This window comes from Streptomyces sp. NPDC047974 (assembly GCF_040653375.1).
Taxonomy (GTDB): domain Bacteria; phylum Actinomycetota; class Actinomycetes; order Streptomycetales; family Streptomycetaceae; genus Streptomyces.
This window is the reverse complement of sequence record NZ_JBEZNU010000003.1, coordinates 356790-413087: the sequence shown is the minus strand read 5'-3', so window position 1 is coordinate 413087 and position 56298 is coordinate 356790. Positions and strand designations below refer to the sequence as shown.

53 protein-coding genes (2 of these 53 running past the window's edge) are annotated in these 56298 nt (G+C 73.0%); 21 read left to right on the top strand and 32 right to left on the bottom strand.

What is annotated here, in order from left to right:
* The 6 genes from AB0E19_RS07615 to AB0E19_RS07590 all read left to right on the top strand — a co-directional run.
* Nucleotides 1-80: the final stretch of a penicillin-binding transpeptidase domain-containing protein gene (locus tag AB0E19_RS07615; RefSeq protein ID WP_362174814.1), read on the top strand. The gene continues 1369 nt to the left of window position 1, outside the view; 80 of the gene's 1449 nt are visible here — the last part of the coding sequence; its start codon lies off the left edge, out of view; its stop codon occupies nt 78-80.
* A gap of 172 nt (nt 81-252) precedes the next feature.
* On the top strand, nt 253-648 hold the full coding sequence (locus tag AB0E19_RS07610; RefSeq protein ID WP_362174918.1) for a hypothetical protein: 396 nt from the start codon (nt 253-255) through the stop codon (nt 646-648).
* Between the two features lie 114 nt (nt 649-762).
* Complete coding sequence (locus tag AB0E19_RS07605) at nt 763-1926, top strand: MFS transporter (protein WP_362174811.1); 1164 nt, start codon at nt 763-765, stop codon at nt 1924-1926.
* A gap of 398 nt (nt 1927-2324) precedes the next feature.
* Complete coding sequence (locus AB0E19_RS07600; protein ID WP_362174808.1) at nt 2325-4367, top strand: SpoIIE family protein phosphatase; 2043 nt, start codon at nt 2325-2327, stop codon at nt 4365-4367.
* Nucleotides 4364-7150 carry a SpoIIE family protein phosphatase gene (locus AB0E19_RS07595; protein ID WP_362174805.1) on the top strand — a complete coding sequence of 929 codons (2787 nt, stop codon included), beginning with the start codon at nt 4364-4366 and terminating at the stop codon, nt 7148-7150. Before AB0E19_RS07600 ends, AB0E19_RS07595 begins: the two co-directional genes overlap by 4 nt.
* Nucleotides 7151-7219: 69 nt before the next feature.
* Complete coding sequence (locus AB0E19_RS07590) at nt 7220-8425, top strand: amidohydrolase (RefSeq protein WP_362174802.1); 1206 nt, start codon at nt 7220-7222, stop codon at nt 8423-8425.
* On the opposite strand, the gene AB0E19_RS07585 is transcribed toward AB0E19_RS07590, so the two are convergent.
* Nucleotides 8422-9573 carry a hypothetical protein gene (locus AB0E19_RS07585; RefSeq protein ID WP_362174799.1) on the bottom strand — a complete coding sequence of 384 codons (1152 nt, stop codon included), beginning with the start codon at nt 9571-9573 and terminating at the stop codon, nt 8422-8424. The genes AB0E19_RS07590 and AB0E19_RS07585 overlap by 4 nt on opposite strands.
* Before the next feature lie 194 nt (nt 9574-9767).
* Here AB0E19_RS07585 and AB0E19_RS07580 point away from each other — a divergent pair, with 194 nt between their 5' ends.
* Nucleotides 9768-10550, top strand: a complete 783-nt coding sequence (locus AB0E19_RS07580) for an NAD(P)-dependent oxidoreductase (RefSeq protein WP_362174796.1) — start codon at nt 9768-9770, stop codon at nt 10548-10550.
* Between the two features lie 26 nt (nt 10551-10576).
* On the opposite strand, the gene AB0E19_RS07575 is transcribed toward AB0E19_RS07580, so the two are convergent.
* Together AB0E19_RS07575 and AB0E19_RS07570 are read right to left on the bottom strand one after the other, a co-directional pair.
* A complete protein-coding gene (locus tag AB0E19_RS07575; RefSeq protein WP_362174794.1) occupies nt 10577-10957 on the bottom strand; it encodes a DUF3052 family protein in 381 nt (126 codons plus the stop codon).
* Nucleotides 10958-11237: 280 nt separating this feature from the next.
* A complete protein-coding gene (locus tag AB0E19_RS07570) occupies nt 11238-12212 on the bottom strand; it encodes an AraC family transcriptional regulator (RefSeq protein ID WP_362174791.1) in 975 nt (324 codons plus the stop codon).
* A 55-nt stretch (nt 12213-12267) separates the two neighbouring features.
* Between AB0E19_RS07570 and AB0E19_RS07565 the strand changes: the two genes are divergently transcribed.
* Nucleotides 12268-12507, top strand: a complete 240-nt coding sequence (locus tag AB0E19_RS07565) for a hypothetical protein (RefSeq protein WP_362174788.1) — start codon at nt 12268-12270, stop codon at nt 12505-12507.
* 36 nt (nt 12508-12543) lie between these two features.
* Nucleotides 12544-13788 (top strand): TerD family protein, encoded by a 1245-nt coding sequence (locus AB0E19_RS07560; protein WP_362174784.1) that lies wholly within the window; start codon nt 12544-12546, stop codon nt 13786-13788.
* A 16-nt stretch (nt 13789-13804) separates the two neighbouring features.
* Here the strand turns inward: AB0E19_RS07560 and AB0E19_RS07555 are convergent, their stop codons facing one another.
* The 4 genes from AB0E19_RS07555 to AB0E19_RS07540 all read right to left on the bottom strand — a co-directional run bounded on the left by AB0E19_RS07555 (nt 13805) and on the right by AB0E19_RS07540 (nt 18797).
* Complete coding sequence (locus AB0E19_RS07555; protein WP_362174781.1) at nt 13805-14824, bottom strand: 1-aminocyclopropane-1-carboxylate deaminase; 1020 nt, start codon at nt 14822-14824, stop codon at nt 13805-13807.
* A gap of 102 nt (nt 14825-14926) precedes the next feature.
* A complete protein-coding gene (locus tag AB0E19_RS07550; RefSeq protein WP_362174778.1) occupies nt 14927-15616 on the bottom strand; it encodes a GntR family transcriptional regulator in 690 nt (229 codons plus the stop codon).
* Nucleotides 15617-15741: 125 nt separating this feature from the next.
* The gene (locus tag AB0E19_RS07545) at nt 15742-17199 is read right to left on the bottom strand and encodes an alkaline phosphatase PhoX (RefSeq protein WP_362174775.1); all 1458 of its coding nucleotides are present in this window, start codon (nt 17197-17199) and stop codon (nt 15742-15744) included.
* A gap of 149 nt (nt 17200-17348) precedes the next feature.
* On the bottom strand, nt 17349-18797 hold the full coding sequence (locus tag AB0E19_RS07540; protein WP_362174772.1) for a hypothetical protein: 1449 nt from the start codon (nt 18795-18797) through the stop codon (nt 17349-17351).
* Between the two features lie 242 nt (nt 18798-19039).
* Here AB0E19_RS07540 and AB0E19_RS07535 point away from each other — a divergent pair, with 242 nt between their 5' ends.
* Nucleotides 19040-20878: an endonuclease/exonuclease/phosphatase family protein gene (locus AB0E19_RS07535; protein WP_362174769.1), complete on the top strand. Its 1839-nt coding sequence runs from the start codon at nt 19040-19042 to the stop codon at nt 20876-20878.
* Nucleotides 20879-20891: 13 nt separating this feature from the next.
* Here AB0E19_RS07535 and AB0E19_RS07530 read toward each other — a convergent pair whose 3' ends face one another.
* Complete coding sequence (locus AB0E19_RS07530; RefSeq protein WP_362174766.1) at nt 20892-21605, bottom strand: antibiotic biosynthesis monooxygenase; 714 nt, start codon at nt 21603-21605, stop codon at nt 20892-20894.
* Nucleotides 21606-21695: 90 nt separating this feature from the next.
* Between AB0E19_RS07530 and AB0E19_RS07525 the strand changes: the two genes are divergently transcribed.
* Complete coding sequence (locus AB0E19_RS07525; RefSeq protein WP_362174763.1) at nt 21696-22139, top strand: GNAT family N-acetyltransferase; 444 nt, start codon at nt 21696-21698, stop codon at nt 22137-22139.
* A gap of 84 nt (nt 22140-22223) precedes the next feature.
* A complete protein-coding gene (gene dapA / locus AB0E19_RS07520; protein WP_362174760.1) occupies nt 22224-23096 on the top strand; it encodes a 4-hydroxy-tetrahydrodipicolinate synthase in 873 nt (290 codons plus the stop codon).
* A gap of 36 nt (nt 23097-23132) precedes the next feature.
* Here the strand turns inward: dapA and AB0E19_RS07515 are convergent, their stop codons facing one another.
* The 4 genes from AB0E19_RS07515 to AB0E19_RS07500 all read right to left on the bottom strand — a co-directional run bounded on the left by AB0E19_RS07515 (nt 23133) and on the right by AB0E19_RS07500 (nt 25368).
* Nucleotides 23133-23351, bottom strand: a complete 219-nt coding sequence (locus AB0E19_RS07515) for a hypothetical protein (RefSeq protein WP_362174757.1) — start codon at nt 23349-23351, stop codon at nt 23133-23135.
* A gap of 69 nt (nt 23352-23420) precedes the next feature.
* Nucleotides 23421-24407 (bottom strand): 2,3,4,5-tetrahydropyridine-2,6-dicarboxylate N-succinyltransferase, encoded by a 987-nt coding sequence (gene dapD, locus AB0E19_RS07510; protein ID WP_362174754.1) that lies wholly within the window; start codon nt 24405-24407, stop codon nt 23421-23423.
* A 44-nt stretch (nt 24408-24451) separates the two neighbouring features.
* Complete coding sequence (locus AB0E19_RS07505) at nt 24452-25048, bottom strand: TetR family transcriptional regulator (RefSeq protein ID WP_362174751.1); 597 nt, start codon at nt 25046-25048, stop codon at nt 24452-24454.
* A complete protein-coding gene (locus AB0E19_RS07500; RefSeq protein ID WP_362174748.1) occupies nt 25048-25368 on the bottom strand; it encodes a multidrug efflux SMR transporter in 321 nt (106 codons plus the stop codon). Before AB0E19_RS07500 ends, AB0E19_RS07505 begins: the two co-directional genes overlap by 1 nt.
* Nucleotides 25369-25430: 62 nt before the next feature.
* Here AB0E19_RS07500 and AB0E19_RS07495 point away from each other — a divergent pair, with 62 nt between their 5' ends.
* Entirely contained in the window at nt 25431-26492 is a 1062-nt protein-coding gene (locus AB0E19_RS07495) for an oxidoreductase (RefSeq protein ID WP_362174745.1), read from the top strand.
* Nucleotides 26493-26553: 61 nt separating this feature from the next.
* On the opposite strand, the gene AB0E19_RS07490 is transcribed toward AB0E19_RS07495, so the two are convergent.
* The 8 genes from AB0E19_RS07490 to AB0E19_RS07455 form a co-directional block, all read right to left on the bottom strand.
* Nucleotides 26554-26919: a metal-sulfur cluster assembly factor gene (locus tag AB0E19_RS07490; RefSeq protein WP_360600687.1), complete on the bottom strand. Its 366-nt coding sequence runs from the start codon at nt 26917-26919 to the stop codon at nt 26554-26556.
* Entirely contained in the window at nt 26916-27377 is a 462-nt protein-coding gene (gene sufU / locus AB0E19_RS07485) for a Fe-S cluster assembly sulfur transfer protein SufU (protein ID WP_362174741.1), read from the bottom strand. Before sufU ends, AB0E19_RS07490 begins: the two co-directional genes overlap by 4 nt.
* A 10-nt stretch (nt 27378-27387) precedes the next feature.
* A complete protein-coding gene (locus AB0E19_RS07480; protein WP_169085948.1) occupies nt 27388-28656 on the bottom strand; it encodes a cysteine desulfurase in 1269 nt (422 codons plus the stop codon).
* The gene (gene sufC, locus AB0E19_RS07475; protein ID WP_031002808.1) at nt 28653-29417 is read right to left on the bottom strand and encodes a Fe-S cluster assembly ATPase SufC; all 765 of its coding nucleotides are present in this window, start codon (nt 29415-29417) and stop codon (nt 28653-28655) included. The genes AB0E19_RS07480 and sufC overlap by 4 nt, the downstream gene beginning before the upstream one ends.
* A gap of 7 nt (nt 29418-29424) precedes the next feature.
* Complete coding sequence (locus AB0E19_RS07470; protein WP_030322524.1) at nt 29425-29742, bottom strand: bifunctional 3-phenylpropionate/cinnamic acid dioxygenase ferredoxin subunit; 318 nt, start codon at nt 29740-29742, stop codon at nt 29425-29427.
* Nucleotides 29742-30959, bottom strand: coding sequence for a Fe-S cluster assembly protein SufD (gene sufD / locus AB0E19_RS07465; protein ID WP_362174735.1), 1218 nt, complete (start codon nt 30957-30959; stop codon nt 29742-29744). The genes AB0E19_RS07470 and sufD overlap by 1 nt, the downstream gene beginning before the upstream one ends.
* Before the next feature lie 68 nt (nt 30960-31027).
* Nucleotides 31028-32443, bottom strand: coding sequence for a Fe-S cluster assembly protein SufB (sufB, locus tag AB0E19_RS07460; RefSeq protein WP_362174732.1), 1416 nt, complete (start codon nt 32441-32443; stop codon nt 31028-31030).
* Nucleotides 32440-33165, bottom strand: coding sequence for a metalloregulator ArsR/SmtB family transcription factor (locus tag AB0E19_RS07455; RefSeq protein WP_360600678.1), 726 nt, complete (start codon nt 33163-33165; stop codon nt 32440-32442). Before AB0E19_RS07455 ends, sufB begins: the two co-directional genes overlap by 4 nt.
* A gap of 170 nt (nt 33166-33335) precedes the next feature.
* Here AB0E19_RS07455 and AB0E19_RS07450 point away from each other — a divergent pair, with 170 nt between their 5' ends.
* From AB0E19_RS07450 to AB0E19_RS07440, 3 genes are all read left to right on the top strand, one after another.
* Nucleotides 33336-34271 carry an ABC transporter ATP-binding protein gene (locus tag AB0E19_RS07450; RefSeq protein ID WP_362174728.1) on the top strand — a complete coding sequence of 312 codons (936 nt, stop codon included), beginning with the start codon at nt 33336-33338 and terminating at the stop codon, nt 34269-34271.
* Nucleotides 34272-34383: 112 nt separating this feature from the next.
* Entirely contained in the window at nt 34384-35148 is a 765-nt protein-coding gene (locus AB0E19_RS07445) for an ABC transporter permease (RefSeq protein WP_362174725.1), read from the top strand.
* 73 nt (nt 35149-35221) lie between these two features.
* Complete coding sequence (locus tag AB0E19_RS07440) at nt 35222-36190, top strand: COX15/CtaA family protein (protein WP_362174914.1); 969 nt, start codon at nt 35222-35224, stop codon at nt 36188-36190.
* Nucleotides 36191-36197: 7 nt separating this feature from the next.
* Here AB0E19_RS07440 and AB0E19_RS07435 read toward each other — a convergent pair whose 3' ends face one another.
* From AB0E19_RS07435 to AB0E19_RS07425, 3 genes are all read right to left on the bottom strand, one after another.
* Nucleotides 36198-37277, bottom strand: a complete 1080-nt coding sequence (locus tag AB0E19_RS07435) for an amidohydrolase family protein (RefSeq protein WP_362174722.1) — start codon at nt 37275-37277, stop codon at nt 36198-36200.
* Nucleotides 37278-37472: 195 nt separating this feature from the next.
* Entirely contained in the window at nt 37473-37817 is a 345-nt protein-coding gene (locus AB0E19_RS07430) for a hypothetical protein (protein ID WP_360600669.1), read from the bottom strand.
* 91 nt (nt 37818-37908) lie between these two features.
* Nucleotides 37909-38856, bottom strand: a complete 948-nt coding sequence (locus AB0E19_RS07425; protein WP_362174718.1) for a heme o synthase — start codon at nt 38854-38856, stop codon at nt 37909-37911.
* Between the two features lie 385 nt (nt 38857-39241).
* On the opposite strand from AB0E19_RS07425, the gene tkt reads away from it, so the two are divergent.
* Genes tkt through pgl form a run of 5 tightly spaced genes read left to right on the top strand, consistent with a single transcriptional unit; the run spans nt 39242 to nt 45838 of the window.
* On the top strand, nt 39242-41329 hold the full coding sequence (tkt, locus tag AB0E19_RS07420; RefSeq protein WP_362174715.1) for a transketolase: 2088 nt from the start codon (nt 39242-39244) through the stop codon (nt 41327-41329).
* Between the two features lie 36 nt (nt 41330-41365).
* A complete protein-coding gene (gene tal / locus AB0E19_RS07415; protein WP_360600663.1) occupies nt 41366-42490 on the top strand; it encodes a transaldolase in 1125 nt (374 codons plus the stop codon).
* Between the two features lie 5 nt (nt 42491-42495).
* The gene (gene zwf / locus AB0E19_RS07410) at nt 42496-44028 is read left to right on the top strand and encodes a glucose-6-phosphate dehydrogenase (RefSeq protein WP_362174711.1); all 1533 of its coding nucleotides are present in this window, start codon (nt 42496-42498) and stop codon (nt 44026-44028) included.
* Nucleotides 44025-45089, top strand: a complete 1065-nt coding sequence (gene opcA / locus AB0E19_RS07405; RefSeq protein ID WP_362174708.1) for a glucose-6-phosphate dehydrogenase assembly protein OpcA — start codon at nt 44025-44027, stop codon at nt 45087-45089. The genes zwf and opcA overlap by 4 nt, the downstream gene beginning before the upstream one ends.
* The gene (gene pgl, locus AB0E19_RS07400; protein WP_362174705.1) at nt 45086-45838 is read left to right on the top strand and encodes a 6-phosphogluconolactonase; all 753 of its coding nucleotides are present in this window, start codon (nt 45086-45088) and stop codon (nt 45836-45838) included. Before opcA ends, pgl begins: the two co-directional genes overlap by 4 nt.
* 28 nt (nt 45839-45866) lie before the next feature.
* On the opposite strand, the gene AB0E19_RS07395 is transcribed toward pgl, so the two are convergent.
* The 9 genes from AB0E19_RS07395 to AB0E19_RS07355 form a co-directional block, all read right to left on the bottom strand.
* Nucleotides 45867-47423: a PH domain-containing protein gene (locus AB0E19_RS07395; protein ID WP_362174702.1), complete on the bottom strand. Its 1557-nt coding sequence runs from the start codon at nt 47421-47423 to the stop codon at nt 45867-45869.
* Nucleotides 47420-47920, bottom strand: coding sequence for a PH domain-containing protein (locus AB0E19_RS07390; RefSeq protein WP_362174699.1), 501 nt, complete (start codon nt 47918-47920; stop codon nt 47420-47422). The genes AB0E19_RS07395 and AB0E19_RS07390 overlap by 4 nt, the downstream gene beginning before the upstream one ends.
* A 3-nt stretch (nt 47921-47923) precedes the next feature.
* Complete coding sequence (gene pgi, locus AB0E19_RS07385; RefSeq protein WP_362174695.1) at nt 47924-49579, bottom strand: glucose-6-phosphate isomerase; 1656 nt, start codon at nt 49577-49579, stop codon at nt 47924-47926.
* A 163-nt stretch (nt 49580-49742) separates the two neighbouring features.
* Nucleotides 49743-50078: an RNA polymerase-binding protein RbpA gene (locus AB0E19_RS07380; RefSeq protein WP_003957010.1), complete on the bottom strand. Its 336-nt coding sequence runs from the start codon at nt 50076-50078 to the stop codon at nt 49743-49745.
* Nucleotides 50079-50155: 77 nt separating this feature from the next.
* Nucleotides 50156-50386, bottom strand: a complete 231-nt coding sequence (gene secG, locus AB0E19_RS07375) for a preprotein translocase subunit SecG (RefSeq protein ID WP_031002768.1) — start codon at nt 50384-50386, stop codon at nt 50156-50158.
* 105 nt (nt 50387-50491) lie between these two features.
* Entirely contained in the window at nt 50492-51268 is a 777-nt protein-coding gene (gene tpiA / locus AB0E19_RS07370; protein WP_360600649.1) for a triose-phosphate isomerase, read from the bottom strand.
* A 7-nt stretch (nt 51269-51275) separates the two neighbouring features.
* A complete protein-coding gene (locus AB0E19_RS07365; protein ID WP_362174690.1) occupies nt 51276-52487 on the bottom strand; it encodes a phosphoglycerate kinase in 1212 nt (403 codons plus the stop codon).
* A gap of 118 nt (nt 52488-52605) precedes the next feature.
* Nucleotides 52606-53616, bottom strand: coding sequence for a type I glyceraldehyde-3-phosphate dehydrogenase (gap, locus tag AB0E19_RS07360; protein ID WP_362174687.1), 1011 nt, complete (start codon nt 53614-53616; stop codon nt 52606-52608).
* Nucleotides 53617-53840: 224 nt separating this feature from the next.
* Nucleotides 53841-56298, bottom strand: partial view of a M14 family zinc carboxypeptidase gene (locus tag AB0E19_RS07355; RefSeq protein ID WP_362174684.1) — the 3' portion only. It continues 497 nt past the right edge of the window; only the last 2458 of its 2955 coding nucleotides appear in the window; its start codon lies off the right edge, out of view; it ends in the stop codon at nt 53841-53843.

The following is a 56298-nucleotide window of genomic DNA, read 5'->3' as shown; positions in this document are numbered from 1 at the left end:
GCGCGGCCCGCTCCGAGGTCAGCGGCAACGGTCTGGCGGCGCCGGTGGCGCAGAAGATGATGGCGGCGGCCCTGAGGTGACGTTCGCGGGGGCCGGATTGGCCCCCGCGGGCCCTCGTGCGATAGGCAAGGTCACGCTCGAACAGAACACGTGTTTCCCGAACTGTCGATCTTGCCGTCGATCTCGCTCGCCTCGCGGAGGACCTTCGTGCGTCGCCTGCACCGCCTGCCCCGTTCGCTCTCCGGCTGGACCATGGCGGTCTTCGGCGTCCTCGCCGCCGCCCTCGGGGTGGTGGGACTGGTCGCCCCGGACGTCCTCCTCACGGTGATGGGCTTCGAGCCGGTGCCGGCCGGCGGGCGCGCGGAGGGCGACCACACGCTGGTCTTCCTCACCGCCTCCTCGATGGCCGCGCTCAACATGGGCGTCTACTACGTGCTCGCCGCGCTCGCCGACTGGCGGGCGTTCTTCCGCTGGACGGTCCCCTTCCGGCTGCTGACCTGCGCGGTCTTCACCGTGGCGGTGATCACGGAACGGGCCCCGTCCGGCTTCCTGGGCGTCGGCCTGTGGGAGGGGCTCGGGGCGGTGCTCACGGGCGCGGCGCTCTGGCGCGAGGACCGCGCCGCGGAGGCCGCGACCGCCAGGACCTAGCCGGAGGGACCGGGACGGAGAGGCCCCGACCGCCGGGAAATAGGGGCCGCGAGCCCTCCGGAATAGGGCGGTTGCCCGATCCCGGAGGGACGCCTCAGACGCGAGTCTCCGTCCATGCGCTGGTATCTGACAGGTGTGGTCGTGTCCGGGTTCGGGACGACGGCGATGTGGCTGGTCTCCGGGATCTGGGTCAAGTCGCTGACGGGTTCGGACGGGCTCGCGGCCCTCACCGCCTTCGCCCTCTGGGCCCCCGCCCTCCTCGGGCCGCTGCTCGGCACGCTCGCGGACCGGGTGCGCCGCCGTCCGCTGCTGATCGCCCTCGACCTCGCCATGGTGGCGGTGCTGCCGCTGCTCCTCTGGGTGACCTCGGCCGACCGGGTGTGGCTGCTCTTCGCCGTCCTGGTGCTGTACGGGGCGCAGGGCGCCGTCCATGAGGCCGCCGAGCAGGCGCTGCTGTCGACCGGCTTCGACAAGGAGCGGCTCGGCTCGGTCAACGGCTGGCGGATGACGGCCAACGAGTCGATGAAGCTGATCGCCCCGCTGACCGCGGCGGGGCTCTTCGCCCGGTACGGGGCCGGTCCCGTGGCCCTCCTGGACGCGGCGAGCTTCGCCCTCGCGGCGGGCGCCTTCGCCGCGATGCGGGTGCGCGAGGAGCGGCCTGCCCCGGTCGCCCGCGAGCGGGGGACGTGGTGGCGGGAGACCGCGGAGGGCGTCCGGCTGCTGGCCGCCTCGCCGGTGCTGCGGCCGCTGGTGGCCACCGGGTCCTTCACCATGCTGCTCGCCGGGGTGAACGGGGCGGCGGTGTACGCGGTGGTGGACGGGCTCGGACGGCCGGCGGCGTACGCGGGCGTGCTGTACGCGGTGCAGGGCGCGGGCTCGGTCCTGGCGGGCCTGACCACCGGTCCGCTGCTGCGCCGGGTGCCGGAGCGGCTGCTCGCCGCGGCCGGGCTCGCGCTCTTCGCGGCGGCGACCGGGGTACGGGCGCTGCCGTACGAGGCGACGGCCCTGGCGGCGAGCGCGGTGATCGGCCTCGGCCTGCCGTGGGTCCTGGTGGCGGCGATGACGGCGGTCCAGCGGGAGGCCCCGGCGGAGGCGGCCGGCCGCCTCGCGGCGACCGCGAACACCGCGCTCTTCGTCCCGAACGCGCTGGCCCTGGCCCTGGGCGCGGCGCTGGTCACCACCGTGGACGTCCGCCTCCTGCTCCCGGCCCTGGCGGCGGCGGGCCTCGCCGGTGCGCTGCGCACGGCCAGGGCGGCGGTGCCGGAGGCCGTGGCCTAGGTCGGACCGTCTCGTGGTGCGTGCCCGCGGGGGGCCGGGGAGCATGGAAGGGGACGTGGGCTCGGCGGGAGGAGGGCAGGGTGACGGCCGGTTCCTTCCCGGAGACGGGCACGGGGACGGGGACGGAGGAGGCACGCGCCGCCGCGCCCGGAAGCACCCCGCCCGGCCCCGGTACCTCTCCCGAGCCGGGCGCCCCTTCCGGATCCGGCGCCTCTTCCGAGCCGGGCACCTCTCCCGGGCCGGGCGCCGCCCCGGGGCCCGGCGCCTCCACCGGCCCCCGTGTCTCCCCCGGACCCGGCGCCTCCCCCGGACCCGGTGGGTCTTCCGGCCCCGGCGCCTCCGCCGGACCCGGTGTCCCTTCCGGTTCCGATTCCGGTTCCGGTCCGCCGGACGGGTCGGTGTCCGGGACCGTGTTCGGCACGCGGGGGCTGCTCGACGTGCTCGGGGTGGCCGCCGTGGTGGTGGACTCGGCCGGGCGGATCGTGCTGTGGAGCCCGCAGGCGGAGACCCTCTTCGGGTACCGGGCCGACGAGGCCCTGGGGCAGTACGTGGCCCGGCTGATCGTCGACGAGGAGCACCGGGCCGAGGCGACGCGGCTCTTCGGCGAGGTCCTGGGGCGCGGCACCACCTGGGCGGGCACCTTCCCCGTACGGCACAAGGACGGGACGACCCGGCAGGTGGAGTTCCGCAACATGCGGCTCACCGACGACCTGGGCGACCTGTACGCGCTCGGCATCTGCGCCGACCGGACCGTCGTCGCCCGGATGGAGACGGAGCTGGCGCTCTCCGACCGGCTGGTCGACCAGTCCCCGCTGGGCCTCGCGGTCCTCGACACCGAGCTGCGGTACGTCCTGGTCAACCCGGCCCTCGAACGGTTCAACGGACTGCCGGCCGCCCGGCACCTGGGCCGGAGGCCCGCCGAGGTGCTGCCGGGCGTGGACGCGGCGCCGCTGGAGGCGGCGGCCCGGCGGGTCCTGGAGACGGGGACGCCGCTGCTCGACCTCCAGGCGATGAGCGCCACCCCGGCGGACCCGGGCGGCGGCCGGCACGCCTGGTCGGTGTCCTTCTACCGCCTGGAGGCGGCCGACGGCCGGGTCCTCGGCGTGGCGGCCTGGGTGGTCGACGTCACCGAGCGGCACCTGGCGGACGCGGAGGCCGGCCGGTCCCGGCGGCGGCTCGCCCTGATCGCGGACGCCTCGGCCCGGGTCGGCACCACCCTGGAGGTGGAGCGGACGGCGGACGAGCTGGCGTCGGTGGTGGTGCCGGCCCTCGCCGACGTGGCCGCCGTCGACGTCCTCGACTCGGTGCTCGCCCTGCGCCGCCCCGGCGTCCCCGAGCAGGGCCCGGCGCTCTTCCGGGCGCTCGCGGTGAAGGCCGGGCACGACACGGAGGCGCTGGCGGCCGCCGACCCGCCGGGCTCGGTCGCGCTGTACGGCGCCGACCGGCTGGTGACCCGCTGCGTGCACACCGGGCGGCCGGTCCTGGTGGCCCGGGTCGGCCCCGAGGACCTGCCGCGGATCGCGCGCGGCCCCGAGGCCGTCGGGCGCCTCGCGCGGGCCGGGGTGCACTCCTACCTGGCGGTGCCGCTGATCGCGCGCGGCGAGGTGCTCGGGGCGCTCGACCTGAAGCGGGACCGGAACAACCCGCTGCCCTTCGACGCGGACGACGTGCTGCTCGCCGTGGAACTGGCGGCCCGCGCGGCCGTCAGCATCGACAACGCCCGCTGGTACCAGAGCATGCGGAACTCCGCCGTCACCCTCCAGCGCAGTCTGCTGCCGGGCGATCCGCCCGCCCGCCCCTGCCTCGCGGCGGCGGCCCGCTACCAGCCGGCGCAGGCGTCGAGCGAGGTCGGCGGGGACTGGTACGACGTGATCGCGCTGCCCGACGAGCGGACGGCCCTGGTGGTCGGGGACGTGATGGGCAGCGGCATCGACGCGGCGGCGACCATGGGCCGGCTGCGGACCGCCGTCCGCGCCTTCGCGGACCTCGGCCTCTCCCCCGGGCAGGTCCTGCGGCACCTGGACCGGATCGCGGTCGGCCTGGAGCCGTCCATCGCCACCTGCCTCTTCGCCGTGCACGATCCGGCGCGGCGGCGCTGCCGGATCTCCAACGCGGGCCATCTGCCGCCGGTGCGGCTCCCGGCCGACGGCCCGGCCGAACTGGTCGCCGTCTCCACGGGGGTGCCGCTGGGCGTCGGCGGGGACACCTTCCGCACCGCGCGGGTGCCGTTCCGCCCGGGCGACCGGCTGGTGCTGTACACGGACGGGCTGATCGAGACCCGGGACGCCCCCATCGACGAACGGCTCGCGCTGCTCGTCCGGCTCGTCGAGGAGACCCGGGAGCTGTCCCTGGAGGAGAGCTGCGACCGGCTCCTGCGGGAGCTGCGCCGCCCCGGCGCCCAGGACGACGTGGCGCTGCTCATCGCCCGGAGCACCGGATGACGGCCCGCCGGGACGGTGCGCGCCCGGGGCGCGGCTCCGGGCTGCGGAGCTTCGCCGGGCAGGTCCTCGCCCTGGAGGCGCTGATCGCCCTCCTGCTGATCGTGGCGGCGGTCGTCGTCACCTTCCAGCAGGCCCGCGGGGACGTGCTGCGGGACGCCCGGATCCGGTCGCTGGCGGTGGCGGAGGCCTTCGCGAAGGCGCCCGGCGTGGACGCGGCGCTGGTCTCGCCGGACCCGACGGCGGCGCTCCAGGAACGGGCGGAGCAGACCCGGGTGGCGACCGGGGTCGACTTCGTCGCGGTCCTCGGCCGGGACGGGGTGCGGTACACCGACTCCGAGACCGGGCTGATCGGCCAGAAGGCGACCGGTGACCTGACCCGGGCGGTGCGGGACGGCGAGTCGTTCACGGAGACCTTCCGCGGCTCGCCGACCGACGCCGTACGGGCCGTGGTGCCGGTGGTCGCCGACGACGGCCGGATCGTCGGCATGGTGACGAGCGGCATCGAGGTGCAGTCGCTCAGCGACGCGGTCCAGGGCCGCCTCGTGGTGCTCCTGGCGGCGGGCGGCGGCGCGCTGCTCCTCGCGGTGGGCGGCGCGGCGCTGGTCTCTCGGCGGCTGCGGCGCCAGACGCACGGCCTGGGCCCGGCCGAGATGACCCGGATGAAGGAACACCACGAGGCGGTGCTGCACGCGGTCCGCGAGGGGGTGCTGATCGTCGGCGAGGACCGGCGGCTGCTGCTCGCCAACGACGAGGCGCGGCGGCTGCTCGGCCTGTCGGCCGACGCCGAGCGGCGCCCGGTCTCGGAGCTCGGGCTCGATCCCCGTACGGTCGAACTCCTGGAGTCGGGGCGGACCGCGACGGACGAGGTGCACCGGGCGGGCGACCGGCTCCTCGCGGTCAGCGTGCGGCCCACCGCCCCGGACGGCCCCGGCGCGGGCAGCGTGATGACGATGCGGGACACCACCGAGCTGGCGGCGCTCTCCGGGCGGGCGGCGGTGGCCCGGGGCCGGCTCCAGCTGCTCTACGAGGCGGGGGTGCGGATCGGGACGACCCTGGAGGTGGTCCGGACGGCGGAGGAGCTGGCGGAGGTCGCGGTGCCGCGCTTCGCGGACTTCGCCACGGTGGAGCTGCTCGAACCGGTGCTGCGGGGCGAGGAGCCGCCGCAGGACGCGACGCTGGCGGAGATGCTCAGGACCGCGCTGAGCGGGGTGCGGGAGGAGCAGCCGCTCCAGCCGGTCGGCGAGGTGATCCGCTTCCACGTGCCGAGCACGCCGATGGCGACGGCGCTGGCCGAGGGGCACGCGGTGGTGCAGGCGGAGCTGGCGGCGGCGGACGGCTGGCGGGCGCAGGACCCGGAGGGGGCGGCCGGGGCGCTGGCGTACGGGATGCACTCGCTGCTCACGGTGCCGCTCCTGGCCCGGGACGTGACCCTGGGCATGGCGAACTTCTGGCGGGCGGACACGGCGGAGCCGTTCGGGGAGGAGGACCTGGAGTTCGCGGAGGAGCTGGCGGCGCGGGCGGCGGTGGCGATCGACAACGCCCGGCGGTTCACCCGGGAGCACGCGATGGCGGTGACGCTCCAGCGGAGCCTGCTGCCGAGGGTGCTGCCCGAGCAGAACGCGGTGGAGGTGGCGTACCGCTATCTGCCGGCGAAGGCGGGGGTGGGCGGCGACTGGTTCGACGTGATCCCGCTGCCGGGGGCGCGGGTGGCGCTGGTGGTGGGCGACGTGGTGGGGCACGGGCTGCACGCGGCGGCGACGATGGGCCGGCTGCGGACGGCGGTCCACAACTTCTCGACGCTCGACGTGCCGCCGGACGAGATCCTCGGCCATCTGGACGAGCTGACCGGGCGGATCGACGAGGAGGGCGAGCCGGCCTCGGGCGGCGACGGCGGCCGGGGCCGGGGGCAGGAGACCATCACCGGCGCGACCTGCCTGTACGCGATCTACGACTCGGCGTCCGGGGTGTGCACGGTGGCGAGCGCCGGGCATCCGGGTCCGGCGGTGGTGGACGCGGAGGGGCGGGTGGAGTTCCCGCCGCTGGCGCCGGGGCTGCCGCTGGGCCTCGGGCTCGGGGACGTGCCGTTCGAGTCGACGGAGCTGCGGCTCGCGGAGGGCAGCAAGCTGGTGCTGTTCACGGACGGGCTCCTGGAGGACCAGGGCCGGGACGTGGGGACGGGGCTGCGGCTGCTGCGCCGGACGCTGGAGCGGCCCGCCCGGAGCCCCGAGCAGATCTGCGCGGACGTGCTGGCGACCCTGCTGTCGCCGTCGCCCCGGGACGACATCGCGCTGCTCGTGGCCCGGACCCGGCGGCTGCCGGCGGACCGGATCGCCGAGTGGGAGGTCGCCCGGGACCCGGCCGCGGTGTCGCCGGTGCGGAACGCTGCGGCGGCCAAGCTGGCGGAGTGGGGCCTCGACGAGGCGGTCTTCGCGGTGGAGCTGATCCTCAGCGAGCTGGTCACCAACGCGGTGCGGTACGGGGTGGACCCGGTGCGGGTGCGCCTGCTGTACGACCGGACGCTGGTGTGCGAGGTGTCGGACGGCAGCAGCACCTCGCCGCACCTGCGGCACGCGGCGGAGACGGACGAGGGCGGCCGCGGGCTGTACCTGGTGGCGCGGTTCGCGGAGCGGTGGGGCACGCGGTACGGGCGGCGCGGCAAGACGATCTGGGCGGAGCTCCGGGTCGGCCCGAACGGCGGGGACGGCGGCCCGGAGGTCGCCGGTCCCGGACCCGCCCCGACGGCGCCCCTGGACCTGGACGCGCTGGAGAAGCTGGCCTGGTGAGGGGGTGGGGCACCCGGACGGCCCACATGGTATACCAAAAGGGTTGCGTCCGAGCCCGAAGGAGACCCCGTGAGCCCCACGCCCCGCACCGCGACCCTCTTCCACGACGTACGGCCCTTCGGCGGGCCGGCCGGCGAGCTGATCGCCGTCGACGGTGTGCTCGTCGCGGAGGTCCCCGAAGGGGCGGTCGTCGAGCGGGTCGACGGCGGTGGGCGGCTCGCCCTGCCGACCCTGGTCGACGCGCACATCCACCCGGACAAGACCTCCTGGGGCGAGCCCTGGCACCGCCGCCGCCCCGCCGCCGGCATCGCCGACTACGTGGCCGGCGACGTGGAGCTGGCCCGCTCGCTGCCCACCCCGGTGGGCGAGCGGGCGCTGCGCCTGATGTCCCACGCGGCGGCCCGGGGCACCCGCGCCCTGCGGGCCCACGCGGACGTGGCCCCCGCCTACGGCCTGGCCGCGGTCGAGGGCGTCGCGGACGCCGCCGCGAAGCTGGCCGGGATCGTCGACGTCGAGCTGGTCGCCTTCCCGCAGCACGGCGTGGTCCGGGAGCCGGGCGCGGCGGAGCTGCTCGCCGAGGCGGCGGCGAGCGGTCTGGTCAGCCATGTGGGCGGCATCGACCCGACCGGCTTCGACGCCGCCGGCGGCGGGGACGGCGATCAGCTGGGCCTGGTCTTCGGTCTCGCCGAGAAGCACGGCCTGGGGCTCGACATCCACCTGCACGACCGGGGCGAGCCGGGCCTCGCGGTGATCCGGGACATCGCCGCCCGCACCCGCGCGGCCGGCCTTCACGGCAGGGTGGCGGTGGCGCACGCCTTCGCGGTGGCGGGCCTCGCCGGCCGGGAGCTCGACGAGACGGCGGACCTGCTCGCCGGCGCCGGGGTCGCGCTGACCACGGTCGCCCTGGGCGAGACGACGGTCCTGCCGTTCCGGCGGCTCGCCGAGCGCGGGGTGACGGTCGGCCTCGGCTCGGACGGCGTCCGCGACAGCTGGAGCCCGTACGGCGACGCCGACATGCTGCACCGCGCCTGGCTGGCCGGCTGGGCCCTGGACGCCCGGCTCGACGAGGACCTGGAGGCCTGCTTCGCGGTCGCCGCGCACGGCGGCGCCGCGCTCATGGGGCTGCCGGCCGCCGATCTGCGCCCGGGCTCCCCGGCCGACTTCATGCTGGTCGAGGGCGAGTGCCTGCCGCAGGTCGTGGTGGACCTGCCGGGCCGCGACCTGGTGGTCCGCGCGGGCCGGGTGGTGGCCAGGGACGGCCGCCTGATCGGCTAGCCGAGCGCGGCCAGGGCGGTGCGGACGGCCGCCAGGTCGGCGTCGGAGGCCAGGCCCGCGTGGTACAGGCGGAGTTCGGTGGCGCCCTCGGCGAGGGCGCGCCGGGCGTCCTCGGCGAGCCGGCCGGGGGCGCCGCCCATGCCGGCGACGACGGAGAGGTTGGCGGCGACGGTGCCACCGGGCGGCCGGTGGGCGGCGAAGGCGGCGAGCCGGCCGGGCCGGGCCACCACGCCGTCGGCGAGGCCGAGGACGTGCGCGGGGTCGGTGCCGGCGTCCGCGCCGCAGCGGTACGGGTCCGGGTCGGCGTGCAGCAGGATCCGGAAGCCGGGCGGGGCGGCGGCCCGCACGGCGGCGACGGCCGCCTCCTGGAAGGAGCGGGCGGTCGCGGCGCGCCAGGCGAGGGCGGGCGCGGCGAGCTCGCCGAGCTCCCCGGCGGGCCCGGTGCCGGTCCAGACGGGGTCGAGGGCGGTACGGACGGCGGCGGCCAGCGCGTCCGGGTCGGCGCCCCGGTCCGCGTACCCCTGCCGGCAGTGCGGGCAGAAGCAGAGCGACAGCAGGGACAGGGCCCGCTCGTCGAGCGGGACGCCGCCGGTCTTGTCGTGGGCGTGCAGGTGGGCGTAGCCGTACCAGCCGCAGGACTCCAGCTCGGTGCCGGTGGCGCCGGGGCGGACGGCGGCCTCGGCGGCGAGGCCGACGAGCAGGGCCCGGACCTCGGGGTGGGCGATGCAGGGGGCCCACGGGTAGCGGTCGCCGTGGGCGTTGACGACGGAGGTGTCGGGATGGTCGGCGCCGAGCCGGGAGTTGTGGGCGAGGACGACCCAGCTGTGCACGTCGAGACCGGTGCCGTCGAGCGCCCCGGCGGCCCGCGCCCAGGCGTCGCCCGGGGCCCAGGCGCCCGCCGGGTACGGGGCGAGCCGGCGGCCGGCCCAGCGCTGCGGGTCCGGCGGGTAGAGCACGGCGGCGTACTCGGCGGTGACGACCCGTCGGCCCGGGTGGCGGGGGCTGAGCGCCCGGGTGGAGTGGTACGCGGCGGCGAGCGTCACCTGCCGCACGCCGAGTCCGGCGAGGAGCGCGGGGGCGGCGGGGTCGCCGTCGACGTCCCAGGGGTACAGGAAGGCTCCCGTACGGGGCCGGGCGGGGCTGGTCACGGGCGCTCCGGGGGTACGCGTCACACGACGGCTCAGACGTTCACATCCATGAACATCTCGCGAACGCTAACCCCGCGCGAGGTCCCGGTCAAGGGCCGGAACCCCGACAGGACAGCACCTTGACGCCCCTTCACCCCCTCCCTAACGTGTCCACGTCCATGAATGCGCCCTCTTCCGGCCGAGGAGTACCACCGATGCCCGCACCCCGCACGCTCCTGCTCACCGGTGCCGCCGGCGGCGTCGGCACCCTCATGCGGGGGCTGCTCCCGGAGTACGGCTACGAGCTCCGCCTCCTCGACGTCGCGCCCGTGCCCGACGCGCCGGACGCGATCGTCGCCGACCTCGCCGACCGGAAGGCCGTACGGGAGGCGGTGCGCGGGGTGGACGCGATCGTGCACCTCGCGGGCATCTCCGTGGAGGCCGACTTCGACGCGATCGTCGCGGCGAACGTCACCGGCCTCCACCGGCTCTACGAGGCGGCCCGCGAGGAGGGCGTCCGCCGCGTCGTCTTCGCCTCCAGCAACCACGCCGTGGGCTTCACCCGCCGCCCGCGCGACGGTGAGCCCCCGGTCCCGGTCACCACCCCGCACCGGCCCGACACCTACTACGGCCTCTCCAAGTGCTTCGGCGAGGACCTGGCGCAGCTGTACTGGGACCGGCACGGCATCGAGACGGTCTCGGTGCGCATCGGCTCCTGCTTCCCCGAGCCGACGACGGTCCGCATGCTGTCCCTCTGGCTGAGCCCCGCGGACTGCGCCCGCCTGCTGCACGCGGCGCTCACGGCGGAGTCGGTGGGGCACACGGTGGTGTACGGCTCCTCGGCCAACACCCGCGGCTGGTGGGACCTGGCCCCGGCCCGCGCCCTCGGCTACACCCCCCGGGACGACTCGGAACCCCACGCCCCCGGCCTCCTGGCACCCCGGACCCTCCCGTCCCCGGGCGACGACTACATCGGCGGCGCCTTCACCGCACCGTGACCCCCGCCCGCAAGGGAACGGCGGCCTCAGGGGCGGTACAGGTGATGGCCGGTCCAGCCGCCGAGGAGGGTGGCGCCGCGCACCCGGAGGCCCGCGTCGACGGCGAGCTCCGCCATCTCCGGCACCGGGACGTGCCCCGGCTTGCCCTGCCGCGGCGTCAGGACCCAGATCGACCCGTCCTCCGCCAACGGCCCCACCTCGTCCCTCAGTTCGGACGCCAGGTCGCCGTCCCCCTCCCGCCACCACCACAGCACCGCGTCCGCCGCCTCCCCGGAGGTGTCGTCGAGCAGTGCGCGACCGGTCACGAGCCGGACGTCGTCCCGGATCGCGTCGTCCGTGTCGTCGTCCGCGCCGAACTCCCGTACCGCCTGCCCCGCCCTGAGGCCCATCGTCTCCGCGTACCCCATCGCCCCGCCCTTCCGTGACTGCCCGCGGGCCGACCGTACGGAGGAGCCGAGGAGGGTGTCCAGAGGCGGGGCGCGTCCGGGGAATGCCACGGGCCCGGCCGGTGATACGGGGGAGCCGGCCGGGCCCGGTTCGACGGCGCGCGCTGGCAGCGCCGGACGCTCCCCACCGTAGGCGGCCACCAAGATCACCGCGAGCCGCGTAACGCGGCCTCTGTCCGGATTGCGCGGTCGACGGATGCGCGCGGGGGCACACGGGGCGCGCCCCGGACGGCGGGCCGCCTCAGGGGGCCGTCCGCAGCGTCCGGGACGGGGACTCGCCGAACCGCTCGCGGTAGCGCGCGGCGAAACGGCCCTGGTGGGCGAAGCCCCAGCGCCAGGCGACCTCGCTGACGCTCACCTCGTCCGGTTCGGCCGTCCGCAGCTCCTCCCTGACCCGTTCGAGCCGGACCTCGCGGACGTACGCCATCGGCGACATCCCGACGTACTCCCGGAAGGACTCCTGGAGGCGGCGGACGCTCACGCGCGCGTGGAGGGCGAGTTCGGTGGTGGTGAAGGGGTGCTCGGGGCGCTCGCGGACCGCGTCCATGGCCCGCTTGACCGGGGCCGGGCGGCGCGGCCCTCCGGGGTGGGCGAGCTCGTCCCGCCAGGGGTGCTCGGCGGCCAGCAGCAGGCCGTTGAGCAGCGCCTCCTGGAGCGGCCGTGCGACGAGCTCGTGGTGGGCGAGGCCCTCTCCGGCGAGCGCCTCGGCGGCGACCCGGCGGGCGAAGCGCACCCAGCTCAGGCCCGGGCCGCGCGAGATGTCGAGGCCGGGCCGGAAGGCGAGGCCGCCGTGCGCCGGGCGGCCGAGGAGGCTCTCCAGGCGGTCGCGCAGCTCGGTGGCGCCGACCTTGACGGAGAGGATCCGCCCGTCGCCGCTCCACCGGTCGAGGAAGGTGTCGCCGGCGGGATCGAGGAGCAGCGCGTCACGGGCGGAGGCGTACACGGCGGGGCCGCGGCCCTGGCGCATCTCCATGGTGCCGCTGAGCGGCGCGTTGACGTGGTAGGCGCCGAGCTCGCCGAAGCTCATCCGGACGTCGGCGCCGCAGCTCAGGTCGCCGATGACGAGCGGCCCGAACTCGACGATGTCGAAGCGGGCGGCGAAGGAGCGGTGCTCGTCGACGACGTCCATCCGGCTCGTGTAGTAGCGCGCGTCGAGTTCCTGACGCGCCTCGTCGACGTCCCCGGTCGTAAAAGAGTTCCCACCCACAGCACCCACGAAGCGAAAGATAATTCATATGACGGACCTGCCCGGGACGGGCAGGATGCCCGTCATGCCACGACCCCGGGGATTCGCGTACGAAGAGCGCAAGGACGGCTCCGTCGTCCTCACCCACCACGGCCGCGCCGCCGGGGTGCTGCGCGGTGCCAGGGCGGCGAGGTTCCTGGCCGAGGCGGAGTCCGGAGACGTCCAGCTGCTGATGGCCCGCTGGACGGGGGCGTATCGCTTCGGCAACGAACGGCAGGCCCGGAACCACCCCCGTAACCAGGGTGGCCGAACCCGTCGCGGGTAAGGGAACGGCAAAGCGCCCCGGAGCGTTAGGCCTGGCATGACCGCAATGACCCCCGGCTCGAACCTTCCGCTCACCGCCCCCCGCGTGGCGGTGGACGTCGCCGCCCCCGTGCGGCTCGACGTCTCGGGCCTGCTGCTCGGCGCCGACGGCAAGGTGCGCTCGGACGACGACTTCATCTTCTACAACCAGCCCGCGGGCCCCGGTGTCACCTACCGCTCCGGCGGCGGCACGGCGCCGGACGCGATCGTGGTGGACACCGGCGGCCTGCCCGCCGGCATCGAGAGGATCGTGGTCACGGCCAGCCCGGACGCCGCAGGACAGACCTTCCAGGGCATCGAGCCCACCGCGACCGTCCGCGACGCCGACAGCGGCGCGGTCATCGCCACCTTCACCCCGCCGCAGCTGGCCACCGAGACGGCCCTGGTGGTCGTCGAGATCTACCAGCGCAACGGCGCGTGGAAGGTCCGCGCCGTCGGCCAGGGGTACGCGAACGGCCTGGCCGGCATCGCCACCGACTTCGGCGTGAGCGTGGACGAGGAGCCCGCCGCCGCCCCGGTCCCGCCGGCGGCGGTGGCCCCGCCCGCGCAGCCCGGCCAGACGCTGCCGTCCTTCACGCCCCCGCCGATGCCGCCGGCCCCGCCGGTGGACCCGCGGCTCGCCGCCGCGGCCCCGGCCGCCCCCGCCGCCGCTCCTGCGCCCACCGGCAAGATCAACCTCGACAAGGGCCGGGTCAACCTCCAGAAGAACCAGACGGTGTCGCTGGTCAAGGGCGGCCGTCCGCTGCTCTCCCAGGTGAAGATGGGCCTCGGCTGGGAGCCCGCGTACCGGGGCAAGGACATCGACCTGGACGCCTCGGTCATCGCCTACGGCCCCCAGCGCAACCACCTGGACAGCTGCTACTTCGGCAAGCTGACCATCCTCGGCGGCGCGGTCCGGCACTCCGGGGACAACCTGACGGGCGAGGGCGCGGGCGACGACGAGGTCATCACCGTCGACCTCGGACGGCTGCCCGCCGACGCCACCGGCCTGGTCTTCACGGTGAACTCCTTCTCCGGGCAGAAGTTCACCGAGGTCGCCAAGGCGTACTGCCGGCTGATGGACGCGGCGACCGGCGAGGAGCTGGTCCGCTTCGACCTGACCACCGCCGAGCCGCAGACCGGCGTGATGATGGCCAAGCTCATCAAGCAGTTCACCGGCGAGTGGGAGATGACGGCGATGGGCGAGTTCGTGAAGTCCCGGACGGTCCGGGGCATGGTGAAGCCGGCCGCCCAGGCGCTCTGAGCGGCCGTCCCGCGCGCTACGAGAACAGCGCGCTGTAGGCGTTGAGGGCGGGCTGGCCGCCGAGGTGGGCGTAGAGCACGGTCGAGTCCCGGCCGATCTCGCCCCGGTCCACCAGGTCGATCAGCCCGGCCATCGACTTCCCCTCGTAGACGGGGTCGGTGACCATGCCCTCGGTGCGGGCGGCGAGCCGCATCGCGTCGAGGGTGGCCTCGTCCGGGACGCCGTAGACGCCGGCGTGGTAGCGCTCGTCCAGCTCCACGTCGGCACCGGTCAGCTCGCGCTCGACGCCGATGAGGGCGGCGGTGTCCCGGGCGATCCGGGTGATCTGGTCGTGGGTCTCGGCGGGCTTCGCGGAGGCGTCGACGCCGATGATCCGGCGCGGCCGGCCGCCCTCCTCCGCGAGTGCGGCGAAGCCGGCGACCATGCCGGCCTGGGTGGAGCCGGTCACCGAGCAGACGACGACCGTGTCGAAGAAGACGCCGAGCTCCCGCTCCTGCTCGGTCACCTCGTAGGCCCAGTTGGCGAAGCCGAGGCCGCCGAGCGGATGGTCGGAGGCACCGGCCGGGATCGCGTACGGCTTCCCGCCGCCCTCCTCGACCTCGCGCAGCGCCTGCTCCCAGCTCTCCTTGAAGCCGATCCCGAAACCGGCCCGCACCAGCCGCACATCGGCTCCGGCGAGCCGGCTGATCAGGATGTTGCCGACCTTGTCGTAGACGGCGTCCGGCCACTCGACCCAGCTCTCCTGCACCAGCACGCACCTGAGCCCCGCGCGGGCGGCGACCGCGGCGACCTGGCGGGTGTGGTTGGACTGCACCCCGCCGATGGAGACCAGGGTGTCGCAGCCCTGTGCGAGGGCGTCCGCGACGAGGTACTCCAGTTTGCGCGTCTTGTTCCCGCCGTACGCGACACCGGAGTTGCAGTCCTCGCGCTTGGCCCACAGCGCGGCGCCGCCGAGATGGTGCGCGAGCCGGTCCAGCGGATGCACCGGCGAGGGCCCGAAGAGAAGCGGGTAACGGTCGAAGTCGGTGATCGGCACGGCTGGCTCTCCCTGGGGTGGCGGGCGGGACGACGAGGAGTACGGCTCCGGGGACGGAGGCTCGGGGGCTCGGGGGCTTGGGGGCTCGGGGCCCCGGTCGGGTCAGACCGGGGCGGGGATGCCGGTGACCTCGGCCACCTCGATGGCGTCGTCCGCCAGTTGTTCGAGCGCGGCCCAGATCTCGCTGGTGATGCGGACGGCCGCCTCCGCGTCGCCGGCGGCGCAGGCGTCGATGAGGCGGGCGTGGAGCTCGACGGAGCCGCAGCTGCCGGAGTCCCCGAAGAGCCGGCGCTCGACCCGGCGGATCAGGGGGGTGTAGCGGTCGATGGTGGCGGCGGCCGCGTGGTTGCCGCTGGCGCCGACGAGGACCTGGTGCAGCTCGTCGTCGGCGGCGAGGGCGGCCTCGACGTCGGAGGCCCGGACGGCGGCGGCGAAGCGCTCGTTGGCCTCGCGCATGGCGCGGATGGCCTCGGGGCCGAGGAGCGGCACGGCGGTGCGGGCGGCGAGTTCGTGCATCACCCGCACCACGGAGGCGGCGTCCCGGACGATCCGGCTGACCGGCCGGGTGACCCGGGTGTAGCTCTGCGGCTTGGTCTCCACGAGGCCCTCGACGGTGAGCCGGGCGAGGGCGTCGCGGACGGGGGCGCGGGAGAGGCCGAGGCGGTCGGCGAGGTCGGCGTCCTTGAGCAGGGCGCCGGGGGCGAGTTCGCCGCGCACGATCGCCTCGCGCAGCGACTCGTAGGCCCGGTCGCGCAGCAGGGTCCGGCCCACGGGCCGCAGAGCGTCGTCCATGGACTGACAGGTTAGATGTCAGTCCATGGAGGCGACAGGGGGTCGGTGGATCCGGCAGGAACCCGTCGCGAACCCGACGGGAATCCTCACGGCTTCCCCGCAGTGACGGCCGGGCCGGCGGGGCGTCAGCGGCGGGGCTGGCGGCGCCAGGGGCCGGTGATCGCGACCATGATGCCCGGGCTCTGGATGGAGGCGTACAGGGTGTCGCCGTCGGGCGAGAAGACGACGCCGGTGAACTCGGAGTCGTTGAGGTCGTTGCGGGCGATCGGGTAGGTGCGGCCGGAGTCGGTGGCGCCGAAGAGGTGCGACACGCCCTCGCCGTCCTCCGCGATGACGAGCCCGCCGTACGGCGAGACCGTGATGTTGTCCGGACCGTCGTAGGCGCCGTCCTCCTCGGGCGCCGGGTTCACGCCGAGCAGGACCTTGAGGGTGAGGGTGCGGCGCTTGGGGTCGTAGAACCAGACCTGGCCGTCGTGGGCCGCGCCGGGGCTCTCCTCACGGGCGTACGAGGAGACGACGTAGGCGCCGCCGTCGCCCCACCACATGCCCTCCAGCTTCCGGGCGCGGGTGACCTGGCCGTCCGTGAACTGCTTGCGGACCGGCGTGGTGCGGGCGTCGCGGTCGGGGACGTCGACCCAGTCGACGCCGTAGACGGTGCCGATGCGGGTGGCGCGGGAGAGGTCGTCGACGAAGCGGCCCGCGGAGTCGATGCACCGGACCGCCTGGAGCACGCCGGCGTCGTCGGCGAGCGGACGGTACCGGCCCCGGCCGTGCTCGAAGCCCCGCGGCGGGACCCAGCGGAAGAGCAGCCCGTTGGGGTTGGAGGCGTCCTCGGTGAGGTAGGCGTGGCCCCGCTGGGGGTCGACGACGACGGCCTCGTGGTCGTACCGGCCGAAGAACTTCAGCGGCTTGGGGTCGAGGTTGGCCCGGCGGTCGCGCGGGTCGACCTCGAAGACGTAGCCGTGGTCCTTGGTCATGCCGTTCTTGCCGGCGAGGTCGGAGTTCTCCTCGCAGGTCAGCCAGGTGCCCCAGGCGGTGCGGCCGCCGGCGCAGTTGGTGGAGGTGCCGGAGATGCCGACCCACTCGGCGACCGTGCCGTCGCGGTGCACCTCGACGACGGTGCAGCCGCCGGCGGCGGCCGGGTCGTAGACGAGGCCCTCGGTGAGCGGGACGGGGTGGGCCCAGTTCGCGCGGGGGCCCTTGAGCTCGTGGTTGTAGACGAGGTACGTGCTGCCGCGCGGGCCGGCGAAGGTGGCGGCGCCGTCGTGGTTGGACGGGGTGAACTCGCCGCTCTCCAGGCGGGTGACGCCGGTCCGGGTGATCACGCGGTAGGAGAAGCCCTCGGGGAGGGCGAGGACGCCGTCGGGGTCGTCGACGAGCGGGCCGTAGCCGAGGCGGTGGTGGCCGTGACCGTGGTCGTCGTCGTGGCCGCGATCGTGGTCGTCGTCGTGGCCGGCCCCGCCGTGGGCGCGGTCGTCGCCCGCGAGGGCCTCGGGGGCGGTGCCGAGGACGCCGACGGCGCCGGTGAGCACGACGCCCGCGACGGCGGACTTCTTGGTGAACTCTCTGCGGTTGAGGGCCATGATGTGCGGTCTCTCCCCTACTGGCGGCCGGTTGTCGGGCACACCCTCGCGCGCCCGCGGGAACGGCGGCTGAACGGCGCGGGAACGGCCGCGGAGCGCCTCCCCCGGTGTGGGGGAGGCACCCCGCGGCCGCCGGAGCCGGGGTGGGGTCAGGCCGAGCCGGTGCGGGAGCGGGCCTTGAAGGCGGCCTTGCGGGCCTCCTTGGCGGCCGTCTTGTCCGGGTGGAGCCGGCCCATCGCGTCGAGGACCTCGGCCGTGTAGGGGTGCTCGACCCGCCAGGCGGTCTCCAGGAAGCCGGTGTGGCGGCTCGTCAGGCCCTCGACGAGCTCCTGGAGTTCCTCCAGGTCGCCGCCGGCGTCGAGCTGGGCGGCGATGGTGTCCACGGCGAGCCAGAAGATCATGGACTCCGGCGGGGCGGGGACGTCCGCCGCGCCGCGCTCGGCGAGCCAGACGCGGGCGAGGCCGCCGAGCTCGGGGTCGTCGAGGACCGCGCGGACCACCGGCTCGGCCTCGGGGCCGACGAGGGCCAGGGCCTGCTGGCAGTGGAGGCGGCGGAGCGGGGAGGCGGAGTCGGAGCCGCGGGCGGCGGCGAGGAGTTCGGCGGCGGCGGGCACCGGCTCGCGCCCCGCGAGCCAGGCCTCGGTCTCGGCGCGGGCGGCGGCCTCCGGGTAGCCGGTGAGCCCGGTGAGGAGGGCCTCGGCGTCCCGCTCGGCGAGGTCGCCGACGGCGGGGGCGTCGACGCCGGCCTCGACCATGCGGGTGCGGACGCCGTAGAGGCCGAGCGGGGTGAGCCGGACCATGCCGTAGCGGGAGACGTCCTCGTCGTCGACGGGCGGGGCGGGCTCCTCGCCCTCCTCGGCCATCAGGGCCTCGTCGACGGGCTGGTACTCGACGAGGCCGATCGGCTCCAGGAGCCGGAACTGCTCGTCGAGCCGCATCATCGCGTCGGAGACCTGCTCCAGGACGTCGTCGGTGGGCTCGCCCATGTCCTCGGGGACGACCATGGAGGCGGCGAGCGCGGGCAGCGGCACGGGCCCTTCGCCGGGGCCGCCCTCGCTGACGGTCAGCAGGTAGAGGTTGCCGAGGACGCCCTCCAGGAAGTCGGCCTCCGCCTCCGGGTCCCAGTCGAGGGTGTCGAGGTCGAGGCCGCCGTCCTCGTCGAGCAGCGGCTCCAGGTCGTCGAGGACGGGCGCGACGGCGTCGGCGAAGACGGCCTCGAAGGCGTCGAGCCAGAGCGCGAGCACGTCCTTCGGCGCGCCGCCGGTGACGACGGCGAGGTTCTCGCCGGGGGCGGCGGTGCCGGGGGTGTCGTCGTCGGCGCCGTCCTCGACGTCGACGAGGCCGGTGTCGACGGCGAGCCGCCAGGCGTCGCCCGCCCAGTACTCGGCGTCCTCGTCGTCGCCGAGGCCGAGGACGCCCGCGGCGTCCGGCAGCTGCTCGTCGACGAGTTCGCCGCCCGCGCCGACCCGGGTGTCCGGTCCGGCCCAGCGGGCGAGGCGCACGGCGTGGGCGAGGAGGGGGGCGGCCAGGGCGTCCCGAGCCAGCTCCGCGTCCGAGGGCAGCCGAACGGGGGGAAGGGTGGGGTGCTCCGCAGCCATGTGGGGGACTCCTCGACGCGCGCGTGGGCTTGTGGGGTTCGCGATGGGGACCGACGGGAACCGGTCCGGTGCCGGTGGGGGCCGGCGCCCTCAGCGTAGACGCATCCGGGGGGCCTCCCGACGGTTCACGGGCCCGTCAGCCTTCGTACACCCGTCGACCCTTGACAAGTGGTGTGCTCTCACAAGAGATTGACGCGCGTAGATCCCTCTGCCGTTCCTCCAAGCACCCTCGGAGCCTCCTGATGTCTTCCTCCATACCGAGAACCGCCGCCGTCTCCGCGGTGGTCGCGGCCGCCCTCGCGGCCGGACTGCTCGCCGGCTCGCAGACCGCCGTGGCCGAGGACGCCGCCGCGGTCCGCATCCACGACGTCCAGGGCACGACCCGGGTCTCGCCGCTGGTCGGCAAGCAGGTCACCGGGGTGACCGGCGTCGTCACCGGCGTCCGGACCTACGGCTCCTCGCGCGGCTTCTGGATGCAGGACCCGCAGGGCGACGAGAACCCCGCCACCAGCGAGGGCCTGTTCGTCTTCACCGGCTCGAACCCGACGGTCGCGGTCGGCGACGCGGTCAGCGTCGACGGCACGGTCACCGAGTACGTGCCCGGCGGCCTGAACTCCGGCAACCAGTCGCTGACCCAGCTCTCCCGCCCCAAGGTCACCGTGGCCTCCCAGGGCAATGCCCTGCCCGCCCCGGTCACCATCGCCCCCTGGTCGGTGCCGGACGCCTACGCACCCGCCGGCGACCCGGCGAACGGCGGCTCCGTCAACGGCCTGGAGCTGGACCCCGAGACGTACGCCCTGGACTACTACGAGTCCCTGGAGGGCACCAACGTCCGCGTCGGCTCCTCCCGGGTCGTCGGCGCCACCGACCCGTACTCCGAGCTGTGGGTCACGGTGAAGCCCTGGGAGAACGACAACGAGCGCGGCGGCACCGTCTACGGCTCGTACGAGTCCCAGAACACCGGCCGGCTCCAGATCCAGTCGCTGATCCCGCTCGCCCAGCAGCCCTTCCCGAAGGCGAACGTCGGCGACTGGCTGACCGGTTCGACCGAGGGCCCGCTCGACTTCAACCAGTTCGGCGGCTACACGCTGACCGCCCGCACCCTCGGCACCCTCCGGGACATGGGCCTGGAGCGCGAGGTCACCGCGAAGCAGCACAAGAACGAGCTGGCCGTGGCCACGTACAACGTGGAGAACCTCGACCCGAGCGACCCGCAGGAGAAGTTCGACGCGCTCGCCAAGGCGGTCGTCGAGAACCTCGCCGCGCCGGACATCCTGGCCCTGGAGGAGATCCAGGACGACAACGGCGCCAAGAACGACGGCACGGTCTCGGCCGGCCAGACGCTGAAGAAGTTCACGGACGCGATCGTCGCGGCCGGCGGTCCCGCGTACGAGTGGCGGTCGATCGACCCGGAGAACAACAAGGACGGCGGCGAGCCCGGCGGCAACATCCGTCAGGTCTTCCTCTTCAACCCCGAGCGGGTCTCCTTCGTGGACCGCGCGGGCGGCGACGCGACCACCGCGACCGGCGTCACGGGCTCGAAGGGCCGCGCCGCCCTCACCCTCTCCCCCGGCCGGATCGACCCGGCGAACGCCGCCTGGGAGTCCAGCCGCAAGCCGCTGGCGGGCGAGTTCACCTTCCGCGGCCGGACGGTCTTCGTCATCGCCAACCACTTCGGCTCGAAGGGCGGCGACGAGTCGCTCGTCTCCCACCACCAGCCGCCGAACCGTTCCTCCGAGGCCAAGCGCCTCCTCCAGGCGCAGGCCGTCAACGCCTTCGTGAAGGAGGTCATCGCGGTCGACAAGCAGGCGGACGTCCTCGTCGTCGGCGACATCAACGACTTCGAGTTCTCCGGCACGACCGAGGCGCTGACCGACGGCGACGCCCTCTACCCGGCCGTGAAGTCGCTGCCCCGCTCGGAGCGCTACTCGTACGTCTACCAGGGCAACAGCCAGGTCCTCGACCAGATCCTGACCAGCCCCGGCGTGCACCACTTCGAGTACGACAGCGTGCACGTCAACGCCGAGTTCGCGGACCAGAACAGCGACCACGACCCGCAGGTCCTGCGCTTCCGCCCGTAACCCGGATCCCCCGCTACGCGCCCGCGCTCAGGCTGAGCGCGGGCGCGTACCTGCGCACCCGGCCGCCGGCGAGCGCCGGGTGGCGGTGCACCCGCGCCCACGCCTCGCTCAGCGGGGCGTCGTCCGCCAGCCACTCCTCATGGGCCCGCTCGCTCTCCCACTCGGCGTAGTTGAGGACCCGGCCGCCGTCGGTGGAGAGGTGGAACTGGCCGCTGATCCCGCCGGGCACGGGCCGCGTCGCCGCGTCCTCGTCCAGGGCGTCGAACACGCGGTCCACCCACTCCTCCCGGCGGCCCGCGTCGGACGGGTCGAAGTCGGCCTCGACGATGACGACGACCCCGGGCAGCTCCCCCGTGCCCGTCGCGCGGCGGGCGGTGGAGCGGTGGATCGCCCCGTAGCGGCGGAGCTCCACCCGCTCGATGCCGGGCACGGCGGCGTCGATCTCGGCGTTCCGGTCGTCGCGGTAGGTGCGGACGAAGTCCTCGTACGCCTTCTCCTCCGTCCACTGCGAGTAGTGCAGCAGCGTCTCCCCGTCCGTCCCGGCGAGGACGCTGTACGAGAGCAGGCCGAGGTCCGGCCACGCACGGCTCTCCCAGGCCTTCCGGATCGCCTCGACGGCGGCGCGCTGACGCTCGGGGGTGCCGACCCGCCAGGTGCTGACGAGGACGGCGCCGACCCCGGGGCGGTGGAGGTCGGGACGGGCATCGGGGTGTGCGACGGCATTCATGGGGTGTCTCCTCCTGCTCGGTGCGGACGGTTCGACCCTCCTCCCTCAACCTTGGTCGAGGTCAAGGGCCGGCATGGAAGACTTCCGGCCATGATTCTTCGCCCCGCCACCCGCGCCGAACTCCCCGCCGTCCTCGCCCTCCTCGCCGACGAGGAGCGGGTCGTCGACCCCGCGTCGGTCCGCGTCACCGAGGCGTACGAGCGGGCCTTCGCCGCCATCGAGGCCGACCCGCGCAACGAGATGCTGGTCCTGGTGGACGACGGGCTCGTCCTCGGCTGCCTCCAGGCCACCTACATCCCGGGGCTCGGCAAGGGCGGCGCCGAGCGGGCCCTGATCGAGGCCGTCCGGATCCGGGCCGACCGGCGCGGCGGCGGGCTCGGCCGCCGGCTGATGGACTTGGCGGCGGACCGGGCGCGCGGGCGCGGCTGCGCCCTCGTCCAGCTGACCAGCAACAAGGAGCGCGCCGACGCCCACCGCTTCTACGCCTCGCTCGGCTACGCCCGCAGCCACGAGGGCTTCAAGCTGGCCCTCTGAGCTGCCACTTCTCAGCCCGGCTGAACATTCCGGCCAAGCAGATCTAAGTGGACCTTCACCGTCGGCGGCGCACAGACTTCCCGTATGAGCACTCACCGGCCCTTCGGTCGCGCCCTGTGCGCGATGGTCACCCCGTTCACCGACTCCGGCGCCCTGGATCTCGACGCCGCCGCGAAGCTGGCCGCCCGGCTGCTGGGGGACGGCTGCGACGGCCTGGTCCTCAACGGCACCACCGGGGAGTCCCCGACCACCACGGACGCGGAGAAGGCGGCGCTGATCCGGGCCGTGCGGGAGGCGGTCGGCCCGGCGGCCCCGCTCGTCGCGGGGGTCGGCACGGCCGACACCCGGCACACCGTGGAGCTGGCGCGCCAGGCCGAGGCGGCCGGCGCCGACGGGCTGCTCGTCGTCACCCCGTACTACAGCCGCCCGCCGCAGGACGCGGTCGCCGCCCACTTCCTGAAGGTCGCGGACGCCACCGGGCTGCCGCTGATGGTCTACGACATCCCCGGCCGCACCGGCACCCGCGTCGAGCCCGACACCCTGCGCCGGCTCGCCGGGCACCCGAGGATCACGGCCGTGAAGGACTGCTCGTACGACCTGCTGGCCGCCGCCCGGCTGATCGCCGAGACGGGGCTGGCGTACTACTCCGGCAGCGAGGAGCTGAACCTCCCGCTGTACGCGGTCGGCGGCGCGGGCTACGTCGGCACGGTCGCCAACGTGGCGCCGCGCCTCTTCGCGGCCGTCCTCGACGCGTACGACTCCGGCGACACCGCCCTGGCCGCCCGGCTGCACGCCCGGACGCTGCCGCTCGTCGAGCGGATGATGGCCGGCGGCCTGCCGGGGACGGTCACCGTGAAGGCGCTGCTCGGCGGCCCGGTCCGGGAACCGCTGCAGCCCGCCGACCGGGAGACGGCCGACGGGCTGCGGGTCCTGCTCGACGAGCTGCTGCGGGACTGAGCCGGCTCAGGCGGAGTCGGCTCAGGCGGAGTCGGCTCAGGCGGAGTCGGTGGTGTTCGTCCGCCCGAGGATCGCCGCGTGCTCCAGGACGTCCTCCAGCGGATCGTCGATCTGCCCGGTGTGGAGGTTGAGGGCGGGCCCGTTGGTCACCGTCGGGCCGTTGTGCGTGTGCGTCTCGTCCGCCGCGGCCGTCCCGGCCGGCAGCAGGGCCGCCGCCATCGTGAGCACCCCCGCGACCACGGGCCTCGTCCTCATCCTCATGCCGACTCCTCGCCTTGACTGGGTGCGGTGACTCCGCACCCAGTCAACGCGGAGTCACCGGGTTCAGTTGTGGCTGTGCAGGATCTCGTTGAGGCCGCTCCAGACCGCGTTGTTCGGGCGGGCCTCGACGGCGCCGGTGACCGAGTTGCGGCGGAAGAGGATGTTCGAGCGGCCGGAGAGGTCGCGGGCCTTGACGATCTCGCCGTCGGGCATGGTGACCCGGGTGCCGGCGGTGACGTACAGACCGGCCTCGACGACGCACTCGTCGCCGAGCGCGATGCCGACGCCCGCCTCGGCGCCGATCAGGCAGCGCTCGCCGATGGAGATGACGACGTTGCCGCCGCCGGAGAGGGTGCCCATGGTGGAGGCGCCGCCGCCGATGTCGGAGCCGTCGCCGACGACGACGCCCGCGGAGATGCGGCCCTCGACCATGGAGGTGCCGAGGGTGCCGGCGTTGAAGTTGACGAAGCCCTCGTGCATGACGGTGGTGCCGGCGGCCAGGTGGGCGCCGAGGCGGACCCGGTCGGCGTCGGCGATGCGGACGCCCGCGGGCACGACGTAGTCGGTCATGCGGGGGAACTTGTCGATGCTCGTGACGGCGAGGTGGAGGCCCTCGGCGCGGGCGTTGAGCCGCACCTTCTCGACGTCGTCGACCGCGACCGGGCCGAGCGAGGTCCAGGCGACGTTGGCGAGCAGGCCGAAGACGCCGTCCAGGCTCTGGCCGTGCGGCTTCACCAGACGGTGGCTGAGCAGGTGGAGGCGGAGGTACGCGTCGTGGGCGTCGAGCGGCTTCTCGTCGAGGGAGGCGATGACGGTGCGGACGGCGACCACCTCGACGCCGCGGCGGGCGTCCACGCCGAGGGCCTTGGCGGCGCCCTCGCCGAGGGCGTTCACCGCCTCGTCCGTGGAGAGTCGCGTGGTGCCGGCCTCGCCGGGCTCTTCGGTGAGCTCGGGGGCGGGGAACCAGGTGTCGAGAACGGTGCCGTCACCGGCGAGGGTGGCGAGGCCGGCGGCGACGGCGCCGGTGGTACGGGGAGCAGTGGTGGTCATGACGGAAAACCTAACGGTCGGCCCCCCGCCCGGGCCAACCGGTCTCAGGTGCCGGGCGGGCGCGCCGGAGCATCCGACAAGCCCCCGGCCTGCGTCTTCGGGCCTTCGTTCAGGATCCGGGCGATCATCTCCCGGGCGTGGGCCTCGTCGTACGGCGCGCCGGTGAGCAGGACCTGGAGGCCGATGCCGTCGAGGAGGGCGACCAGGGCGCGGGCGGTGGCCCGTCCGGCGCGGGGCGCGAGGGCGGCGGTGGCCTCCTCGGCCCATTCGGCGGCGACGGGCCGCAGCGCGGGGCGGCGCAGGGCGGCGAGGTAGAGCTCGTACTCCAGCTCCACCTGGCTCCGTTCGGCGCCGAGCCACTCCCCCAGGAGCCGGGCGAGTCCGCCGGCGAGGTCGTCCCCGGCGCGGTCGGCGCCGCGCCGCAGCTGTTCGGCGAAGCCGGCGTTGACCTCGCGCAGGGCGGCGACGAGGAGTTCGTCGAGGGAGGAGAAGTGGTAGGTGGTGGAGCCGAGCGGCACGTCGGCCTCGGCGGCGACCGCGCGGTGGCTCAGCGCGGCGATGCCGTCCCGCCGGACCACCCGCAGGGCGGCGGCCACGAGCCGTTCCCGGCGCCCGGGGTCGTACCGCCGGGGGCGGGCCATCAGTGCGCCCCGCCGAGGTTGAGCACGGCGACCCCGGCGACGATGAGGACGATCCCGGCGATCTTGGCGAGGCTCAGGGTCTCCCCGAGGAAGAGGATCCCTATGCCGGCGACGGCCGCGGTGCCGACCCCGGACCAGATCGCGTAGGCGGTGCCGACCTGGAGGGTCTTGAGGGCCTGGGCGAGCAGCGCGAAGGCGATGACGTACCCGGCCCCGGTGATCAGCGAGGGCCACAGCTTGCTGAAGCCCTCGCTGTACTTCATGGAGGTGGTGGCGATGATCTCGGCCGCGATGGCCCCGGCGAGCAGTCCGTATCCCATGGGCGGAGGCTACCCGCCGTTGTGTACGGGCGTACACAACGGCTCCCGTTACCGTATGGCGCATGACTTATGCCCCTGGGCCGTACGGGTACGGCTACGCGCCCGCCCCGCCGCCGCCGAAGCCCGGTGTGATACCCCTGGCGCCGCTCGACCTGAACCACGTCCTGTCGGGGGCGTTCGGCGCCTACCGCCGGCACTGGAAGGCGCTGCTCGGCATGGGGCTGGCCGCCTACACGCTGGCCGGCGCGGTGGCCGTCGGCCTCTCCGTGGCCGGCTGGGCCGCCCTCTCCGACTCGTGGCGGGCCATGGGGGACACCCCCTCCACCGGGGACGCCGAGCTCTCGGACCTGACGCCGCTCTTCCTCGGCCTCGGCGGACTCTGGCTGGTCTTCGCCCTGGGCGTGCTGCTGGCGACGGGCCTGCTGCACGCGGCCGTCGCGGTCGTGGTCCAGGAGGCGGTGCTGGGCCGCCGGATCGGCTTCGGGACGGTGTGGCGCCGGGCCTGGTCGCGGCTCGGCTCGGTGCTCGGCACGGTCCTGCTGCCGGCCCTGGCCGCCCTCGTGCCCGCGCTGCTCTTCCTGTTCGGGCTCTGCCTGATGCTGGGCGCGATGCTCGCGAGCCTCGACACGGAGGGCGACAACGGCGGCGGGCTGGCGATCACCGGCGTGCTCGTCATACTCCTGAGCACGGCGACGACGCCGATCGCCCTCTGGATCTGGGTGAAGTTCAGCCTCGCCCCGACCGCCGCGGTCGTCGAGTCGGCCGGCACCCTGACCGCCATGCGCCGCTCGGCGCAGCTGGTCCGCGGCTCCTGGTGGCGGGTCTTCGGCTACACGCTGGTGATGGCGCTGATCGTCGGCGGCGTCTCGTTCGCCGTGCAGGCGGTGATCTCCCTGACGACGCAGGCCACGGTCTTCGGCGTCCCGCTCTCCCAGCACCCCACCCCCGGCACGATCTTCCTGTCCATGGCCACCATGGCGATCACGGGCGGCCTCCTCACGCTGCTGACCCAGCTCCTCCTCGGCCCCCTCCTCCCCCTGACCTCCAGCCTGCTCTACGTCGACCAGCGCATCCGCAAGGAGAACCTGGCCCCGGTCCTGGCCGCGACGGCGGCCCGGACCTGACGGACGACGGAAGAGGCCCCCGGCGGTGCCGGGGGCCTCTTCCTGGTGACCGGGTCACGTCTCAGACGTTGAAGCCGAGCGCGCGGAGCTGCTCGCGGCCGTCGTCGGTGATCTTGTCGGGGCCCCACGGGGGCATCCAGACCCAGTTGATCCGCAGCTCACTGACGATGCCGTCGGTGGCGGAGCGGGCCTGGTCCTCGATGACGTCGGTCAGCGGACAGGCCGCCGAGGTCAGCGTCATGTCCAGCGTCGCGACGTTGGAGTCGTCGATGTGGATCCCGTAGATCAGGCCGAGGTTGACGACGTCGATGCCCAGCTCGGGGTCGACGACGTCGTACAGCGCCTCACGGATCTCCGCCTCGCTTGCGGGCTGAATGGATACGGTCTCGGAGGCCGGCTTGATCGTGGCCTCGATGTTCTCAGTCATGCCGACTTCCTCTCCGCGTCGCCCAGGGCCTGGGCGGTCGCGTCCTTCCACGCCATCCAGCTGAGCAGCGCGCACTTCACCCGGGCCGGGTACTTGGAGACGCCGGCGAACGCCACCGCGTCCTCCAGCACCTCCTCCATGGCATCGTCCGGCTCGACCTGGCCCTTCGACTGCATCAGCTCCAGGAAGGTCTCCTGGATCTTCCGCGCCTCGGTCAGCTCCTTGCCGACGAGCAGGTCGTTGAGGACGGAGGCCGAGGCCTGGCTGATGGAGCAGCCCTGGCCCTCGTACGACACGTCCGCGATGCGCTCGCCGTCGTACTTCACGCGGAGCGTGATCTCGTCGCCGCACGTCGGGTTGACGTGGTGCACCTCGGCGTCGCCGTCCCGCAAGCCCCGCCCGTGCGGGTGCTTGTAGTGGTCCAGGATGACGTCCTGGTACATCGAATCCAGCTTCACAGCGCGTCCCCTAGCCGAAGAAGTTCCGGACGTGCTCCAGCCCCTCGACCAGGGCGTCGACCTCGGCCGGGGTGGAGTACAGATAGAACGACGCCCGCGTGGTCGCAGGAATTCCGTACCGCAGGCAGACCGGCCGCGCGCAGTGGTGGCCGACCCGGACCGCGATGCCCTGCTCGTCGAGGACCTGGCCCACGTCGTGCGGGTGGATGTCCCCGAGCGTGAAGGAGATCGCCGCGCCGCGGTCCTCGGCCGTGGTGGGGCCGATGATCCGCAGGTCCGGGACCTCCTGGAGGCGGCGGACGGCGTACTCGGTGATCGCGTGCTCGTGGCGCGCGATGTTCTCCATGCCGATCGCCGACAGGTAGTCCACGGCCGCGCCGAGGCCGACGGCCTGGGCGATCGGGGGCGTACCCGCCTCGAACTTGTGCGGGGCCGGGGCGTAGGTGGAGGAGTGCATCGAGACGGTCTCGATCATCTCGCCGCCGCCGAGGAAGGGCGGGAGGTCCTCCAGGAGCTCCTGCCGTCCCCACAGCACGCCGATGCCGGTCGGGCCGCACATCTTGTGGCCGGTGAAGGCCACGAAGTCGGCCTGGAGCGCCTGCACGTCCAGGACCTGGTGCGGGGCCGCCTGCGAGGCGTCGATGCAGACGAGCGCACCGACCTCCTGGGCGCGCCGGACGATGGTCTCGACCGGGTTCTGGGTGCCGAGCAGGTTGGAGACCAGCGTGAAGGAGACGATCTTCGTCTTCTCCGTGATGACCTCTTCGATGTTCGACAGGTCGAGACGGCCGTCGTCGGTGAGGCCGAACCACTTCAGCTTCGCGCCGGTGCGCTGCGAGAGCAGCTGCCACGGGACGATGTTGGAGTGGTGCTCCATCTCCGTGATGGCGATCTCGGTCTCGTGGTCCACGCGGTAGGGCTCGTCGGCCCAGCCCAGCATGTTGGCCACGAGGTTGAGCGACTCGGAGGCGTTCTTGGTGAAGATCACCTCGTTGCGGCTCGGCGCGTTGATGAAGGCGGCGACCTTGTCGCGGGCGCCCTCGTACAGCGCGGTGGCCTCCTCGGCGACCGTGTAGACGCCGCGGTGGACGTTGGCGTTGTGCCGCTCGTAGTAGGCGTTGAGCGCGTCGAGGACCTGCCGCGGCTTCTGCGAGGTGGCCGCGGAGTCCAGGTACACGATCTTCTTGCCGTCGTGGACCGTGCGATCCAGGAGCGGGAAGTCCTTGCGGATCGCCTCGGTGTCGAGGAGGCCGGTCAGCCCCTGATGGGCGGAAGTCACGCGGATGCGCCACCCTTCACGTACTTGTCGTAGCCCTCGTTCTCCAGCTGGTCGGCGAGCTCGGCGCCGCCGGACTCGACGATGCGGCCGTTCGCGAACACGTGCACGAAGTCGGGCTTGATGTAGCGCAGGATGCGCGTGTAGTGGGTGATGAGGAGGGTGCCGACCTCACCGGTCTCGCGGACGCGGTTGACGCCCTCGGAGACGATGCGCAGGGCGTCGACGTCGAGGCCGGAGTCGGTCTCGTCGAGGATCGCGATCTTCGGCTTGAGGAGCTCCAGCTGGAGGATCTCGTGGCGCTTCTTCTCACCGCCGGAGAAGCCCTCGTTGACGTTGCGCTCGGCGAAGGCCGGGTCCATGGACAGCTTGTCCATGGCCTCGCGGACCTCCTTGACCCAGGTGCGCAGCTTGGGGGCCTCGCCGCGGATGGCGGTGGCGGAGGTGCGCAGGAAGTTGGAGACCGAGACGCCGGGGACCTCGACCGGGTACTGCATGGCGAGGAAGACGCCGGCACGGGCGCGCTCGTCGACGGACATCTCCAGGACGTCCTCGCCGTCGAGGGTGACGGTGCCGCCGGTGACCGTGTACTTGGGGTGACCCGCCAGGGAGTACGCCAGGGTCGACTTGCCGGAGCCGTTGGGGCCCATGACCGCGTGGGTCTCACCCTGCTTGATGGTCAGGTCGACGCCCTTGAGGATCTCGCGGGGGCCGTTCTCCGCCTCGACGGAGACGTGCAGGTCGTGGATTTCGAGCGTTGCCATGGGTGACTCAGGACTCCTGGGTGACGGAGACGAGCACATCGTCCCCTTCGATCTTTACGGGGTACACGGGGACGGGGCGCGTCGCGGGAAGGCCGGACGGCTTGCCGGTACGGAGGTCGAAGCTGGAACCGTGCAGCCAGCACTCGATGGCGCAGTCCTCGACCTCGCCCTCCGAGAGGGAGACGTTGGCGTGCGAGCAGATGTCGTTGATCGCGAACACCTCGCCCTCGGTGTGGACGACCGATACCGGCGTGCCGTCGACCTCGACCCGCTTCGGGGTGTCGGCCTCCAGCTCGCTGAGCGCGCAGACGCGGACGAAGGCCATCAGACGGAAGCCTCCAGCTCGGCCTCGACCTTGGCGATCAGGCGCTCCTCGACGTCGGGCAGGCCGATCTGCTGGACCAGCTCGGCGAAGAAGCCGCGGACGACGAGGCGGCGGGCCTCGGTCTCCGGGATGCCGCGGGCCATCAGGTAGAAGAGCTGCTCGTCGTCGAAGCGGCCGGTGGCGGAGGCGTGGCCGGCGCCGGCGATCTCGCCGGTCTCGATCTCCAGGTTCGGCACCGAGTCGACCCGGGCACCGTCGGTGAGGACGAGGTTCCGGTTGAGCTCGTAGGTGTCGGTGCCCTCGGCGGCGGCCTGGATGAGGACGTCGCCGATCCAGACCGCGTGCGCGTCCTGGCCCTGGAGCGCGCCCTTGTAGGCGACGTTCGAGGTGCAGTGCGGGGTGTTGTGGTCGACGAGGAGTCGGTGCTCCTGGTGCTGGCCGGCGTCGGTGAAGTACAGGCCGAAGAGCTCGGCGGAGCCGCCGGGGGCGGTGTACTCGACACGCGGGTGGATGCGCACCAGGTCGCCGCCGAAGGTCACCACGACCGACTTGAAGGAGGCGTCGCGGCCCACGAGGGCGTTGTGCTGGGCGACGTGGACGGCCTTCTCGTCCCAGTCCTGGACGGAGACGACGGTGAGCTTGGCGCCGTCGCCGAGCACGTAGTCCACGTTGGCGGCGAGCACCGCGTCACCGGTGTGGTCGATGACGACGACGGCCTCGGCGAAGGCGCCGAGCTCGATCACCTGGTGGCCGAAGGCGACGCCGCCCTCGCCGTGCACGGCGATCCGGATCGGCTCGGCGAGCACGGCCTCCTTGGCGACGGTGACGACCGACGCCTTCTCGAAGGAGGAGTACGCCTGGGCGGCGACCCGGTCGACCGGCTTGGCCTTGCCGAGGCGGGCGTCGTCGCGGCCGACGGTCTCCACGGTGACGCCCTCGGGGGCCTCGATCTCGACCCGGACGCCCTCGCCGGTGGCGACGGCGGTGCCGTCGTGCAGACCGCGGAGGCGGGCGAGCGGGGTGAAGCGCCACTCCTCCTCGCGGCCGTGCGGGACGGGGAAGTCCGCGACGTCGAAGGACGGCGGGGCGCTCATGCGGGTGGCGACGGTGGACTCGGCGGCCACCGCGATCGAGCCGGCGGTGGTGGAGCCGAGCGGTGGGGGTCCCCCCTGTCCGAGCGGAGTCGAGGACTTGGGGGAGTTCTGAGCCTCAGCCATGGCTGTCGTCTTGCTCTCTTCCTGCGTAAGAAATCAGTCGCTGCGGTACGGGTGGGGCGGTGGCGGTACTAGCCGACCGCGCCTTCCATCTGCAGCTCGATCAGCCGGTTCAGCTCCAGCGCGTACTCCATCGGCAGCTCCTTGGCGATCGGCTCGACGAAGCCGCGGACGATCATCGCCATGGCCTCCTGCTCGGAGAGGCCGCGCTGCATCAGGTAGAAGAGCTGGTCCTCGGAGACCTTGGAGACCGTGGCCTCGTGGCCCATGGTCACGTCGTCCTCGCGCACGTCCACGTAGGGGTACGTGTCGGAGCGGGAGATGGTGTCGACGAGCAGGGCGTCGCAGAGGACGTTGGACTTGGCGCCGGGGGCGCCCTCGCCGATCTCGATCAGGCCGCGGTAGGAGGTGCGGCCGCCGCCGCGCGCCACCGACTTGGAGACGATGGACGAGGAGGTGTTCGGAGCCAGGTGGACCATCTTGGCGCCGGCGTCCTGGTGCTGGCCCTCGCCCGCGAAGGCGATGGAGAGCGTCTCGCCCTTGGCGTGCTCGCCCATGAGGTAGACGGCCGGGTACTTCATGGTGACCTTGGAGCCGATGTTGCCGTCGACCCACTCCATGGTGGCGCCCTCGTAGGCGACGGCGCGCTTGGTCACCAGGTTGTAGACGTTGTTCGACCAGTTCTGGATGGTCGTGTAGCGGCAGCGGCCGCCCTTCTTCACGATGATCTCGACGACCGCGGAGTGCAGCGAGTCGGACGAGTAGATCGGGGCGGTGCAGCCCTCGACGTAGTGGACGTAGGCGTCCTCGTCGACGATGATCAGCGTCCGCTCGAACTGGCCCATGTTCTCCGTGTTGATACGGAAGTAGGCCTGGAGCGGGATCTCGACGTGCACGCCCTTCGGCACGTAGATGAACGACCCGCCGGACCAGACGGCCGTGTTCAGCGAGGCGAACTTGTTGTCGCCGACCGGGATGACGGTGCCGAAGTACTCCTTGAAGAGCTCCTCGTGCTCCTTCAGCGCGGTGTCGGTGTCGACGAAGATGACGCCCTGCTCCTCCAGGTCCTCGCGGATCTGGTGGTAGACGACCTCGGACTCGTACTGGGCCGCGACACCGGCGACGAGGCGCTGCTTCTCCGCCTCCGGGATGCCGAGCTTGTCGTACGTGTTCTTGATGTCCTCCGGCAGGTCCTCCCAGGACTCGGCCTGCTTCTCGGTGGACCGCACGAAGTACTTGATGTTGTCGAAGTCGATGCCGCCGAGGTCGGAACCCCAGGTGGGCATGGGCTTCTTGTCGAAGAGCTTCAGGCCCTTGAGGCGGAGCTTCAGCATCCACTCGGGCTCGTTCTTCTTCGAGGAGATGTCGCGGACGACGTCCTCGTTGAGGCCGCGCTTGGCGGTGGCGCCGGCGGTGTCGGAGTCGGCCCAGCCGTACTCGTACCGACCCAGGCCCTCAAGCTCGGGGTGGCTGATCTCGGTGGTCATGCGGGCTTCCTCCCGGCCGTACTTGCGGATGCTGTCTCTGTGGTCTGCGGGGTGCTGTGCGGAATGAACGTGGTGCAGACGCCGTCGCCGTGGGCGATCGTGGCCAGGCGCTGGACGTGCGTCCCGAGGAGGCGGGAGAAGATCTCCGTCTCCGCCTCGCACAGCTGGGGGTACTGCTCGGCGACGTGGGCGACCGGGCAGTGGTGCTGGCAGAGCTGCTCGCCGACCGGCGCGTTGCGCGCAGTGGCAGCGTACCCGTCCGCCGTCAAGGCCTTGGCCAGAGCCTCGGCCCGCTGTTCGGGCTCGACCGACTCGACGGCCTCGCGGTAGTTCTCGGCCTGGGCCTCGATCCGGTCGCGGGCGAAGGCCGCCACGGCGGCCTCTCCCCCGGCGTTGCGCTCGATCCAGCGGAGCGCCTCGACGGCGAGGGAGTCGTACGACTGGTCGAAGGCGTCCCGGCCGCCGTCGGTGAGGGCGAAGACCTTGGCCGGGCGGCCGCGGGTCCGTGCGCCGTAGACGCGCTTCTCACGGGCCTCGACGACCTGCTCGGCGACGAGCGCGTCGAGGTGCCGGCGGACGGCGGCCTGGGTGAGGCCGAGCCGCTCGGCGAGGTCGGCGACCGTCGACGGGCCGTGATCCAGGATGGACCGCGCGACCCGGTTGCGGGTCGACCGCTCTCGGGTTGCGAGTTCCTCCGAAGGAGCCGCGCCAAGGTTTTTCACAACGCCATTGTTGCGTAATTAATCAGGCAGTGACAAGCCGCGCCGGAAGCGGTCACGATGGCGTGCATCACTCAGGTAAGGCTTACCTGACCTGCGGAAACGATCATTGGTGGGATGAATCCGGGGCCCGGACGGTCGGGGCCCGCCCACCCTCTCCTAGACTTCCGGGCATGCGAAACGAGTCCGTCGACACCGCCGTCCGCGTCCGCGGCCTGGTCAAGCGGTACGGCACCAAGACCGCCGTCGACGGCCTCGACCTCGACGTGCGGACCGGCACCGTCACCGCCGTCCTCGGCCCCAACGGCGCCGGCAAGACCACCACGATCGAGACCTGCGAGGGCTACCGGAAGCCGGACGCCGGCACCGTCCGCGTCCTCGGCCTCGACCCCCTCGCCGACGCCGCCGCCCTGCGCCCCCGCGTCGGCGTGATGCTCCAGTCCGGCGGCGTCTACTCCGGCGCGCGCGCCGACGAGATGCTCCGCCACATGGCCAAGCTGCACGCCCACCCGCTCGACGTCGACGCGCTGATCGAACGCCTCGGCCTCGGCTCCTGCGGCCGTACGACCTACCGGCGGCTCTCCGGCGGCCAGCAGCAGCGGCTCGCCCTCGCCATGGCCGTCGTCGGCCGCCCCGAACTCGTCTTCCTCGACGAGCCCACCGCCGGCCTCGACCCGCAGGCCCGCCGCGCCACCTGGGACCTCGTCCGCGAGCTGCGCGCCGACGGCGCCACCGTGGTCCTCACCACCCACTTCATGCAGGAGGCCGAGGAGCTCGCCGACGACGTCGCCATCGTCGACGCCGGCCGGGTCGCCGCCCAGGGCAGCCCCGAACAGCTCTGCCGCGGCGGCGCCGAGAACACCCTCCGCTTCACCGGCCGCCCCGGCCTCGACCTCGGCTCCCTGCTCAAGGCGCTCCCGGACGGCACCGAGGCGGCCGAGCCGCTCCCCGGCACGTACCGGATCACCGGCGCCGTCGACCCCCAGCTGCTCGCCACCGTCACCACCTGGTGCGCCCAGCACGGCGTGATGCCCGACCGCATCTCGGTCGAGCGCCACACCCTCGAAGACGTTTTTCTGGAGCTGACCGGCAAGGAGCTGAGGTCATGAAGGCGGGCAAGCCCGAGATCTGCCGGGGGTCCGGCCCGCGGCGCAGCCGCAATCGGGCGCAGTGTCCCCCGGGAAAGCACAGCCTCGAACTGACCGGCAAGGAGCTGCGCGCATGAGCGCCGGTACGTACGCGCCGAAGCCGGGGGCCGCCCCCGTCGGGCGGATGATCGCTGCCCAGACCGCCCTGGAGACCCGGATGCTGCTCCGCAACGGCGAGCAGCTCCTCCTCACGGTGATCATCCCGTCCCTCCTGCTGGTGCTCTTCTCGACCGTCGACGTCGTCGACACGGGCGACGGGAAGGCCGTGGACTTCCTCGCCCCGGGCGTCCTCGCGCTCGCCGTGATGTCCACCGCCTTCACCGGCCAGGCCATCGCCACCGGCTTCGAGCGCCGCTACGGCGTCCTCAAGCGGCTCGGCGCCTCGCCGCTGCCCCGCTGGGCCCTGATGACCTCCAAGACGCTCGCCGTCCTGGTCACCGAGGTCCTGCAGATCGTGCTCCTGACCGCGATCGCGTTCGGCCTCGGGTGGTCCCCGCACGGCAATCCGCTCGCCGTGCTGCTCCTCCTCGTGCTCGGCACCGCCGCCTTCTCCGGGCTCGGCCTGCTGATGGCCGGCACGCTCAAGGCCGAGGCGACCCTCGCCGCCGCCAACCTGGTCTTCCTGCTGCTGCTCGTCGGCGGCGGCGTGATCGTCCCGCTGGAGAAGTTCGGCGCGGCCGGCGACGTGCTGGCACTGCTGCCGATCTCCGCCCTCTCCGACGGCCTCAGGGACGTCCTCCAGGACGGCGCGGGGATGCCGTGGGCCGACGCCGGGATCCTCGCCGTCTGGGCCGTCCTGGGCCTCGGCGCGGCGGCGAGGTTCTTCCGCTGGGAGTAGCGGCACCGGGCCAGAGGGTGACGTTTCCCGACAAGGCCCCCCTCGTGAAACCGTGCACAAGCCCGCGCCTACGATAGGGCCCGTGCAGACCCCCCTCGCCTTCATCGCCCAGCGCTGGACTCCGTCCCCCCGGATCCTCCGGCGCGCCGCGCTCTCCGCCGTCGTGATGAGCGTGCTCATCATCGTCACGGGCGGCGCGGTCCGGCTGACCGGTTCCGGTCTCGGCTGCGACACCTGGCCGAAGTGCACGGACGACAGCCTGATCGTGACGCCCGAGCAGGGCTACCGCGGGCTGATCGAGTTCGGCAACCGGATGCTGACCTACGTCCTGTCGGCCGCGGTCGGCTGGGCGATCGTCGCCGCCCGCTCGACCAAGCCGTGGCGCCGCGGCCTCACCCGCTGGGGCTGGGCGCAGTTCTGGATCGTGATGAGCAACGCCGTCATCGGCGGCATCACCGTCTGGATGGGCCTCAACCCGTGGACCGTTGCCGGCCACTTCCTGGCCGCCAACGCGCTGCTGACCGTCGCCGTGATCACCTGGCACCGGACCGGCGAGGGCGACACCGCCCCGCGTCCGCGCGTGCCGGGGCCGGTGCGGAAGCTGTCCTGGGCGATCACGGTCACCTCGGGCCTGCTGATCGTGCTGGGCACCACGGTGACCGGCGCCGGCAAGCACGCGGGCGACAGCAGCGACGTGCCCCGCATGCCATGGGACTGGACGAACGCCGCGCACCTCCACGCCATCGCCGCCTGGGCCGTCTGCGCCCTCGCCGTCGCCATGTGGCTGGTCCTGCGCGTCGTCGACGCCCCGGACGACACCCGCGCCCGCGCCCGCGACCTGCTGATCGTGCTGCTCGCGCAGGGAGCCATCGGCTACGTCCAGTACTTCACCGGCGTCCCGGAGCTCCTCGTCGCCGCCCACATGCTCGGCTCCTCGCTGATGTGGATCGCCGTGCTCCGGCTGGCCCTGAGCCTGCGCGAGCGCCCGGTGGCCACCCCGGACATCCCGGCCCAGGCGGACCCGGAGCTCGCGAGGGCCTGAGCCCGGCTCAGGCGAGCCGGTAGACCCGCGTCGCGTTCTCCGCCGCGATCATCGCGGCGACCCGCTGGGCGTCGGTACGGGACCAGGCTCCGTCCTGGACCCAGGCGCCGAGCACCCGGCCGAGGGCGGTGCGGAAGGCGCTCGCGGCGACCACGTGCAGCTCGGGCAGGGCGCGGGCGCCGCTGGAGTAGAGGAGCTTGCCGAACGGGGCGAGCTCCAGCACCTCGGCGAGGACGTCCGCCGCCCGCGCCCCGGTGTGCGCCAGGGCGGCGCCCAGGTCGGCGTAGAGGTGCGGGAAGACGGCCGCCATCCGGGCGGCCGTGCGGTGGTGCGGCGTGCCGTGCAGCAGCACGAGGTCGGCGCCGAGCCCGGCGGTGGCGGCGGCGAAGCCGGCCAGTCCGGCCGGGTCCCGGTCCCCGGTGTGCAGCTGGAGCGGCCGGCCCGCGCCCACCGCGATCCACAGCAGGCGGCGCAGCAGCACCGGCGAGTCCAGGGGGCCGCCGGCGGTCCGCTCCGCGAGCCAGCGTCCGGCGGCGCGGCGGGTCTCGGCGCGCCCGGGGGGCTCCGCGTCGGCGGCGAGGCCGCAGCGCGCGGCGGAGACCGAGGAGAAGGCCACGGAGCGCGTCGCGGCGTCCTGGACGGCCTCGGTGAGGTTCGCGAGGAAGGCGTCGACGGTGCCCGAGGTGTCGGCGACCTGCTCGGCGAGGGGTTCGAGGCGGACGATCTCGTGGGCGCGGGCCTCGCCCGCGGCGGCCAGCTCGGAGGGCCCGGTGAGATCGCCGGGAAGGCCGGTGTCGACGAGGTACGTGGCGATGCCGGCGGCGCGCAGCAGCCGGCGGCCGGTCTCGGCGACGCCGAGCTCGCGACGGCGGGCGAGGTAGCGGGCCGGCGGGCAGTGGGGTTCGAGACCGAGGAGCGGCGGGCACCAGCGCCGTACGGCGAAGCCCGTCTGGGTGTCGAAGAAGGTGGTGCCGGAGGCGGGCAGCACGGCGGCGGGGCCGAGGTGGGCCTCGAAGGTGCCGAGACCCAGCTCCGTCCGGAGCACCCCGTGGCAGTACTGGTCCACCAGGCGCGGCGTGTCGATCATCTCGGGGGCTCCCTGCGTGGACGTGTCTCCACACGTCCTAACGGGTGAGCCCCGCGCGAGGTTGTTGCCTGGAAGCCCCGGCGTCACCCGATCCGCCCGCCGAGGCGGGCGGTCCGGCCGTCACCTGTCCGGCCGTCACTCGCCCGGCGGGTCGCCGGCCCGGCGGTCGGGCGGCTCCGGTCGGGCGGCTCCGGTTCAGGCGTTGGCGGGGCCGCCGAGCTGGATGCCGGCCATGCGGGTCCACTCGTAGGGGCCGGTCACGACCTTCGCGGCGAACTCGCCGTCGAACTCGTCGTGGAGGGTCAGCTCGGCCTTCTCCGCGGCCTGCTGGGCGATCGCGTAGGTGGGGGCCACCAGGTCGCCCCAGCCGCCGTCCTCGCCGACGAGGACGATCCGGGTGCCGGCCTGGCCGATGTGGGCGAGCTGGCCCTCGACCCCGCCGTGCTCCTTGCCGAAGGCGCGGATCTCCTTGGCCAGCTTGGCCGCCTTGCGCGCGTCGCGCGGGGCGACGGCCGTGGTGTCTTCCTTGGTGTCTGCCATGACAAGGATGCTACCGAGCGGTAGATCGACTGACGACGGCCGGGCCGCGTGGGACAGCCCACACGACCCGGCCGTCGGAGCCGGAGGACGGCTAGCGCAGGAAGGGGTCCACCGCGACCGCCACGAAGAGCAGCGAGACGTAGGTGATGGACCAGTGGAAGAGGCGCATCTCCTTGAGCTGCGCGCCGCTGACCTCGGCCTTGGCGCGGTTGAGGAGGCCGTGCGCCTCCCAGAGCCACCAGCCGCCGGTGGCCAGGGCGACGGCGGTGTAGAACCAGCCGGTGTAGCCCAGCGGGGTGAGCAGCAGAGAGACCGCGACCATGACCCAGCTGTAGGCGACGATCTGCTTGGCGACGACCTTGTTGGAGGCGATCACGGGGAGCATGGGCACGCCCACGCGCGCGTAGTCCTCCTTCACCTTCATCGACAGCGGCCAGTAGTGCGGCGGCGTCCAGAAGAAGATGACCATGAAGAGGATGACGGCGGCCCAGGACATCGAGTTCGTGACCGACGACCAGCCGATGAGGACCGGCATGCAGCCGGCGATGCCGCCCCAGACGATGTTCTGCGCGGTGCGCCGCTTCAGGAGCATCGTGTAGATCACGACGTAGAAGAGGAGCGCGCCGAGCGAGAGCCAGGCGGAGAGCCAGTTGACGAGCAGGCCGAACCAGAGGGTGGAGACGACGGCCAGGGTGAGGCCGAAGACCAGGCCCTCGCGCGGCGAGACCATTCCGGTGACCAGCGGACGCTGCGAGGTGCGGTCCATCAGCGCGTCGATGTCGCGGTCGATGTACATGTTGAGCGCGTTGGCCCCGCCGGCGGAGAGGTAGCCGCCGAAGCAGGTGGCGAGCACCAGCCACAGGTCCGGCACACCCTGCTCGGCGAGGAACATCACCGGAACGGTGGTGATGAGCAGCAGTTCGATGATCCGCGGCTTGGTCAGCGCCACGAATGCCTTGACGCGGGCCCCGAACGGCCGATGGCCCCCCGGGCCGTTAGCCAGGACGACCCCTGCGGGTCGGGACTCGACGGCCGTCACGCACACCCCTGACAGAGAAATTCCCAGCAAGTTCCCCGGATAAAGACGGGGTGAAACTTGCGCGTACCACGCCACTGTAGACGTTGCCCAGACGCCGATCTTCGCGGGGGTGGGGTCGTGTTGGCGGGGCTCACCCGTGGGCGCGCGTCCCCTCTCCCGTCACCCCTCGTACCGCCCCTCGCGACCCCCCTCGTATCAAGGGGCGGACACCCTTCGGCGCGCCGTTCGGGAGGCGAACCGCCACGGCCACCGGCAGTCTTGCTCCGTCCGCTCATTTGAGGGGCATGGACACGAAAAGAGGGGGCTTTTTCGGGGGTAGGCTCGACAGCGCCGGTACACCCTCAGTCACCGGCTACAGACATGTGGAGAGGAGCCCTGACCCAGGGTGAGCACTAAGCCGACCACCACAGACCTCCAGTGGACCGATTTGGACCAGCGGGCCGTCGACACCGCCCGCATCCTGGCCGCGGACGCCGTACAGAAGGTCGGCAACGGCCATCCCGGTACGGCGATGAGCCTCGCGCCGGCCGCGTACACCCTCTTCCAGAAGGTGATGCGCCACGACCCGTCCGACCCCGAGTGGGTCGGCCGCGACCGCTTCGTGCTCTCCGCGGGCCACTCCTCCCTGACCCTGTACACCCAGCTGTACCTGGGCGGCTTCGGTCTGGAGCTCGACGACCTGAAGGCCTTCCGCACCTGGGGCTCGAAGACCCCGGGCCACCCCGAGTACGGCCACACGGCCGGCGTCGAGACCACCACGGGCCCGCTGGGCCAGGGCGTGGCGAACGCGGTGGGCATGGCGATGGCCGCCCGCTACGAGCGCGGTCTCTTCGACCCGGAGGCGGCCCCCGGCACCTCCCCCTTCGACCACAAGGTCTACGTGATCGCCGGCGACGGCTGCCTCCAGGAGGGCATCTCCGCCGAGGCGTCCTCGCTCGCGGGCCACCAGAAGCTCGGCAACCTGATCCTGCTGTGGGACGACAACCACATCTCGATCGAGGGCGACACCGAGACCGCCGTGTCCGAGGACACGATGAAGCGGTACGAGGCGTACGGCTGGCACGTGCAGCGCGTCGAGCCGAAGGCCGACGGCGACCTGGACCCGGCCGCCCTGTACGCGGCGATCAAGGCCGCCGAGGCCGAGACCGAGCGTCCGTCCTTCATCGCGATGCGCTCGATCATCGCCTGGCCCGCGCCGAACGCGCAGAACACCGAGGCCGCGCACGGCTCGGCGCTCGGCGACGACGAGGTCGCGGCCACCAAGCGCGTCCTGGGCTTCGACCCGGAGCAGAGCTTCGAGGTCACCGACGAGGTCATCGGCCACACCCGCGCGCTGGGCGACCGCGGCCGCGAGGCCCGCGCCGCCTGGGACAAGCAGCTCGCCGAGTGGCGTACGGCCAACCCGGAGCGGGCCGCCGAGTTCGACCGGATCCAGGCGAACGAGCTGCCGGCCGGCTGGGAGGAGAAGCTCCCGGTCTTCGAGGCGGGCAAGTCCGTCGCCACCCGTGCCGCCTCGGGCAAGGTCCTCCAGGCGCTGGGCGAGGTCGTCCCGGAGCTGTGGGGCGGCTCCGCCGACCTCGCGGGCTCGAACAACACGACGATCGACAAGTCGTCGTCGTTCCTCCCCGAGGGCAACCCGCTGCCGGAGGCCCACCCGTACGGCCGCACGATCCACTTCGGCATCCGCGAGCACGCCATGGCCGCGGAGATGAACGGCATCGCGCTGCACGGCAACACCCGCATCTACGGCGGCACCTTCCTGGTCTTCTCGGACTACATGCGCAACGCGGTGCGCCTGTCGGCCCTGATGCACGTGCCGGTCACCTACGTGTGGACGCACGACTCGATCGGCCTCGGCGAGGACGGCCCGACCCACCAGCCGGTGGAGCACCTGGCCTCGCTGCGCGCGATCCCGGGTCTGAACGTGGTCCGCCCGGCCGACGCCAACGAGACGGCGATCGCCTGGCGCGAGATCATGAAGCGGCACACCCGCGAGTACCTGAAGGGCGCGCCGCACGGTCTGGCGCTCACCCGTCAGGGCGTGCCGACCTACGCGCCGAACGAGGACGCGGCCAAGGGCGGCTACGTGCTCTTCGACGCCGAGGGCGGCACCCCGCAGGTCGTGATCATCGCGACCGGCTCCGAGGTGCACCTGGCCGTCGAGGCCCGTGAGCAGCTCCAGGCCGAGGGCGTCCCGACCCGGGTCGTCTCGATGCCGTCCGTGGAGTGGTTCGAGGAGCAGGACCAGGCGTACAAGGACTCCGTCCTGCCGCCGTCGGTGAAGGCGCGGGTCGCGGTCGAGGCCGGTGTCGGCCTGACCTGGCACCGGTACGTCGGTGACGCCGGCCGGATCGTCTCGCTGGAGCACTTCGGTGCCTCGGCCGACGCCAAGGTCCTGTTCCGTGAGTTCGGTTTCACGCCGGAGGCCGTCGCTTCCGCCGCTCGGGAATCGATCGCCGCCGCCGCGCGCTGACGCGGATACGTACGACTTTTTGGAGATGCATTTCTCATGACAGACGCTCTCAAGCGCCTCTCCGACGAAGGCGTCGCGATCTGGCTGGACGACCTGTCGCGCAAGCGGATCACGTCCGGCAACCTGGCCGAGCTGATCGACCAGTCGCACGTGGTCGGGGTCACCACCAACCCGTCGATCTTCCAGAAGGCGATCACCTCCGGCGACGGGTACGAGCAGCAGCTCGCCGACCTGGCCGCCCGCAAGGTGACCGTGGACGAGGCCATCCGCATGATCACGACGGCGGACGTCCGCGACGCCGCCGACATCCTGCGCCCGGTCTTCGACGCGACCGAGGGCCAGGACGGCCGGGTCTCGATCGAGGTCGACCCGCGGCTCGCCCACGAGACGGTCGCCACCATCGCCGAGGCCAAGCAGTTGGCCTGGCTGGTGGACCGCCCCAACACGCTCATCAAGATCCCGGCCACCCAGGCGGGCCTGCCGGCGATCACCGAGGTCATCGGCCTCGGCATCAGCGTGAACGTGACGCTGATCTTCTCCCTGGAGCGCTACCGCGCCGTCATGGACGCCTACCTGGCGGGCCTGGAGAAGGCCCGTGAGCGCGGCCTCGACCTGGCGAAGATCCACTCGGTGGCGTCCTTCTTCGTCTCCCGCGTGGACACGGAGATCGACAAGCGCCTGGACGGCATCGGCACCGACGAGGCCAAGGCCCTCAAGGGCAAGGCCGCGCTCGCCAACGCGCGCCTGGCCTACGAGGCGTACGAGGAGGTCTTCTCGGACTCCTCGGAGCGCTGGGCGGCCCTGGACAAGGCGCACGCCAACAAGCAGCGCCCGCTGTGGGCCTCGACCGGCGTCAAGGACCCGGCGTACAAGGACACGCTGTACGTGGTGGACCTGGTCGCCCCGGGCACGGTGAACACCATGCCGGAGGCGACCCTGGAGGCCACCGCCGACCACGGCGAGGTCGCCGGCGACACCATCCGCGGCACCTACGACGCCTCCCGCGAGGTCCTGGCGGCCGTCGGCAAGCTGGGCATCTCCTACGACGAGGTCGTCCAGCTCCTGGAGGACGAGGGCGTCGAGAAGTTCGAGGCGTCCTGGAACGACCTGCTCGGTTCGACCGAGGCGGAGCTCGCGCGCCGCGTCCCTTCGGAGGGCTGACCACTTTGAGCACCGTCGACGGAGTCAACCCGCTCCGTGACGCCGCCGACCGACGGCTCCCGCGCATCGCGGGGCCGTCGGGCCTGGTCATCTTCGGCGTCACGGGCGATTTGTCCCGTAAGAAGCTGATGCCCGCCGTGTACGACCTGGCCAACCGCGGCCTGCTGCCGCCGGGCTTCTCGCTCGTCGGCTTCGCCCGCCGGGAATGGCAGGACGAGGACTTCGCGCAGGAGGTCCACGACGCGGTCAAGCAGCACGCCCGCACCCCCTTCCGCGAGGAGGTCTGGCAGCAGCTCATCCAGGGCATGCGGTTCGTCCAGGGCGACTTCGACAGCGACGAGGCCTTCGAGCAGCTGAAGGAGACCATCCAGGAGCTGGACAAGGCCCAGGGCACCGGGGGCAACTTCGCCTTCTACCTGTCCGTGCCGCCGAAGTTCTTCCCCCTGGTCGTCCAGCAGCTGAAGAAGCACGGCCTCGCCGACCAGAAGAACGGCTCCTGGCGCCGCGCCGTCATCGAGAAGCCCTTCGGCCACGACCTCGCCTCCGCCAAGGAGCTCAACGAGGTCGTCCACGAGGTCTTCCCGCCCGAGGCGGTCTTCCGCATCGACCACTACCTCGGCAAGGAGACCGTCCAGAACATCCTGGCGCTCCGCTTCGCCAACACGCTCTTCGAGCCGACCTGGAACCGGTCGTACGTCGACCACGTCCAGATCACCATGGCCGAGGACATCGGCATCGGCGGCCGCGCCGGCTACTACGACGGCATCGGCGCCGCCCGTGACGTCATCCAGAACCACCTGCTCCAGCTGCTCGCGCTGACCGCGATGGAGGAGCCCGCCTCCTTCGACGCCGACGCGCTCGCCGCGGAGAAGACCAAGGTCCTGGGCGCGGTCCGGCTGCCGAAGGACCTGGCGAAGTCCACCGTCCGCGGTCAGTACGCGGCCGGCTGGCAGGGCGGCGCGAAGGCCGTCGGCTACCTCGAGGAAGAGGGCATCGACCCCCAGTCGAAGACCGACACCTACGCGGCGATCAAGCTGGAGATCGACAACCGCCGCTGGGCGGGCGTCCCCTTCTACCTGCGCACCGGCAAGCGCCTCGGCCGCCGGGTCACCGAGATCGCGGTGGTCTTCCAGCGCGCCCCGCACTCCCCCTTCGACCACACGTCGACGGAGGAGCTGGGCCGCAACGCCATCGTCATCCGGGTGCAGCCCGACGAGGGCGTCACCGTCCGCTTCGGCTCCAAGGTGCCCGGCACCCAGATGGAGATCCGGGACGTGTCGATGGACTTCGCCTACGGCGAGTCCTTCACCGAGTCCAGCCCCGAGGCGTACGAGCGGCTCATCCTGGACGTCCTGCTCGGCGACTCCAACCTCTTCCCGCGCGTGGAGGAGGTCGAGCTGTCCTGGAAGATCCTCGACCCGATCGAGCAGTACTGGGACAAGCACGGCAAGCCCGCCCAGTACGAGTCCGGGACCTGGGGTCCGGTCGAGGCGGACGAGATGCTCGCACGAGACGGCAGGAGCTGGCGCCGGCCATGAAGACCGACCTGACGGACACCACGTCCTCGAAGATCAACAAGGCGCTGGTGCTCGGGCGGCGGGCGATCGGCACCCCGGCCGTCGGCATGGTGCTCACCCTCGTCATCGTCACCGACGAGGAGAACGCCTACGACGCCCTGAAGGCGGCCAACGAGGCCTCCCGCGAGCACCCCTCGCGCACCCTCGTGGTCATCAAGCGGGGCTCGCGCTCGCCCCGGGACCGGGCCAACACCCGGCTCGACGCCGAGGTCCGCCTCGGCGCCGACGCCGGCTCCGGGGAGACGGTGATCCTCCGGCTGTACGGCGAGGTCGTCGACCACGCCCAGTCGGTGGTCCTGCCGCTGCTCCTCCCGGACGCCCCCGTCGTCGTCTGGTGGCCGGTGAACGCGCCGACCGACCCGGCGAACGACCCGCTGGGCGCCCTCGCCCAGCGGCGGGTGACCGACACGTACGCCGCCGAGCAGCCCATCGAGGAGCTGACCGCGCGGGCGGGCACGTACACCCCCGGCGACACGGACCTGTCGTGGACCCGGATCACCCCGTGGCGCTCGATGCTGGCCGCCGCGCTCGACCAGGTCCACTGCACGGTGACCTCGGCCGACGTGGAGGGCGAGGAGTTCAACCCGAGCGTCGAGCTCCTCGCGATGTGGCTGGCCGAGCGGCTGAAGGTGCCGGTGCGGCGCTCCCGGTCGAACGGTCCGGGCCTCACCTCCGTACGGCTGCAGACCAGCGCCGGACCGATCGTCCTCGACCGGCCCGACGGCTCGCTCGCCACCCTCTCCATACAGGGACAGCCGGACCGCGCGGTGGCGCTCAAGCGGCGCGAGACGGCCGAGCTGATCGCGGAGGAGCTGCGCCGGCTCGACCCGGACGACACCTACGCGGCGTCGCTGCGGTACGGCCTGGAGCGGCTCGACGAGGAGGTGGCCACCACCGCCCCCGCGCCCGAGCAGCCGGTGGACGTGACCGCCGCCCCGGCCGAGGCCGCCGAGGCCCGGGCCGAGACGGAGAAGAAGGCGCCCGCCAAGAAGGCCCCGGCGAAGAAGGCGGCGGCCAAGTGAGCGCCCCGCGCCTGGTGGTCCACCGGACCAAGGAGCTGATGGCCGAGGCCGCGGCGGCCCGGCTGATCACCGCGGTCGTGGACGCCCAGTCCGCCCGGGGCACCGCCTCGATCGTGCTGACCGGCGGCCGCAACGGCAACGGCCTGCTCGCCGCGCTCGGCGCGGCGCCCGCCCGGGACGCGATCGACTGGTCGCGGCTCGACCTGTGGTGGGGCGACGAGCGGTTCCTGCCCGAGGGCGACCCGGAGCGGAACGTCACCCAGGCCCGCGAGGCGCTGCTCGACCGGGTCCCACTGGACCCGGCCCGGGTGCACGCCATGCCGGCCTCGGACGGACCGTACGGGGACGACGCCGACGCCGCCGCGGCGGCCTACGCGGCCGAGCTGGCCGCCGCGGCCGGCCCGGGGGCCGAGGTGCCGGCCTTCGACGTGCTGATGCTGGGCGTCGGCCCGGACACCCACGTGGCCTCGCTCTTCCCGGAGCTCCCGGCGGTCCGGGAGACCGGGCGGACGGTGGTCGGGGTGCACGACGCGCCCAAGCCGCCGCCGACCCGGATCTCCCTGACCCTCCCGGCGATCCGGGCGGCCCGGGAGGTCTGGCTGCTCGCGGCCGGCGAGGACAAGGCGAAGGCCGCGGCCCTCGCGCTCTCCGGCGACGCGGAGGAGGCACGGGTCCCGGCGTCCGGGGCCCGCGGCACCGAGCGCACGCTGTGGCTGATGGACACGACGGCGGCCTCGGAGCTGGCGTAGCGCCGACAGCCCCGTGCGGAGGCCCGGTTCACCGAGAGGTGGGCCGGGCCTCCGGCGTTCCGGCCGGCGCCTCGGCCGGTGCGTCCGCCGGTACGAGGAAGGGCGCGAGCAGCCCCGGTACGGCCCGGTCGGCGAGGGCGAGGCCCTGGGACTCCCCGGCGTCCAGGACATCGTAGGCGCCCTCCCCCGCGGCCGTGGTGGCGGTGACGGTGAGGATCCCGGCGCGACGCTGGAAGGACGACTGCTTGACCGTCCAGCCGATGATCCCGGTCCGCTGCAGGGCGACGGTCGCCCGGCGTACCGTGCCCGAACGGGTGACCAGATATCCGCCGCTGACGGTGTGTCCGAGGGAGCGGTACGCGTCCCGGGCCAGGAGCACGGCGAGCGGCGCGAGCACCACGGTCCAGCCGGCCGCCACGTACAGCAGCACCGGCGTCAGGAGCGCCCCGAGGAGGGCGAGGACGGCGGCGGGCAGCAGCACGGCGGCGAGGGCCCAGCGGAGCCTGCGGGTGCGGGCGGCACGGGGGTGGGCGGCGAGCGGGGCGGAGGTGGGCGGTTCCGGCTCGCGCAGCACCTCGGCGGCGACGCGGTCGGCGACGGCCCGGGGCGCGGCCGGGAGCAGGGCCTTGAGGTCGGTGTGCTTCTCGTCGTCGTCCTCGGTGAGGCCGGTGGCGACGGCGTCGAGCCGGGCGGCTCCGAAGAGCCGGACGCCGAGCGGCTCGACCCGTTCGACGCCGCGCAGCCGGCGCTCCTCCAGGGTGACCGAGCGGGCGGTGAACAGGCCGCGGCGGACCCGGAGGGTGCCGCCCGGTTCGCGTTCGAGCCGGAAGTTCCACCACATCTCGATCCAGAGGCCGAGGGCGCCGACCGCGCCGGCGAGGGTGGCGAGGAGGACCAGGTCGACGATCATCCAGGTCAGCGAGACGGACGCGAAGCGGTCCCCTATCCAGTCGATGACCTCGGCCTGGGCGCCGAACCACTCGCTGACCTGCATGACCGCTCCGGCCGCGGCGCCGCCGAGGGCCGGGGCGACGAAGGAGACGGGGGCGTAGCGGATCCAGCGGGGGTCGAGGACGGCGAGGGTGCCGTCGTGGGCGGGGTCGGCCGCTTCGGCGGGACGGGTGAGGAGTTCGCGGCGGAGCCGTTCGCCCTCGGCGCGGGTGACGAGTTCGAGTTCGAGGGTGGACTCGCCGCCGCCGGTGGACTCGCCGGTGCCGATGCGGACCTTGACGAGGCCGGGGACGCGCTGGAGCGGGTTGGCGGTGAGGTCGACGCTGCGGATCCGGTCGCGGGCCAGGGAGCGGCGCTTGAGGAGGAGCAGGCCGGTGTGGAGTTCGATCCGGTCGGGGCCGATCCGGTAGCGGGTGCGCCGGCAGCGCACCCAGTCGGCGACGGTGCCGCCGCCGACGAGGAGGGCGGCGCCGGCGAGGACCCAGGCGACGGCCTGCCACAGCGGCCGGCCGCCGGCGAGTCCGGCGGCCACGGGCACTCCGGCGCCGACCGCGATCCCGCAGAACACGGCGGCGGTGACGAGGAGGGTGCGCGGGTCGAGCCGCCGCCACTCCCCCTCGGGCCCGGCGCTCACGTGGCGTCCCCGGGGGTGGCCCGGGTGAGCGCGGTGAGCCGTTCGGCGAGTTCGGCGGCGAGCTCGTGGTCGAGCCCCTCCGCCCGGAGCGCGCCCTTGGAGGAGGCGGTGGTGACGGTGACGGTGGCGAGCCCGAAGAGCTGCTCCAGCGGGCCGCGTACGGTGTCCACGGTCTGGATCCGGGACATGGGGGCGATCCGCCACTCCTGCCACAGGGCTCCGGTGCGGACGTACACGGCCTCGTCGGTGACCTCCCAGCGGTGCACCCGGTACCACCAGGCGGGGAAGAACGCGGTGCAGGCGAGCCCGAGGGCGGCCAGGACGGCGGCCGCGGCGAGCAGCCAGGTCCTGGCCGGTCCGATCAGGACGCCGAGCACGGCCAGGACGGCGACCGGGACGGCGGTGCCGAGCAGGCACCGGGTCCGCCACCAGCCGACCGCCCTGCGGTCCACGGCGTTCCTGGGCGGCCGGAGCCGTACCGCGTCCTCCCCCGCCATCGGTCAGCTCCGGCCGCGCAGCGCGCGGTAGGCGGAGACCAGGGCCGCGGTGGAGCTGTCGAGGCCCCCGGTGTCCCCGTCGCCGGTGAGGAGGGGCTCGATCCTCTTGGCGAGGACCTTGCCGAGCTCGACGCCCCACTGGTCGAAGGAGTCGATGTCCCAGATCGCGCCCTGGACGAAGACCTTGTGCTCGTAGAGCGCCACCAGCTGGCCGAGGACCGAGGGGGTGAGCTCGTCGGCGAGGATCGTGGTGGTGGGGTGGTTGCCCCGGAAGGTCTTGTGCGGGACGAGCTCCTCGGGCACGCCCTCGGCGCGCACCTCCTCGGGCGTCTTGCCGAAGGCGAGGGCCTGGGTCTGGGCGAAGAAGTTGGCCATCAGCAGGTCGTGCTGGGGGACCAGGCCGGGCAGCAGGTCGTCGACGGGCCGCGCGAAGCCGATGAAGTCGGCGGGGATGACCTTGGTGCCCTGGTGGATCAACTGGTAGTAGGCGTGCTGCCCGTTGGTGCCGGGGGTGCCCCAGACGACCGGTCCGGTCTGCCAGTCGACCGGCTCGCCCTGGCGGTCCACGGACTTGCCGTTGGACTCCATGTCGAGCTGCTGGAGGTAGGCGGTGAACTTGGACAGGTAGTGGGAGTACGGCAGGACGGCGTGCGACTGGGCGTCGAAGAAGCCGCCGTACCAGACGCCGAGGAGGCCGAGCAGGAGCGGGGCGTTCTCCTCCGCGGGGGCGGTGCGGAAGTGCTCGTCGACGAGGTGGAAGCCGTCGAGCATCTCGCGGAACCGGTCCGGGCCGATGGCGATCATCAGGGAGAGGCCGATGGCGGAGTCGTAGGAGTAGCGGCCGCCGACCCAGTCCCAGAACTCGAACATGTTGGCCGTGTCGATGCCGAAGTCCTGGACCTTCTCGGCGTTGGTCGAGAGCGCCACGAAGTGCTTGGCGACGGCCTCCTGGCCGGCTCCGAGACCGGTGAGGAGCCAGTCGCGGGCGGAGGTGGCGTTGGTGACCGTCTCGATGGTGGTGAAGGTCTTCGAGGCGACGACGAAGAGCGTCTCGGCGGGGTCGAGGTCGCGGACGGCCTCGTGGAGGTCCGCCCCGTCGACGTTGGAGACGAAACGGAACGTCAGGTCCCGCTGGGTGTAGGCGCGCAGGACCTCGTAGGCCATGGCGGGGCCGAGGTCCGAGCCGCCGATGCCGATGTTGACGATGTTCTTGATCGGCTTGCCGGTGTGGCCGGTCCACGCGCCGGAGCGGACCCTGTCGGCGAAGCCGGCCATCTTGTCGAGGACGGCGTGGACCTCGGGGACGACGTTCTCGCCGTCGACCTCGATCACGGCCCCGCGGGGGGCGCGGAGCGCGGTGTGGAGGACGGCCCGGTCCTCGGTGGTGTTGATCTTCTCGCCGCGGAACATGGCGTCGCGCAGGCCGGCGACGTCGGTGGCGTCGGCCAGTTCGCGCAGCAGCGCCAGGGTCTCGTCGGTGACGAGCTGCTTGGAGTAGTCCAGGTGGAGGTCGCCGACCCGCAGGGTGTACCCGGTGCCGCGCTCCGGGTCGGCCGCGAACAGCTCGCGCAGATGGGTGTCGCCCAGCTGCTCCCGGTGCTTGCCGAGGGCCGCCCACTCGGGCAGCCGGTTGAGCCTGATGCGTCCTTCAGTGGTCATTTCGGACATCGCCCACTTCTTCTCGTACGTTTCTGCCCCGCTGCTCCTCCAACCTAATTGATCGCGCGGGGCGATCCGTGCCACCGGTACCGGACACGACGAAGGGCCCCGGTCGCGAAGCAGGTTCGCGTCCAGGGCCCTTCGGCCGGTGTTCGTCCTGTGTTCAGATCTCGCCCCGCAGCTTGGCGAGCGCCTCGGCGAGAATGGCCTCGCCGTCCGCGTCGCTGCGACGCTCCCGCACGTAGGCGAGGTGGGTCTTGTACGGCTCGGTGCGCGGCGGGTCCGGCGGGTTGTCCCGGTCCTGGCCGGCCGGGAAACCGCAGCGAGGACAGTCCCAGGTGTCGGGGACCTGCGCGTCGCTCGCGAAACTCGGCTGGGTCTCGTGCCCGTTCGAGCACCAGAAGGAGATGCGGAGGCGCGGTGCCGACTCGCCCCGCTCGGCCTCCCCCATCGGCCCCGCTCCGACCCGGCTTCCCCGGATCGCGTTGCCACTTGCCACGGTCGTAACTCCCTGCGTGATGGTGCTCGAAGATGCCCCAGTCTACGGAAGGCCCAACGCGCGTCCAGTGTGCGGAGTTACCCGTCCAGCTTCATGAGCAGACCAAGTACCACAATGCAGGCGAACCACAGCACCCCGACCACGACCGTGATCCGGTCGAGGTTGCGCTCGGCGACCGAGGAGCCGCCGACGGAGGACTGCATGCCGCCACCGAACATGTCGGAGAGGCCGCCGCCCTTCCCCTTGTGCATCAGCACCAGCAGCATCAGCAGGCCGCTGAAGACGATCAGGGCGATCGAGAACCCCATAACCACGGCTGGACCAACTTCCTCGGAGCTTGAAAAGGGACGGGGGCCGGGCACCTGCCCGACCCCCGCAAGGGTACGACGGATCACCTCCGCCGCTCTACATCGTCACTGGTCGCGGAAACGGACGATCTTGACGAACTCGTCCGCGTCCAGCGAGGCACCGCCGACCAGGGCGCCGTCGATGTCGGGCTGCGCCATGATCTCGGCGACGTTGCCGCCCTTGACGGAGCCGCCGTACTGGATGCGGATCTTGTCGGCGACGTCCTGCGAGTACAGCTCCGCGAGCTTGCCGCGGATCGCCCCGCAGACCTCCTGGGCGTCCCCGGCGCCGCAGACCTTGCCGGTGCCGATGGCCCAGACGGGCTCGTAGGCGACGACGACCGTCTCGGCCTGCTCGGCCGGGACGCCCGCGAGGCCGCCCTCGACCTGGGCGAGGGTGTGCGCGACGGCGTTGCCGGCCTCGCGCACGTCCAGCTCCTCGCCGACGCAGAGGATCGGGGTGATGCCGTGGGCGAAGGCGGCCTTCACCTTGGCGTTGCAGAGCTCGTCGGACTCGCCGTGGTACTGGCGGCGCTCGGAGTGGCCGACCGCGACGAAGGCGGTGTTCAGCTTGGCGAGCATGGCGCCGGAGATCTCACCGGTGTACGCGCCGGACTCGTGGGCCGACAGGTCCTGGGCGCCGTACTTGATCTTGAGCTTGTCGCCGTCGATCAGGGTCTGCACGGAGCGCAGGTCGGTGAAGGGGACGAGGACGGCGACGTCGACGGCGTCGTAGTCCTTGTCGGTGAGGGTGAAGGCGAGCTTCTGGACGTGGGCGATGGCCTCCAGGTGGTTGAGGTTCATCTTCCAGTTGCCCGCCATCAGCGGGGTGCGGGTGGTCATGGGAAGGTCAGTCCTCCAGTGCGACGAGGCCGGGGAGCTGCTTGCCCTCGAGGTATTCGAGGGAGGCGCCGCCACCGGTCGAGATGTGGCCGAAAGCGTTCTCGTCGAAGCCCAGGATGCGGACCGCGGCGGCCGAGTCGCCACCGCCGACCACGCTGAAGGCCGGGGAGTCGACGAGCGCCTGGGCGACGGCCTTGGTGCCCTCGGCGTAGTCGGGGTGCTCGAAGACGCCCATCGGGCCGTTCCAGAAGACGGTGGCCGCGTCGGCGAGCTTCGAGGCGTACAGCTTGCGGGTCTCCGGACCGATGTCCAGGCCCTCCTGGTCGGCCGGGATGGCGTCCGCGGCGACCGTGGTGGGGTTCGACGGGGCCTTGGTCTTGAGGTCCGGGAAGGACGGCGAGACCAGGACGTCGACGGGGAGGACGAACTCCACGCCCTTCTCCTCGGCCCGCTTGAGGTAGTCGAGCACGGCCGGGATCTGGTCCTCCTGGAGGAGGGAGATGCCGACCTCGTGGCCCTGGGCCTTGAGGAAGGTGTAGGCCATGCCGCCGCCGACGAGGATGCGGTCGGCCTTCTCCAGGAGGTGGTCGATCACGCCGAGCTTGTCGGAGACCTTGGCGCCGCCGAGGACGACCGCGTACGGCCGCCGGACGTCCTCGGTCAGCTTCTTCAGGACGCCGACCTCGGTGGCGATCAGGTAGCCGGCCGCGTGCGGCAGCTTGCCCGGGAGGTCGTACACCGAGGCGTGCTTGCGGTGCACGGCACCGAAGCCGTCGCCGACGTAGAGGTCGGCGAGGGCGGCCAGCTGCTCCGCGAAGGCGTCGCGCTCGGCGTCGTCCTTCGAGGTCTCGCCGGCGTTGAAGCGCAGGTTCTCGATGACGGCCACCTTGCCGTCGGTCAGGCCCGCGACGGTCGCCCGGGCGGACTCGCCGACGGTGTCGGTGGCGAAGGCCACCTCGGCGCCGAGCAGTTCGCCGAGCCGCGCGGCGGCGGGGGCGAGGGAGAACGCCGGGTCCGGGGCGCCCTTGGGGCGGCCCAGGTGGGAGGCGACCACGACCCTGGCGCCGGCGTCGGCGAGCGCCTTGACCGTGGGGACGACGGCGCGGATGCGGCCGTCGTCGGTGATGGTCGTGCCTTCGAGCGGCACGTTGAGATCGGCGCGGACGAACACCCGCTTGCCCTCGACGCCCTCGCCGAGAAGCTCGTCGATCGTCTTCATCTGTTCACTGACTCCTTGGTACGCGGTGGAGCACACGAGACAGGGCCCGCGCAGCGCTTCGTCGCGCTGCCCGAGCCCTGCTCACATCGAAAGCCCTGCCCTGTTGAACCCTAGTACGTCAGAGCTGGTCGCCGACGAAGGTGGTCAGGTCGACGAGACGGTTGGAGTAGCCCCACTCGTTGTCGTACCAGCCGAGGATCTTGACCGAGTTGCCGTCCTGGACCATGGTCAGCGAGGAGTCGAAGGTGCACGACGCCGGGTCGCTGACGATGTCCGAGGAGACGATCGGGTCCTCCGTGTAGAAGAGGATGCCCTTCAGCGGGCCGTCCTCGGCGGCCTTCTTGAAGGCCGCGTTGACCTCGTCCTTGGTGACCTCGCGGTCGAGGGTGACCACCAGGTCGGTGGCGGAGCCGGTGGGGACCGGGACGCGCATGGCGATGCCGTCCAGCTTGCCCTTGAGCTGCGGGAGGACCAGGGCGGTGGCCTTCGCGGCACCCGTCGTGGTCGGGATGATGTTCTCCGCGGCGGCGCGGGCGCGGCGCAGGTCCTTGTGCGGGAAGTCCAGGATGCGCTGGTCGTTGGTGTACGCGTGGACCGTGGTCATGAGACCGCGGACGATGCCGAAGTTCTCGTCGAGGACCTTGGCCATCGGGGCGACACAGTTGGTGGTGCAGGACGCGTTCGAGATGACGTCGTGGTTCGCCGGGTCGTACTGGTCCTGGTTGACACCCATGACGATGGTGATGTCCTCGTTCGTGGCCGGAGCCGAGATGAGGACCTTCTTGGCGCCGCCGGCGAGGTGCTTGGCGGCGTCCTCGCGCTTGGTGAAGATGCCGGTGGACTCGATGACGATGTCGACGCCGAGCTCGCCCCAGGGGATGTCGGCGGGGTTGCGCTCGGACAGGACCTTGATGGTGTGTCCGTCGACGGTGATGGTGTCGGCGGTGTGCGAGACCTCGGCCTTGAGGCGACCCAGGATGGTGTCGTACTTCAACAGGTGGGCCGTGGTCGCGGTGTCGCCCAGGTCGTTGACGGCCACGACCTCGATGTCGGCACCCTGCTCAAGGAGCGCGCGGAAGTAGTTGCGACCGATACGGCCAAAGCCGTTGATGCCTACGCGGATCGTCACGAACCGATCTCCTCGTATGAGAACGCCGGGTGAAATGTCACACCGGCGAGATCTTGATTTTTTTTGGGATGTCCCCGACCGCTTACGACCCTACCCCTCCGGGCGCCGCCGAGTGACATCAAGCGCAGCCGTTCGAGCCCGGAAAGTGACCGGAAAACGGCCGACGGCCCGTACCTACCAACGGGTACGGACCGTCTTGGGACCTTTGTCCTCACTACTCTCCGTCAGCGGCGGAGCGCGGTGAGGCCGCGGTCGAGGAGCCGCTGCCGCTCGGCCGCGGATCCGACGTGCTCCAGGCCGAAGCCCAGGAGGACGGTGTCACGGGTGGTGACGGCGGCGACGGAGTGGAAGAGGGCGGGCGAGCGGGTCCAGTCGGCGCCGTTGCCGGGGCTGCCGGCCGGTGCGCCGGGCACGGTCCAGGCGCCGAGCGAGCTCTCGAAGCCCTCGCGTTCGGTGCCGGCCGCGGTGACGAGCCGGACGTCGTCGACGAAGGCGCCGGTCTCGCCGGTGCCGGGGTCGGAGACGTACGAGAGGGAGAGCTCGACCCGCTTGCCCGCGTAGGCGGAGAGGTCGACGGAGGCCTGCCGCCAGCCGTTGGAGGGGCCGGTGAAGGCGTTCCAGGCGCCGCTGGTGCCGGTGGGCGCGCACCCGTCCTCACCGAGGGTGAGGTAGCGGCCCAGGGCGGGGTGGAGCTTCAGGTAGTAGCCCTCGCCGCAGTCGGCGGGCGGCTCCGCGGAGGTGCCGCCGTTGCGGTCGGGCAGGGTGGTCCAGTCGTCCTGGCCGGCGGTACGGGCCTCGACGACGAGGTTGTCGTAGCCGGGCTCGGTGTCGTGGCTGACCTGGAAGTCGAGCCGGGGGCCGTCGGCGGCGGTGGTGCCGGTGAGGTCGACGGTGCGGCTGAGCCGGGCCCAGGTGTCGTCGGCGTGCTTCACGGCGGCGAAGGACGCGCCCTCGGCCGGCTCGAAGGGGGTGCGCAGGCCGGGGTAGTCGCCGGCCGGGGCGCTGGAGGCGAACTGCGGGTACGTCTCCGGGTCGAGGGTGTCGGAGGTGACGGTGAAGGCACCGGCGTTGTCGAGCGGGTTGCCGTCGGCGGCGGCGAGCCCGGTCGGCGGGCCGGCGAGGCGGCCGGAGCCGGCGAAGGAGGGCGGGGCGTCCAGGCCGGCCCGGTGGTAGGCGCCGAGCCAGTACTGGGCGAAGTCGTTGGACTCGGCCCGGCCGATCCGGGTCTGCCCGCCGGTCTTCTCTCCCGCGGTGAGGAGCTTGCCGCCCTCGTTGAGGTAGGAGCGGACGGCGAGCTCGACGGCCCCGGAGGGGCGCTCGGCGCCGGTGTACCAGACGACCGTGCGGAAGTGGGAGAGGGCGCCGAGGGCGTGCGGGGCGCCCTGGGTGGCGACGTCCCAGACGGCGGCCTTCCGGCCGGTCGCGGCGAGCGCCCCGGTGTACGCGGCGACGTGCCGCGCGGCGCTCGTACCGCCCTCCTCGGCGAGGACCAGGACGTCCCCGCGGGCGCGTTCGGCGACCCGGTAGGTGAAGGGGGTGGTGGCGGTGGTCCGGCCGTCGCGGCCGCGGGCGGTGAACCAGACCTCGACGGAGTCGCCGGGCCTGGCGCCGCGCACCTCGCCGCGGTACTGGTCGTAGTACAGGTTGTCCTCGCCGCCGTAGGTCTCGCCGCCCTCCCAGGCCTCGACCCCGGCGCGGTGGGTGCGGCCGCCGTTGATCCGGTAGTGGAGGGTCTTGGCGCGCAGCGACTTCCGGGCGGTGACGGCCACCGGCTGCTCCTCGCCGGCGGCGGCGTAGGAGGTGGCGAAGGCGTCGGGGGCGAGGGCCGGGGCCGGGGCGCCGACCGGGGAGACCGGGTCGTCCGGGCGGGCGGCGGACTCGGCGACGGCGAGCGCGAAGGGGATGTTCTTGGCGAACTCGGCCCGGATCAGCTTCTCGTCGTCGGGGAAGGTGAAGACGGAGGCGCAGTCGGCGGCCTCCCAGGCGTCGTTCGGGTCGACGCGGGAGGCGGTGGCGCAGGTGGACATCTCGGGGGTGAACATCTGCATGCCGTTGACGTTGGCGGCGTGTCCGTCGGCCTCGCCGTTGGTGGTGTACAGCTCGGAGGAGACCTGCGGCCGGTAGCCGGGGACCGCGGAGTTCTGCGGGGTGCCCGCGAGCGCCTCCAGGGCGGTGTCGTCCGGGGTGTCGGTGGCGACCTGCCAGCCGACGCCGTAGAGCAGCAGCTGGGCGGCGGAGTGGTAGTTGATGCCGTACGAGAAGCCGATGCGCTTCTGGAAGGCGTCCAGGGCCCGGGTCTCCGGCTCGGACATGGGGCCCTTGCCGCGGTAGGTCTCGTCGGCCGGGTCGGGGGACGAACCCTCGTCGTCGTAGCCCCACTTGTAGGCGAAGTTCCGGTTGAGGTCGACGCCGTCGGCGCCACCGGTCGTCCCGTCGCCGTCGTTGTCGCGGAGGTTCTTGCGCCACTGGCGGTTGGCCGGGTCGGCGTGGGTGAAGTCGTAGCCGTCGGGGTTGGCGGAGAGCACGAACCACAGCTCGGTGGAGTCGACGATCCGGGTGATCCGCTCGTCGGTCCCGTAGTTGTCGAGGTAGTGGTGGAGCAGCCGCCGGGTCATCTCCGGGGTGATCCACTCGCGGGCGTGCTGGTTGGAGAGGTACAGCGTGGCGGGCTTGCTGCCGTCC

Bases quoted from the DNA above. Each gene is read 5' to 3' on its own strand.
- AB0E19_RS07490 (WP_360600687.1), bottom strand. From the start codon at position 26,919: ATGACTGAGAACATCGAGGCCACGATCAAGCCGGCCTCCGAGACCGTA.
- AB0E19_RS07610 (WP_362174918.1), top strand. From the start codon at position 253: ATGGCGGTCTTCGGCGTCCTCGCCGCCGCCCTCGGGGTGGTGGGACTG.
- AB0E19_RS07605 (WP_362174811.1), top strand. From the start codon at position 763: ATGCGCTGGTATCTGACAGGTGTGGTCGTGTCCGGGTTCGGGACGACG.
- tpiA (WP_360600649.1), bottom strand. From the start codon at position 51,268: ATGACCACCCGCACCCCGCTGATGGCGGGCAACTGGAAGATGAACCTC.
- AB0E19_RS07595 (WP_362174805.1), top strand. From the start codon at position 4,364: ATGACGGCCCGCCGGGACGGTGCGCGCCCGGGGCGCGGCTCCGGGCTG.
- AB0E19_RS07530 (WP_362174766.1), bottom strand. From the start codon at position 21,605: ATGAATGCCGTCGCACACCCCGATGCCCGTCCCGACCTCCACCGCCCC.
- AB0E19_RS07515 (WP_362174757.1), bottom strand. From the start codon at position 23,351: ATGAGGACGAGGCCCGTGGTCGCGGGGGTGCTCACGATGGCGGCGGCC.
- AB0E19_RS07470 (WP_030322524.1), bottom strand. From the start codon at position 29,742: ATGGCCTTCGTCCGCGTCTGCGCGCTCAGCGAGCTGGAGGCCGACACC.
- secG (WP_031002768.1), bottom strand. From the start codon at position 50,386: ATGGGGTTCTCGATCGCCCTGATCGTCTTCAGCGGCCTGCTGATGCTG.
- AB0E19_RS07500 (WP_362174748.1), bottom strand. From the start codon at position 25,368: ATGGGATACGGACTGCTCGCCGGGGCCATCGCGGCCGAGATCATCGCC.
- dapD (WP_362174754.1), bottom strand. From the start codon at position 24,407: ATGACCACCACTGCTCCCCGTACCACCGGCGCCGTCGCCGCCGGCCTC.
- AB0E19_RS07505 (WP_362174751.1), bottom strand. From the start codon at position 25,048: ATGGCCCGCCCCCGGCGGTACGACCCCGGGCGCCGGGAACGGCTCGTG.
- AB0E19_RS07575 (WP_362174794.1), bottom strand. From the start codon at position 10,957: ATGGGGTACGCGGAGACGATGGGCCTCAGGGCGGGGCAGGCGGTACGG.
- AB0E19_RS07540 (WP_362174772.1), bottom strand. From the start codon at position 18,797: ATGGCTGCGGAGCACCCCACCCTTCCCCCCGTTCGGCTGCCCTCGGAC.
- AB0E19_RS07565 (WP_362174788.1), top strand. From the start codon at position 12,268: ATGCCACGACCCCGGGGATTCGCGTACGAAGAGCGCAAGGACGGCTCC.
- AB0E19_RS07445 (WP_362174725.1), top strand. From the start codon at position 34,384: ATGAGCGCCGGTACGTACGCGCCGAAGCCGGGGGCCGCCCCCGTCGGG.
- AB0E19_RS07430 (WP_360600669.1), bottom strand. From the start codon at position 37,817: ATGGCAGACACCAAGGAAGACACCACGGCCGTCGCCCCGCGCGACGCG.
- opcA (WP_362174708.1), top strand. From the start codon at position 44,025: ATGAAGACCGACCTGACGGACACCACGTCCTCGAAGATCAACAAGGCG.
- AB0E19_RS07580 (WP_362174796.1), top strand. From the start codon at position 9,768: ATGCCCGCACCCCGCACGCTCCTGCTCACCGGTGCCGCCGGCGGCGTC.
- AB0E19_RS07365 (WP_362174690.1), bottom strand. From the start codon at position 52,487: ATGAAGACGATCGACGAGCTTCTCGGCGAGGGCGTCGAGGGCAAGCGG.
- sufD (WP_362174735.1), bottom strand. From the start codon at position 30,959: ATGGCTGAGGCTCAGAACTCCCCCAAGTCCTCGACTCCGCTCGGACAG.
- AB0E19_RS07560 (WP_362174784.1), top strand. From the start codon at position 12,544: ATGACCGCAATGACCCCCGGCTCGAACCTTCCGCTCACCGCCCCCCGC.
- sufC (WP_031002808.1), bottom strand. From the start codon at position 29,417: ATGGCAACGCTCGAAATCCACGACCTGCACGTCTCCGTCGAGGCGGAG.
- tal (WP_360600663.1), top strand. From the start codon at position 41,366: ATGACAGACGCTCTCAAGCGCCTCTCCGACGAAGGCGTCGCGATCTGG.
- AB0E19_RS07435 (WP_362174722.1), bottom strand. From the start codon at position 37,277: ATGATCGACACGCCGCGCCTGGTGGACCAGTACTGCCACGGGGTGCTC.
- sufB (WP_362174732.1), bottom strand. From the start codon at position 32,443: ATGACCACCGAGATCAGCCACCCCGAGCTTGAGGGCCTGGGTCGGTAC.
- AB0E19_RS07550 (WP_362174778.1), bottom strand. From the start codon at position 15,616: ATGGACGACGCTCTGCGGCCCGTGGGCCGGACCCTGCTGCGCGACCGG.
- AB0E19_RS07390 (WP_362174699.1), bottom strand. From the start codon at position 47,920: ATGGCGGGGGAGGACGCGGTACGGCTCCGGCCGCCCAGGAACGCCGTG.
- AB0E19_RS07525 (WP_362174763.1), top strand. From the start codon at position 21,696: ATGATTCTTCGCCCCGCCACCCGCGCCGAACTCCCCGCCGTCCTCGCC.
- AB0E19_RS07450 (WP_362174728.1), top strand. From the start codon at position 33,336: ATGCGAAACGAGTCCGTCGACACCGCCGTCCGCGTCCGCGGCCTGGTC.
- AB0E19_RS07495 (WP_362174745.1), top strand. From the start codon at position 25,431: ATGACTTATGCCCCTGGGCCGTACGGGTACGGCTACGCGCCCGCCCCG.
- dapA (WP_362174760.1), top strand. From the start codon at position 22,224: ATGAGCACTCACCGGCCCTTCGGTCGCGCCCTGTGCGCGATGGTCACC.
- AB0E19_RS07535 (WP_362174769.1), top strand. From the start codon at position 19,040: ATGTCTTCCTCCATACCGAGAACCGCCGCCGTCTCCGCGGTGGTCGCG.
- pgi (WP_362174695.1), bottom strand. From the start codon at position 49,579: ATGACCACTGAAGGACGCATCAGGCTCAACCGGCTGCCCGAGTGGGCG.
- AB0E19_RS07545 (WP_362174775.1), bottom strand. From the start codon at position 17,199: ATGGCCCTCAACCGCAGAGAGTTCACCAAGAAGTCCGCCGTCGCGGGC.